Source organism: Marivita sp. (assembly GCF_965656765.1).
In the GTDB taxonomy this organism is placed as follows: Bacteria; Pseudomonadota; Alphaproteobacteria; order Rhodobacterales; family Rhodobacteraceae; genus Marivita.
The window spans coordinates 1-46,886 of the sequence record NZ_CBFHLV010000019.1 but is presented as its reverse complement, the minus strand read 5'-3'; the positions used below and the strand labels follow the sequence as shown (position 1 = coordinate 46,886).

The following is a 46,886-nucleotide window of genomic DNA, read 5'->3' as shown; positions in this document are numbered from 1 at the left end:
TGTCCAACTGGCGGCTGAGGATTGTCGAAAACTCATCGGCAAAGGACTCGTAACCCGCAAGAATACGGTCACTGTCCGCTGATAGCTTGTTGTAAAACACCACCGCTGGAATTGCCGCCAAAAGGCCAAGACCAGTGGCCAGCAAAGCCTCGGCAATACCGGGTGCCACAACCACCAACGATGTGTTTTGTTGCTGCGCGATTTCGACAAAGGCGTGCATAATGCCCCAGACAGTGCCAAACAGCCCCACAAACGGCGCTACCGATCCAACCGTCGCCAGAACCGCGAGGTTCTTCTGCAAATCCTCAGCTTCCTTCTGAATGGCAACGTCCATGGACCGGTCGATCCGCGCATGCGCGCCAGCGATCAATCCACCATCATCACGGTGCGACCTTCGCCATTCAGTCATGCCAGCTGCAAAGACCTTTTTGGCCCGTCCGTCTGGTTCCGGTCCAATCTGGTCAAACAATTCATCCAGCGGCTCACCCGACCAGAAGGCTCGGTCGAACTCTGCCGCCTCCGCGCGCGCTTTGCGATACGCGATGATCTTCTCAAAGATGATCGCCCACGCCCAAAAGGACGCGATCATCAACATCACCATCACAAGTTTGACGGTCAGTGTGGCGCGCGCAAAGAGGCCCCACATGGAGAAATCAATCTCCTGCGCCAGCGCAAGTGTTTCTGCTTCCATCTGCCTGCTCTTTAGCCGGTTGGCCCTCATTGATCGGGCTCTGATTACCAACTTCAATACCGCAATTGCAGGGGAAACGCCAACACATTGGCGTCAGAACGGGCGTATTCCGGCGTGCTAGTGAATCTGACGGCGGATATTCGCCGGAAGTCGCGCAGGCGCGCCGCCTTCACCGATGCACACCACCGTGACCTCGGCCTGAAACAGCAGATCATCCCCGCGCACGACCTCTTGCGACATGATCAGTCGCACACCGGTGACAGCCTTGACCACGGTGCGCACCAGCAATTCATCGTCGAATTTCGCTGATTTGAGGTAATCCGCCTCAACACGACGCACAACAAAGACAACCCCGTCCTCTTCGCGCATAGCGTTTTGGTCCACGCCCAAGGACCGCACCCAATCCGATCGCGCCCGTTCGATGTAGCGCAGGTAATTGGCATAATAGACGATCCCGCCCATATCGGTGTCTTCATAATACACCCGCACCCGCAACTCATGAACCATCAGTTCGTCCCCTCCTGCGCCACCGCCATCCTGGCGGTCAACCTCAAAGCATGGCTGGGATCCTGTGCCATACCGGGCATCACCGGATCATAAGCCACTCGGATCAGCGCGCCGATCTCGGGTCGCACAACAACCCGGCCATCGTCCAACTGGCCCAAGGGCGACTGATCAGTAAACGCCTGATCAGACCACAATACCATGGACTGCACCACTTGGCCCAAGGCCAATGTATCCGCTGGTATGGCTGAAAGAACCTCATCCATGCGCAAGAAGATGAAGCACGCCTGAATCGCACCGGCGTCGTCAAAGCGAAATACGCGGTACTGATTGGCGTCCGCGTCGGACAGCTTCGCCACCAAAGGGTTCAGCCCGTCAATAAGCCGGTCTAGATCGCGCACATCCAAGAGCTCGCGCCAATCACGGAAGAAAAACACCATCACATTGGCGCCAAGCTCTGGATCTGTCTCGGTCATATGGTGGCCCGCCATGGCACAGACCGCCTCGAACGCTCCCTTCACGACCGATAGCGTCTGGTCCTCGACGCCGAACACTATGGGTGCAATCGGGCGCCCCCACCGCGCAAACAGATACGATCCATCTGATCGTGTAAAAAACCGCTCGACTTCGGCCGCGTCCATCATGAGGCGCTGTCCCCCTGCTTCTTCTTTTTCCAAATATGCAAATACGACCTCTGGCACAGGGCATACCGCTGGACAAGTCAGGCAGGTCCGAACAAATCCGACTGCCCTGGCGCTTTGGGCACGGCCAAACCCAAATGGCTCCAGCCTTTTTGCGCCAGCATCCGTCCGCGCGGCGTGCGTTGGATCAAGCCCTGTTGCAACAGATACGGCTCAATCACCTCTTCCAGCGCATCGCGGCTTTCCGACAGCGCCGCGGACAGGGTTTCAATCCCGACGGGACCGCCTTGATAGTTTTCCGCGATCAATCGCAAATAGCGCCGGTCCGCCCCGTCAAGGCCAAGACTGTCGACTCCCAACCTTGTCAATGCGCCATCGGCCAGTTCTTTGCTGACGACCCCGTCACCCTCGACCACGGCGAAATCCACAACCCGTCGCAACAACCGCCCGGCAATCCGCGGCGTGCCCCGCGACCGGCGCGCGATCTCACGCGCGCCTTCGGAGGCGGCCTGGACACCCAGCTTGACGGCATTGCGCGCCACAATCGTGTTCAACTCGTCTTCGGTATAGAAATTGAGCCGCGTGGGGATGCCAAACCGGTCTCGCAACGGCGTGGTCAACAGCCCCAAACGCGTCGTCGCACCGACCAATGTAAACGGCTGTAACTCAATGCGCACCGTCCGCGCGGCAGGGCCTTCACCGATCACCAGATCCAGCTCGTAATCCTCAAGCGCAGGATAAAGCACCTCTTCCACGGCAGGGTTCAAGCGATGAATTTCGTCGATGAACAAGACATCCCGCGCTTCCAGATTGGTCAGGATTGCGGCCAGATCCCCGGCCTTGGCCAGAACCGGGCCCGAAGTCATACGAAACCCGACGCCCAGTTCGCGCGCCATGATTTGCGCAAGCGTTGTTTTGCCAAGCCCCGGAGGCCCGTGAAACAGCGTATGGTCCATCGCTTCGCCACGTTGGCGGGCGGATTGGATGAACACGCGCAGGTTCGCACGCGCCTCGGCCTGCCCGACAAAATCGTCCAGCATTTGCGGTCGCAATGCGCGGTCGCGATCCTCGGGCAGTGGATCAGGCCGGACAATCGGATCAGACGACATAGTTGACTCTCACGTGCGATCGTTCATGCATGTCCTCTGTGCCGTCGCAAAGCGGTGCGAAAGGGCCAATAAGCATCCCCATATCCCTACCCTTTCGGCGCCAAAAGCTTTAGCGCCGCGCGGATCAGCTCAGATGTTCCGGCCTCAGGCGCATCACCCGCCGCTTGCGCCACTGCGCCTGCCGCTTCGCCCGGCCCGTAACCAAGATTGCCCAGCGCCGACAGCGCCTCAGCTTGCGCTGAGGCTGACGGCGCGGGCGCACGTGCGATCGGCGCAACGGCAACCGGCTCCAATACCGCATCTTCGTCCGAGGCCTGAGCCACAACCGATGCAGCCCCGCCCATCGCCATCACGGCCGGAGCTTTGTCCTTGAGTTCGTTGACCACGCGCTGCGCGGTCTTCGGCCCGATTCCTTTGGCCGCCTTAACCGAATTCCAGTCCCCTAAGGCAATCGCACGGCTCACCCCGTCTGGGCCCAGCGCGCCTAAAATAGCCAAGGAGGCTTTTGCGCCGACGCCTTGCACCGACATGAGCAACCGGTGCCATTCCTTTTCCACCATTGTCGGGAAGCCGAACAATTGAAGAATATCCTCGCGGACCAAAAGGTCGGTATAGAGCGCCAGTGCTTCGCCGGGGGCACCAATCTGCGACATCACGCGGTCCGAACAATAGACCACGTAACCGACGCCGCGCACGTCGATCAGCACATGATCGTCGCCCTTGTATTCGACGCGCCCTGCAATTCGCCCGATCATGCCCGCATCCTCATTCCCGGTCCGGTCATATGATGCGCATGGCAAATGGCGATTGCCAAAGCATCCGCCGCATCCGAGCCACTAATTTGAGCACCGGGCAGCTGCATCTTGACCATGTGTTCGACCTGTTTCTTGTCGGCATGACCAACACCCACAACCGTCTTCTTGACCGAATTCGGTGAATACTCCCCGATCTCAAGTCCGAACTGCGCCGGAACCAAAATCGCGACACCGCGCGCTTGCCCCAGCTTGAGAGTGCCGACCGCGTCCTTGTTCACAAATGTCTTTTCAATTGCGACAGTGTCAGGCTGAAACTGCTCGAACACCTCGGTCAACGCCCGGTGCAAGGCCAACAAACGTGTGGCCAGTTCGCCAGTGCCAGATAGGCAAACACCGTTACCGACATGGCGCAAGCGACTCCCTTCAGCCTCGATCACGCCCCAACCAAGGAAGCGCAGACCCGGATCAATCCCCAAAACACGCATTCTGCTCGCGCCTTTGTTGCTTTTGTATCACGGCTAGCACGAAACGCGAACAAACGCCAAGCATACAAAATAAAAGCGACAGATTAAGCCAGATGTCGAAAACAGACGGCAGGATGTCGAGTTTGGATGCCAAAACATGAATACGGCATCAGAATTGCCCTTATTTTCAAGTTTTTTGCGACAATATTTTCAATGCCAAAAGCCATGCATAAACCGCATAAAAACTATGCACAAAGGACAATTGAAGCCGCGAAATGGCGCAACTAGATGACGGTCAGAGCAACACAACTCCCCATTTATTCAAGGAACCTGGCAATGGCCGCTTTTGACACATCCCGCCCCACCTACTCCGCAGGCCAAAAAGGCTTCGGTGGTATCGCCTTCTCGTTGATCTCCGCTTTCACAGCATGGAACGAGTCGCGCCAAACACGCAACGCTCTCAGCCAGCTGAGCGATCACGAACTCGAAGACATCGGCCTGACACGCGGCGACATCAACGCCCTGTAAGACCGGTCGACAAACAAAAAAGCCGTGTTAGCCCTCGCTGACACGGCTTTTTTTGTGATGTGTGTCTGCTGGCGTCAGCCGATCACAAAGCCCAAAATTCGGGACAGGACCGAGGTAATCGGATCGATCTGCATAACGAGCGCTCCAATCTGTTCAACAAACCCGCCCTCACGAAGCAAAGCAACCTGCTGAGAATAGCCCTCTTCGCCCATACCGGCGACAATCGCGGCCTTCAGGAGAAACAGAATGCCAAAGGGCAAAAGAAGCGCCGAGAACGAAACGAACTCGCGGACTTGTTGTATGGGACGATGCGAGATCACGCCGGTTTTATCAAGTTTTGTGACATAGCCACGCGACAATTGGCGGTGGCGCTTGAGCACCTTGCGGTACCGTTCGTCAAACATGTCCTGCTGTGTGGTCATGTGAAGCAGCCTTTATTCCGGCCCCCACCGGATGTGTTGTATCTAGGGGCGGAATATGGCGAGATTGGGGCAAACATGGCAAATTCGATGAAAATACGGCGAAAACCCGTAAGATCTGGAAATTGCGGCAGCTTTACGATGTGCTCTTCTGCAATGTCAGAGTCGTCCAGTCACCAATCTCTTCGCGATGCCAGGTATTGATGCCATTTCGTGCATAAACCTCTGCCACCTCGTCGCCTTGTTCGTTCAGAATCCCGGACAAGATCGTGTATCCCTGAGGCGCAAGGTGGTTTGCCATATCAGGTGCCAAGTCGATCAAAGGCTGTTTGAGGATATTCGCGAACACAAGATCGAAAGGCGCTGCAGCGTGCAGTTCGGGGTGATCAAAGCCCATCGCTTCAAGACAGATAATCCGCCCGCCCAGATCATTCGCGACGACATTGGCCTCAGCCACATCGACAGCAATCTGGTCCATATCGCTGGCAAACACGGTTTCAGGCCACTCCCGGGCCGCCGCCATCGCAAGAACAGCCGTCCCGCAACCAATGTCCGCCACGTTGTGACAGACCACGCCTGCTTCGATCAACCGGTCAAGCGCCCGGAGGCAGCCCTGAGTGGTGCCGTGATGGCCAGTGCCAAAGGCCATGGCCGCCTCGATCAATAGCGGTTCTACACCGTCAGGTACAGTATCAGCGTCATGGCTACCATAGACATAAAACCGCCCTGCCGCGACGGGCACCAATTCGCGCCGCACTTTGGCGACCCAATCGGTTTCGGGCAGTTCTGACACAACAAATGGCTTGGCTTTGTGCACAGCTGCCAGCAGCGCCAACGCCACATCGTCCGGCGCCTCCATAAAGTAACCGCCGACTTCCCACATCCCGCTGCCATCCTCGATCTCGAACACACCGACGCCATAGGGTTCCGGCTCAAGATCTTCAAACGCCTCGCCCAATGCCTCGGCCGATGTCTTTTCCGACAATGTGGTAAATGCTGTGAAGGTGGTCATAGGAGCCCTCGCTTACTATCAGGCAGGGCTTACCGCCCTTTGCGTAGACTGACCAGCGTGAAAGCCAAAAGGTACAACGGTCTGGACGGAACATACCTCCTATCATATCGTCTTCACCATTATTTTAGGTTTTCTTGGAGCAAGAGAATGAAGAAGTTCTTGAAAATTAGTGCAATTGTGGTCGGCGTTTTGGTAGTCATTGGTGTAACGGTTTATGCAGGTATCATGTACGCATCCTCCGGTGCACGCTCGGTTGCCCGCGATTTTATAATGCTCAGCAGTAGCGGCCAAAACGACCAAGCCAACGTTATGCTGCATCAATCACTTCAGACCGACGAGGCGATTCAGAAAGTCGCAGCGATATTTGATGGCGTTGACCCGTATACCGACGTGTCATTCGCGTCGATCAACATGGAGGGCGGGTCAACCAGCCTGGTTGGGACCGCCGAAACCGCAGGTGGATGCGCCTCGAAGGTGGAAATGGAATTGGTCGAAAATCAAATCATCTTTTTCAATATCAACCCGCTTTGTCGGTGATCATCACTCTGCCGGGGCGGCCACGAAGGCGGAAAACACCGTCTCGTTGCCCGGCTCAGGATGACGGGGGATCATCAATGCCAACAACAACGACACCAGCGCCATACCTGCCGCCAAGGCAAACACCGCACCCGGCGAAATAAGCCACAGATACCCAAGCAAAGCGGGCAAGAACACCGCCGCAATGTGATTGATGGTAAACGCCACCGCCGCCGTCGGAGCGATATCGCCGGGATCCGCAATCTTTTGAAAATAGGTTTTCAAGGCCAGCGCCAACGCAAAAAAGATGTTGTTTGCGATATACAAAATGGTGGCCAGCATCACGCCCCAGCCAAACCAGTAAACCCCGCCATACATCACAAATACGATCACCAGACCGACATATTCGAATACCATCGCATTGCGTTCGCCAAAGCGGTGCACAACATGGCCCAGCATGGGTGCCAGAACCATGTTCGCCACAAGCGTCACAAGCATCAGCTTGGTGATCTGGTCAACATCCAACCCAAAGCGTTCGACCATCATAAACGCCGCGAACACGACAAAGATCTGGCGGCGTGCCCCGGACATGAATTGCAGCGCGTAATATAGCCAGTAGCGCTTGCGCAGAATGAACTTTTTGATTTGCGGATTTGGTGCCTCGAAATGCGGCATCATCACCACGCAATACGCAACGATAATCAGCGTTAGCGCGCCGGACACTACATAGACAAAGTTGTAGCTCAGGTCGTAGGCCCGCCACGTCACTACGATCACACCATAAGCCACTAAGGTCGCAGCCGACGCCGCCGACACCAAAAGCCCAAGCATCTGCGGTGCGCGATCTTTGGGCAACCATTGTAGTTGCAGCGACTGGTTTACGGTTTCGTAATAGTGAAACCCGATCGAACTGATCAGGGTGACGAACAACAAACCGCCCATCGACGGGAAATATGCGGTCAACGCGGTCGCCAGCCCAAGCATCACAAGCGAGATCATGGCAAGTGTCTGTTCCCGAACAAACATGATCACTGCGATCACACCGACTGCAAAGAAGCCGGGGATCTCGCGGACAGTGTGAAGCCAGCCGATATCGGCGCCATCGAACTGCGCCACCTCAATCACAAAGTTATTCAGCAGCGCCGACCACGTCGCAAAGGACAATGGCATCGCAATCGCCATCAGAAACAACAGAGTAATCGGCCGTTTATAGATCGGCAGGTGACGCGCTTCACCAAGGGGAACAATCTGCTTCATCGTTTCCCTTTACGCCCGCTTTTGGCCTTTGGCGAGGGTCTTGGACGAGCGGAACACCCGCTTTTCAGAATTTCAGATAAAGGCTAGCTCTTTTCCAGAAACACCGTTCAGCAAACGCGCAGGTCGGACTTTCAGGCAAAAACCCTGCTATTTCCTTAAGTGCTGATGCCAATCTGATCCAAATCAAGGCGAACACATTCACGGTCAAGCATGCATGATCAACCTAAACGCCCAAACGTGCGGAGACTGGCATGGACCTTATCAGCCTTGTGGATCAGATCGGAGAAGCCCCAACCGCAGCCTTGTTTGGCTTGATCACTGGCGTCACCTTTGGTGTCGCGGCCCAACGTTCGCGCTTCTGTCTACGCGCGGCAACCGTCGAATTCGCCCGCGGCATGATGCAGGACAAGGTCGCGGTCTGGTTGCTAACCTTCTCAACCGCCGTTGTCTGGGTGCAAGCCGCACAGATGTTCGGCCTGATCGACACAACCGAAGCCCGCATGATGGCGGTGCCCGGAAGCTGGTCGGGTGCCGTTATCGGGGGACTGCTTTTTGGTGCGGGTATGGTGCTTGCGCGCGGATGCTCCGGCCGCCTGCTTGTGCTTGCTGCGACGGGCAACCTGCGGTCTGTCGTGTCGGGTCTGATTTTTGCCGTTGTCGCCCAGATGACATTGACCGGCTGGCTGGCACCGATCCGCGATAAGCTCGCCGCGCTTTGGATCACGTCTGGGGGTCGCAATATGGACCTTTTGACAACCCTACACCTTCCCGAAGGCTCCGGCCTTGTGTTTGGTCTTGCAACCGCGCTGTTGGCGTTAGAGCTGTCGCGCCGCAATCAGATTGGGTGGCAGCGCCTTGTCTTTGCATCCGGCGTAGGGTTTGCCGTGGCAATGGGATGGGCCTTCACTTACGCGCTCAGCCTCGTGGCATTCGACCCAGTTCAGATCGAAAGCGCTACGTTTACAGGGCCTTCAGCCAACACATTGATGTTCTTCCTCGACCGATCCTCGGTTCTGGAATTCGACATTGGGCTGGTACCCGGTGTGGTAATCGGCTCGTTCCTTGCCGCTTTCTTCGCTGGAGAGCTTAAGTTTCAAGGCTTCGAAGGTTCAACGCCCATGCGCAACGCCATGATCGGCGCGGCCCTCATGGGGTTCGGCGGAATGCTGGCAGGTGGCTGTGCGATCGGTGCAGGTGTGACAGGCGGATCAATCTTTGCAGGCACAGCATGGCTCGCGCTATTCTGCATGTGGATCGGCGGGATGAGCATGGACTTGGTTATGGGTGGGCGCGGTCAACCAGCGGCGATCTGAACTCTTTGAGGTAGGGTATTCCAGCCTGTCCTGCCGCGGGCATCTATGTCACGGTCGTGATTATTAATTAATGATATCACGTCTTCAAAAATGATGACACCGATGCTTGTTCTAGACTTTGTTTCCAATAAGGCCGTTTTGGCAATCGCAGCAGGAGTGGGCTATGCAGTTGCAACCCTCCTTATGAAGGCCGCCTCGGAAAGCGCGACAACTGTTGCCATCGGAGCGATTGCACTGATGTTGGCCGGGGTCGTCACGGCAGAAATTCTCTTGCTGAAACAGGTCGATCTGGGCATCGCCTATATTGCGATCATGGCGACCGAAACGATCCTCGTATTGGCGGCGACCTTTTTTATCGGCCAGCCTCTCTCGACACAGGAACTGGCCGGAGGTGCCCTCGTTGTGCTGGGTGTGGCCGTGGTCAGCGCTTAAGGTCAAACGTTACTGCCTGATCCGCCAGCCCGTTTTGAAGATCCACCAGATAGTGCCGAGGCACAGCATCGTAAATCCGCCGATGGCCATCAGGCTTAGACCAATTGGCACATCGGCCACGCCGAAAAACGACCATCGAAATCCCGAGACCAGATAGACAACCGGGTTAAAGAACGAAATCGTCTGCCAGACCGGCGGCAGCATTGAGATCGAATAGAACGATCCCCCCAGAAAGACCAAGGGCGTTACGATCAAAAGTGGAATCAGCTGAAGCTGCTCAAAATTTCCTGCCCAGATGCCGATGATAAAACCGAAAAGCGCAAAGCTCAGACAGGTCAGCACCATGAAGGCCAACATGGCAAACGGGTGCTGGATAGTCAGGTCAACGAACAAGGCAGACGTGGCAAGGATCACGACCCCAATGAACAGCGCCTTGGTGGCTGCCGCGCCGACATAGCCCAAAACAATCTCAAGAAAGTTGATCGGCGCAGAGAGCAATTCATAAATTGTGCCGATGAATTTCGGAAAATAGATCCCGAAAGATGCGTTAGAAATAGCCTGCGTCATCACCGACAGCATGATCAGACCGGGCACGATGAACGCGCCGTAAGACACGCCTTCGACCTGATCAATGCGGCTGCCAATGGCAGCCCCGAACACCACAAAATAGAGCGATGTGGATATGACGGGCGACACGAAGCTTTGCAAGAGCGTGCGGAAAAACCGCGACATCTCAAACACATAGATCGCGCGGATGGCTTGCCAGTTCATGCCACATCCTCCTGATCTGTCACCAGCTCGACGAAGATGTCCTCCAGCGAATTCTGACGGGTTTGCAGATCGCGCAGCACCAGCCCCGCATCGCTGACTTCGCGGATCAATGTCGCAATTCCGGTGCGGTCCTTCGTCGTATCATAGGTATAGACCAGAACCTGCCCACCCTCTTCCAAACGCAGTCCACGGGCTGCCAGCGCTTCAGGCAGGTCCTTCACGGCGTCCTGCAATTCAATCCGCAGCTCTTTCTGACCCAAACGGGTCATCAGCGCAGTTTTTTCCTCGACCAGCAGAATCTCACCCTTGTTGATCACACCGATCCGGTCGGCAATCGCTTCGGCCTCTTCGATGTAATGGGTGGTCAGAATGATCGTCACGCCTGATGTCTTGAGCTCAGCCACGATATCCCACATGTCCCGGCGCAGTTCGACATCCACACCCGCAGTCGGTTCATCCAGAAACAACACACGCGGCTCATGCGCCAATGCCTTGGCAATCAACACACGTCGCTTCATCCCACCGGACAATTCCATGATCCGGTTATCGCGTTTATCCCAGAGCGATAGCTGCCTGAGGATCCGCTCAAGCAACGCCTCATTCCTTGGTTTACCGAACAAACCACGCGAGAAGCGAACCGTGTTGATCACACGCTCAAAGGGTTCCAGATTGATCTCTTGCGGCACCAAGCCCACCAAGGACCGCGCACCGCGATAGGCTGTGATCACATCATGGCCGCCAACCGTGATCGTCCCCGATGTCGGTTGCGTAATGCCGCAGATTGTCGAAATCAGCGTTGTCTTGCCCGCACCGTTCGGCCCCAAGAGCGCAAGAATCTCACCATCCTGAATATCCAGAGACACGCTCTTGAGAGCTTCGAACCCACCTGCATAGGCTTTTCGAACATTGCTGATCCGGACCATCGGTTCCATGTGGGCGGCCTTTGTAAGATTGACAGGGATGTTACCTAACCTTCAGCGCTCAAGACGCAATCCCGAAAGCCGTGCGCAGGAACGCAACGGGTGTGCAGGTCGTTTTTGGGACTGACCTTTTCCACAAGTCGGAATAAGGAAAGGGTATGGCTTCCCTCACCGACACCAACGTCGCGCGCGGCATCTTGCTGGTCTGCATCGGCGTCTTTGCGATTTCGATCAATGACCTTTTGATCAAAGCGTTGTCCGGTGGCTATCCCTTGCACCAGATCGTTTTCACGCGAACGGCGATTGGCATCTTTCTATCTTTCCTGATGCTGCATCTCGAAGGTGGGATATCACTGTTGCGCACGTCACGACCGGGCTTGCACATTTTACGTGGGCTGACGCTTGTCGCCGCCAACATGACCTTTTTCGCCTCGCTGGCAGTTCTTCCACTTGGCTTGACAACGGCACTCTTTTTTGTCGGGCCACTGTTTATCACACTGTTCAGCTTTCTGTTCCTTGGTGAAAAGGTCGGCCCCTTGCGGCTGGGCGCAATTGTCTTTGGCTTCATGGGCGTTGTGGTCATGCAAGAGCCATGGAAAAGCGGATCAGAATACGGCCCATCGTGGATTTTCGCTCTGCCCGTAATCGCGGCCGCGCTTTACGCATCAATGGCCGTCATGACGCGCGCACTGGGAGTCAAAAGCTCGGCCGCTGCGCTGACCATCTACAACCAATTGACGTTCCTCGTTGTCTCAAGCCTATTCTACCTGCTGGTTGGGCAAGGTCAGGCCGATCCCGGGCCAGATGCGCCAAGCCTGCATTTCCTGTTACGGGCGTGGACATGGCCAGCCAGCGGAGACTGGCCACTGTTCATCGTGATTGGCATCTGCAACGGCATCGTCGCTTATTGCATCACGGCAGCCTACCGCATGGCGCCATCGGCCAGCATCGCACCATTCGAGTATATTGGACTGCCGCTGGCGATCTTCTGGGGATGGCTGGTATTTGCGGAATGGCCGGCACCTTCAACGTGGGTCGGCTGCGCAATGATCCTTGGGGCGGGCCTGTTTGTGTTCCTCCGCGAACGTCAAAAAAACCGGTCAAACCCCGTCCGCAAACATTTCGCGACCCGACGCTAAACCGGGCCGCGTATGACATGCAGTTTAGACACTGCGAACCGTGTCAATCATGAGCTGCACGTTTTCTGGGTCCGCATCCGGCGTGATACCGTGGCCAAGGTTAAAGATATGCGGCCCGTTCTTGAGCGCATCAACAACCTTGCGGGTCTCATCTACCAAGTCTTGACCACCCGTCACCATATGGCGCGACGCCAGGTTGCCTTGCACACACCCCCCGGGCTGTACGTGTTCGGCCACCCATTCCGGGCTGACGCTGTCATCGACTGCCACACAGTCCGCACCTGTTGCGGAATGGAAACCGATATAGTTGTCCCCCGCCTGTCGCGGAAAAGCGATGACCGGAATGCCGGGATGACGGCGCTTGATCTCTTCGGTGATGACCTTGGCGGGGTAGAGCGCGTACCGCTCGAAGTCCTCGCCCTTCAGCGATCCCGCCCAGCTGTCGAAAATCTTGACCACTTCGGCCCCCGCATCGATCTGCGCAGACAGATAGTCGATGGTACTTTCCGTCAGCCGCTCCAGGATTGCCTCAAAGAGCGCGCGGTTCTCGTCCTTGAGCGCATGCGCCGGACCTTGGTCGGGAGTCCCCTTGCCTGCAATCATGTATGTGGCGACAGTCCACGGTGCCCCGGCAAAGCCAATAAGCGTGGTCTCTTCCGGCAATTCGCGACGCAGGATGCGCACGGTTTCGTAAATCGGGTTAAGCGTGTCATGGATCATCTCGCCCTTGCCCAGTTTGTCGAATTCACCTTGTGTGGTGATCGTGGATAAGCGCGGGCCTTCGCCGGTGACAAACCAAAGATCCGCGCCCAGCGCCTGTGGCAACAACAGAATGTCGGCAAACAGGATCGCCGCGTCAAAGCCGTAACGTCGGATCGGCTGCAAAGTCACTTCGGCCGCAAGCTCTGGGTTATAACACAGCGACAGAAAATCACCGGCCTGCGCACGGGTCGCTTTGTATTCAGGAAGGTAACGGCCAGCTTGACGCATCATCCAAATTGGCGGTGTCGGAAGGGTTTCGCCGGCAAGGGCGCGGAGGATGGTTTTTGTCTGGCTCATAAGGTCTTTCCTTGTCTATTGTCTTCGGATCAACCGTAGAAACCCATATGTCAAGACAAGCATGGTTGTCAGGACAAGTTTACACGCATAAAGATCGTTTCATGACGATTGACTTGCCCACACCCGCCCAACCTCTGAACATCGGCACGCGCGGTTCCCCGCTGGCTTTGGCTCAGGCTCATGAAACCCGCGAACGACTTGCCAAGGCATTTGATCTGCCTTTTGAGGCCTTTACCATCGTTGTCATCAAGACAACGGGCGACAAGATCATTGATCGCCCGCTCAAAGAGATTGGTGGCAAGGGTCTGTTCACACGCGAAATCGAAGACGACATGCTGTCAGGCAAGATAGATATCGCGGTTCACTCGATGAAGGATATGCCGGTCCTGCAGCCTGATGGGTTGCTGCTCGACACGTACCTACCGCGCGAAGATGTGCGCGATGCGTTCATCTCGCCGGAATTCTCTGGGATTGCACAATTGCCCGAAGCGGCGATTGTCGGCACCTCTTCGCTGCGCCGCCGTGCACAGTTGCTTAATCGCCGCCCAGACCTGAACGTGGTCGAATTCCGCGGCAACCTCCAAACCCGGCTGAAAAAGCTGGATGATGGTGTGGCCTCGTGCACGTTCCTTGCGATGGCCGGCCTGAACCGCCTGCGCATGGACGAGGTGCCCAAGACCGCCATCGACACAACCGATATGCTGCCCGCCGTTGCACAAGGCGCTATCGGTATCGAACGCCGCGCCAATGATAACCGCGCCGCCGAAATGCTAGCTGCTATCCACGACACTCCGACCGGTGAACGCCTTGCCGCCGAACGCGCGTTTTTGGCCGCACTTGATGGGTCTTGCGAAACTCCAATTGCCGGACTGGCCGAATTTAACGGGGACACCCTGCGACTGCGTGGCGAAGTCCTGCGCCCCGACGGCTCAGAAGCACATGCCGACGAAATCAGCGGGCCCGTAGCAGACGGTGCCGCGATGGGCACAGCACTGGCCAAAACGCTGTTGGATCGTGCTGGTCCGGGCTTTTTCGACTGGCATACAAACTAAGCGCTGCGCCGGTCACTCCGGCACAGCAAAGGTCAACGACGCCCACAGGCTTTCCCAGACCGGGTCGCTGTCATCTTGCGGCTCGAGCGGCCGCAAGATGACAGCATCCGCAAGATAAGCATAGCCCGGTTGCACAGGCAGCGTCACACGTCCATCCGCATCGGTCCGGTGCAAGCTGATCTGGACCTCGGCACCGGGCGGGCGTGCGAAAAGCTCAACCTGAGCATCCGCCCGCGGTGCACCGTTGTACAGAACCTGGATCGGTAGCCCCGAGGCCATATCATCCGTGTAAGGATTGGCCTCGGCTACTATTTCGGTCTCCAACCCAACCTCAGCATCTGCCCCCGCGCCTTCGCCAACCGCAATCAGGCTTTTGGCGTAACGGCTGTACAGTTCGGTGAAGTCCTTTTCCGGCAAACCGCGCGCGGCATGTTCGGCCAAGACACCTTTGAAATCCTTGTGTTCGACGAAATTCACGAACTTCTGCCACTCACGGTAGGTCAAAGTGTAATCACGCGTCTGGTGGATGATGACACATAACCCATCCTGCGGCGCCGCAACATTCAACGCCGGGCGGTCCCCTGACCGTCCGGGAACAGGCGAAACCTCACCATCGCACCGCATATCAAAGCGGTCGAAATTTCGCTCCAGATACGATTGCTCGGCCCCCGCAAAATCTTCACCCACCCGCAAAGCCGCAACCAAATCGCCGCCAGACGGCACTTGATACGCTACCGGATCAATCCAAAATTCATGCGCTGTTGCCGCCAAAGGAAGACATGACAGTGCGGCACCCCAAAGCAATGACCGTAACATCATGCGCTTTTGGCCAACTTGTTTTCGATATCACGCGCAAATTGAGACATGCGTTTTTGGAACCTCTTGTTGATGGTAGAGCGCGCCAGCTTGAAAGATTGCACCAAAAGCCGTGCAGACAGCGTTTTTGGCGCCATCTTGAATACAAAATTCACTCGTGTGCGTTTTGGTGACAATGGAACCAATTCGATATGTGTGTTTGTCTCAAGCCCACCTGACGCACCCGCAAACTGCACCAGATGCGGTGCTTCAAGCTCTTCCAATTCGATCTTGGCTGTCCGTTCTTTGCCTCGAAACCGAAACTGCGCCTCCCAGCCCTCACCGATATTGGGCACCGATCCGCGAAACTTTCTCCGAACGTCGATCCCGCGACGCAACGCTTGCCTTTCAAGGGCCTCGAATGCGGTCAATTCGGCAAAAACATGCTCAATCGGGGCCTCAACATCTTCGGTTCCAGTCACTTGCATCGGCACACCCCTCTTCGATCCACTCAATTCCAGACTTGCGCTATTCCAATGTATCGGCAAGCCAATTGCGCAATAAAAAATGCGCGATGGCGCCCTTGCGTGCAGGCAACAGCCCCTCGCGCAGCCCCGCAAGCGCATCCATCACGTCTTCACGGCTGACCCAAAGCGCATCTTCGATTTCAACGGGGTCGATGTTGATCTCTTCAGTCAGAGCGATCCCATGGCAGCCGAACATCAACGACGCTGGAAACGGCCACGGCTGGCTTGACAGATACCTCACCTCGCCAACGCGTACGCCTGCCTCTTCCCATACCTCACGGCGCACCGCAGCCTCGATGGTTTCGCCGGGTTCGACAAAACCCGCAAGGCAGGAATACATGCCTTCTGGCCACCCGGGCGACCGCCCCAGCAGAACCTTGTTGCCATGCGTGATCAACATGATCACCACCGGATCTGTACGGGGGAAATGACTGGCACCGCAGTCTTGGCACACCCGCTGCCAGCCAGCCTGCGTAACATCACTCACCGCGCCGCATCGCGCGCAAAACCCATGTGTGTCATGCCAGCCGATGATCGCCTTGGCCGTTGCAGCCAATTCTGCGTCTCGCGGGGTCAACGCGGTCATGACACTACGAAGCTCGGCAAAGCCATGATCATCAGGACAACTCGGATGCCGCTGTTCGCTTGGGTCAATGAAGGCACCCACTTGGCTCACGTCATCTTCGGGCACCCAGCCCGAGATATCATGCGCAAATCTGGCGGCCCCATCTTCACGTCCCAACAGAATCGGTGCGCTGCTGGCGTCTTTTAGAATAGGGTGATCCAAGGGCAATCGTGCAAGAACACGCGCATCTGTATCGACGGTCAGCAGCGGCTTGCCCTTCCACAGGATCACCGTCCGAGAGGACGGGTCTTGCATCAGTCCCGCCAAGGCCGGGATATCACCCCGAAGTTCGGCCGCGCGATCCAGCCCTGAACCGCCAAAAGTCACCTGCTCTGCATTCCGCATCATCATCCACCGCTTCTTAATCTTGTACGAGCGATTGCCACGCTGACACGGAAAGAACAATGCAAACAGCCAGTTTCGAACAGAGAGCGGGTTGCAATCCTGCAATCCCTCTACTATCTGAAATTCCGAGAGGTTGGCGCGGGCGAGCACCTCGCCAACCCGGTCAGGTCCGGAAGGAAGCAGCCGTAACGAGCCACGCTTGGGTCGTTGTCCAGCCTCTCACCTAACTTCCTCAACTTTCGTGGCGCAGGAATTTGGCGGGTTCACGTTTCGCCTCAAGCGCCCAACGCATTTGTTCGTCCGTTTCGATTGCGCAGGGGCGAACGGCCCGCAATCGGGCCAATGCATCATCCGGTGCCTCGCCCAATTCGATCATCAAACGCAATGCGACCATACCGGACCGGCCACAGCCACCACGGCAATGCACCAAAATCCGGCCGCCCCCGATCAACGCTTTGCGGACACCCATGCTGACATCAGGCCACGCCTCTTCAAAGGTTTCATCCGGCACGCCGAAATCGTGGATCGGAAGATGCTCCCACCGGGAACCGGCATCCACCAAGTCCCTCCACAATCCAGATGCACCAGCCGCCACAAGCTCGACCTCGTTCACCAACGACAGGACAATGGCGGGCTTCCATTCGATTAAATGTTGCACGTCGCCAGCATAATCGCCATCGGCTCCAGGTATCGGCGAAATGGCAAGAATGCCCTGCCCAACGGACACCGCATAGATGATCATCTCAGAGCCTTTGCGCCCTGAACGTATCACAGCTGCGAATGTCACCTGTCTGAAAACCAGTGGCGAACCACCGTGACCGCTGTTCGGACGTACCATGCGTGAACGTATGCGGCTGCGGCACCCGTCCCGCACGTTCCTGCAGATGATCATCTCCAATCATTCGCGCCGCGTTCAGTGCTTCCTCTAGATCGCCGGGCTCCAACAACCCATCAACCGCCCGCGCCCAGACGCCGGACAGACAATCGGCCTGCAATTCCAACCGCACGGTCAAAGCGTTGGCCTGCGTTTCACCCACAACCTGTCGACGTTCATTGACCTGCCCAAGAATGCCCAGTTCGTTCTGAACATGATGCTCGACCTCATGCGCAATCACGTAGGCCGCCGCAAAATCACCGCTCGCACCCAATTGGCGCGACAAAGTCGCAAAGAACGCGGTATCCAGATAGGCCTTCTGGTCCGCAGGGCAATAGAATGGACCAGTGGCGCCGCTGGCATTGCCGCAGGGCGACGCGGTCACACCGGAATACAACACCAGGATGGGCGGATCATAAGGTCGTCCAACCTGCTTCGGGAACACCTCGCCCCAAACCTCCTCAGTGGTCGCAAGCACCCGTGTCGAAAACTCGGCCGCGCGTTCTTCTTCTGCGGTCAACTCTCGCGGGGTTGAAGACGCTTGGGTCGTCTGTTGCAGCAATGGCGTAACGTCGACGCCTGCGAAATATCCGATTGCCAGCACGAGCAGCAGACCAACACCGCCGATCCCTGCCTTACCACCGCCACCGCTGCGGCGCCTGTCCTCAACATTGCGGCTGCCACGAATCCCTCTTAGTCGCATACCAATCCCCCAGAGCAACTTGGGAGCTATGATACACAAGCCAATGGGTCAGGACAGCCCCGTCAGTCGGTTGTGCGGATGACCTTCGCCAAAGCGGCAAAGATCTGGTTGTTTGCACACAGAATTGACCCGTGTTCCAAAGGTGTCTGCCCTGCCCGCACACCCTCTACCAAAGCGCCTGCTTCTGCTGCGATCAACACACCTGCTGCCAAATCAGTCAAGACACCTTCGCGTTGCCAATACCCGTCAATCCGGCCTGCCGCGACATAGGCCAAGTCAAGCGCGCTGGAACCAGAGGCCCGCATCCCAGAACACTCTGGCATCACGCAGGCAAGATCCTTGAGCGTCGCGGGCAAGGTCCGCTTCACGCCAAACGGCACGACATGGCCCAAAACCGATTCGACCAGACGATGGCGGCTTGAGACGCGCACGCGTTTGTTGTCGTTCAGCCAGGCACCTGCACCCTTTTCGGCATAGAACATTTCGTCCTTTGCCGGATCGAACACCACGGCCGACACAATCTGGCCCTTATGTTCAAGCGCGATCGAGACCGCAAAATGCGGCTGGCCGTGCAAAAAGTTCGTTGTGCCTTCAATAGGGTTCACGATCCAACGGCGCGTCGGATCTTCGCCCTCGGCTTCGCCAGCCGGTTCGACATACCCATAGGTGCCACGCGCCCCGGTCAAGTCTTCGTGCAGGATCGCGCCTGCAGCTTTGGCGGCACGCGATACGAACTCTTCAGCATTCGTCGCCGAGGTCTGCAGATTCTCGACCTCGCGGAAATCTTTGTTAAGCGACCGACCCGCCTTGCGGGCGGCTTTGATCATGATGTTGAGATTGGCGCTGCCCTGCATCATGGGCCTCCGGCTGTTCGGGATCAGACCGGGCGTATAAGCGGGACATGGACCAATGCCAAGGGGCTGTGGCCGATGACGGCGTTTCACGTCGCTGCGAGGTGTGTATCAAACTCCTTCTTTCCGTGGCGGCATCCCCCAACTCTGACTCATAGATGTTGAAAAAGGATGAACGCCAATGCACCGCCGCACATTTTCCGCCATCGCCCTTGCCGCCCCTGCCCTCTGGCTCGCCCGCCCTGCACTGGCTCGCGAACCAGAGATTTATCAGGAAGCCGGCATCGCCATCGACGGCTCTGACCCCGTTGGCTATTTCACCACAAACGGCCCGGTGGCAGGCGGCGATGTAACAGTGGACTACAAAGGCGCAACATGGCGCTTTGTCGATCAAGCCTCTGCCGATGCGTTCGCGGTCAACCCGACTGCCTACGCACCCGCCTTCGGAGGCTACTGCGCCTTCGCCGCCTCCCGCGGCTACCTCGCCCCGACAACCCCCGAAGCCTGGACGATCTATGAGGAAAAGCTTTACCTCAACGCCAACCTCCGCGCCCGCGAGCTGTGGCTCGAGGACATCCCCGGCAACATCGCCAAAGGAGAAGCCAACTGGCCGGGGATTTTGGGGTAAATCGTAGGGTGCGTGATTCCACGCACCACTCCTCCCACGCCGGTTGATCTGTTGGAATTATCCCAACACCCCCTCAAACTCCCGCCATTCCCCCTTGGACATACCGGAGTTCTCCTGGGTCACGGTCTCGCCTTTTAGCATCCGCCGCACGCAGTCCAGCGCGGTTGACGACAGTGTCGCGCCACCCATGCGGTAATCCTCGAAGGCGCGGTAGGCGAAGGGGACCCAGTCAGCGACGACTTTGCAAATCTCGTCGGCGTAAACCCTTATTTCATACTGCGCGTGCGAATCTGCCCTGAGTCGGAGGAAATGGAGCAGGTTGTGCAGATCGACCTTCCAATACCATTGCGTGTAGATGTTCGCGGGCAGGTTCATCCGGGCCAGTTCGCGGGCCAGCCCCTGTTGGCCGTCCTGACTGATCATCTCTTCGTAATGATCATAGCAGCGCATCGCGTCCTCACGCAGATAGCGCAGCACGCGGTCCGCCTCTTCGCCTTCCAAAGCCTCACCGCGCCCTTGGTTGTTGATCACCGACTGCGCGTTCAGGTGTTCAGGCGCGGGAATATAAAACTCCCGGTCGAGGATCGAATATCGGGCCGAGTATTCGTTGACGTTCGCCGTCCGGTGCCGAATCCACTGGCGCGCCACAAAGACAGGCAGTTTGACGTGCAGCTTGATCTCGCACATCTCGAACGGGGTCGAATGCCAGTGCCGCATCAGATACCGGATCAGCCCTTCGTCATTCTGCACCGATTTCGTGCCCTTGCCATACGACACGCGGGCCGCCTGACAAATCGCGGCGTCGTCGCCCATGTAATCGACCACGCGGATGAAACCGTGATCCAGCACTGGATAGGCGGTGTACAGATGCCCCTCCATGCCTTGGCTAACCGCGCGCAACGTCTGCTGCGGCGCGCTGCGCTGTTCGGTGATTTCGGCCTCTTGTTCCGGCGACAGGGGCATGGCGAATCCTTTCCCACTAGGATGAGTCGTTGTCGACTATATCTCGCGGCTGTCACGGTAGGAACCACCAAGGATGGTACCATGCACCGAGGTCGCAGTATCAGGCTTTTTCACCTCAACTGCTGTGCTATGCGTTGACTTTCAATCAGGCCTGCCGGATTTTCGCGGATGAGGTCGCACAACAGACCAAGGCAAGCCGGGGCAGTATATTCCATGACGCGCATTTTCCTTCTTATTCTGTGTTTGGGTTTTGTCTCCGCCTGTGACAGCGGCGGTGGCGATGTTCTGCAGACCCCGACCACTGGTGACGGCACCGGTACGGATGGCGATGGCACAACCGACGAAACCCCGATCGAAAGCACCCGTGGCACACCCGAATTGCCGCCCGGTACCACTGACCCAACACCGAATTCACAGATCGTTCGCCGTGAAGAGCAGGACGAGGAATCCGGTGGCGGCTACGCAACAAACATCCGCTACCTGAACGATGAAGGTCAGGATGAATTTTTCGTCGACAACATCGCGTTCGACGGCAACAACGTTTACACCCGTGGCGACCCTGTAACGGGTGTTGCACAGTTAGGGTCATTCGCCGTTTACGAAGGCGCGGAAACCACCGAAGACCCTGTCACCGGTACGACACTGCGCACCTTCACCTATCGCGCCATTTACGGACGCAGCACCAACGGCGAAACCGAATTCGCCATTGTACGTTCCGGATCATACGTCGATTTTGGCTTTGGTGGTTTCGTATACCAACGCAATGGGCTCGATGACGACGGCAACGCTGTCACGCTCGTTCTCCCCGAAGAGGGTGATGCCCGCTACACGGGTGATTACGCTGGCATCCGTGTTTTCTCTGGACGTGGCGGACTTGAATATGTTGATGGCGACGCCGAAATGTTCATCGATTTCAAAGACTTTAACGACGGCAATCGCGGTGTCGCGCTCTTTGTAAACAACCGCCGCCTTTATGACATCGATGGAACAGAAGTCACCGGCGCATACATTGACGCGCTGGCACGCGGTGATGAGTCAGAGGACGGCACAGTAACACGGTCACTGGTTACGGATACAGATGCCGACGGTAACCCGGTTCTGCCGCGTATCCGGCCTGTCATTTCTCCGGATGATGCCGACGCGAATGGCGAAGTCGCCGGCGAAGTGTTTGAAATCTCGGAATTCGACAATGGTGAAGTGGCCGAAAGCGGCGAAGGCACGTACTACGCCATCATATCTGGCGAGGGTGCGGGCGAAGTCGTCGGCGTTCTGGTAATGACGGGCAACGATCCACGCTTTGCGGGCGGCACCTACCAGGAAACCGGTGGGTTCATCGTCTACCGCCAGTGATGCCGCGCTGGCCCCGACGGATTCGGCTGACCCTTGCGGCCATCGCCTTTTCGGCGGTGCAGGTCCACGCACAAGCGGTCCTGAACCCGGAACAGATGCGCGAACTTGCCAGTCAGGCTGTGCTGCAAGGCCAGGCCGGGTTGGCATTCGACCTGACTGGCGCATTGATTGATCGGGACGATACCGACCTTGATGCGCACCTGATCCGGTCGAGGGCTGCGCGAAACTTGGGCCGCAACGACGAGGCCCTAACCCATGCGCGCCGCGCTTGGGCCTTGGCCGAAGGCGAGCAGGCCAGATACGCCGCCGCTTTGGCTATGGCGCAAGCCCTTTCTTCGTCAGGGCGTCGGACGGCAGCTCAGCTTTGGCTGCGTCGCGCGGTTCAGATCGCCCCCAATGACGCATTGGAGGCGCGCGCGGCCGCGGATTTCCGCTATGTGCGCCGCCAAAACCCATGGTCCACAGCCTTACGATTTTCCGTCTCGCCAAGTTCGAACATTAACAACGACAGCCGCAACGAGACCTCCGAGCTTTTTGGTCTTCCGTTTGAATTCGCCTTGGAAGGCGAGGCGCGCGCACTTTCGGGCGTTGAGGTATCCGCCGGCTTCAGTACGCGCTACCGGCTTGTGAACACCGACCGCAAACGTACCGACCTGCTGTTTGGCCTGTCCCACCGGACTTATGTTTTGTCCGACGAGGCCAAAGACATTGCGCCAGATGCGGACGGGTCAGATTTTGCGACCAGTTCAGTTTTTGTCGGCCTGCAAGAGAATTACGCCTTGCCAGGCGGAAAGGCACGGCTTGGCTGGGATGCCCGGATTGGTCGCACGTGGTACGGGGGTGACCCTCTGTTGACGTATAATCGCATCGGCGCCACCTATCGCCGCACTGCAGGCGACCGAGGGATGTTCAACCTCGCCATCAGCCGAGAGGGGCAGGATGGCGAAACGGGACGTGACGATGCCACGATCTGGAGCGCCCATGTTGGTTACGGTATGGCTCTGGCCAGCGGAAATACGCTGTCAGTATCGACAACTTTCACCGAATCAGAAAGCGACGCCGACTACCTTGATTACACACTGCGCGCGATTTCCGCCCGGTACGGCCTGGCGAAACCCATCGGACCAGCGCAATTGGAATTCGGACTAACGCTTTCGGAAAAACGGCACGAACGGTCAAACCTGACAACAGACGGTCGGGACGAGCGCAGCATCAAGGCCACTGTCACCGCGGCGCTGCCCGACATGGACTTCTACGGTTTCATCCCCACGATCACCCTGAATGCCGAGCGCACCGACGCGAATATCGACCTGTACGAGACCGAGAATTTCGGTATTCAGCTTGGAATTCGGTCCGCGTTCTAGGGCTTTATTCTCTCTCGACATCGCTGTGTTTTGGCCTAGCCTCTTGGGGAACCAACTCAAGAGGAAATTATGCCCCTTCGCTATCTTCACACCATGGTGCGCGTCAAAGACCTTGAAGCGTCTATGAAATTTTTCGGTTTGCTTGGTTTGAAAGAAACCCGCCGCATGGACAACGAAAAGGGCCGATTCACGCTGATCTTCATGGCGCCCGAGGGGCAAGAAGAATGCCCGGTTGAATTGACATATAACTGGGATGGCGATGATGGCCTGCCGTCGGACAGTCGGCATTTTGGCCATTTGGCCTATCGCGTCGACAACATCTACGACCTGTGCCAGCACTTGATGGACAACGGTGTGACGATCAATCGCCCACCGCGCGATGGCCACATGGCGTTTATTCGTTCGCCAGACAACATCTCGATCGAATTGCTGCAAGAAGGAGATTCACTTCCTCCGGCAGAACCTTGGGCAAGCATGGAAAACACCGGCCACTGGTGATGTGATGCGACGCTGGGGGGCAGCTTTGATATGTGCGCTTTGGGCAGGTTCAATGACCCCTGCCCAGTCACAAAGTCATTGCCGCCTGGCACTTGTTCTAGCCCTTGATGTGTCGTCCTCGGTCGATGCCGAGGAATACGCTCTTCAGCGCGACGGCCTTGCCGCCGCGTTGAATGCCCCACTTATCCGTGAGACCATTCTTGCTGGCGATGGTCATGTTTCGATCGCGATTTATGAATGGAGTGGTCGACGTCAAAGCGCCATGGTGAGCAATTGGGTTGCATTGACCGACAACGCAGCGATTGATGGTGTCATCCAATCGCTTGTCTCTGCTCCGCGCAGCCACACGCGGTTTCCCACTGCGATGGGTTATGCGCTTGGGTATGGTGCGACTCTGCTGTCGCGCGGGCCGGTGTGCGACAGACAAGTGATCGATTTATCTGGTGATGGCGAAAACAACGATGGGTTTCCACCAAGCCTCGCCTATCGGAACTTTCCCTTTTCAAATGTAACCGTAAACGGCTTGGCTGTCCTAGGCGGGTCAGACGATGTTGTAGATTATTTCCAACGCGAGGTTCGGTTTGGGTTTGGGGCCTTTGTGGAAACATCCGAAGGATATCAGGGCTACCGTGATGCCATGACGCGCAAACTGTTTCGCGAACTGAACGATATGATCCTGACCGCCCAACCCTTAGATCATCAGCGCCCCGGCTAGTAGATATAACGGATCTGGTCAGTCCAATACCGCTCCATCCGACGCAACGTGGTGCTCATGTCATCAAGCGTGTCGTGATCGATCACATTCTTTTCAATCAGACCATCGGCATGGCGCGCGAACAAGGCAGAGATCAGATCCCGAATCTCGCGCCCGCGCGGCGTGAGTTTCACCCGAACAGACCGCCTGTCGATTTCGCAGCGCTGGTGATGCATATACCCCATCTCGACCAGCTTTTTGAGGTTATAGCTGACATTACTGCCCTGATAATAACCACGGGTTTTCAATTCACCCGCTGTCACCTCGTTATCCCCGATATTGAACAAGAGCAGCGCCTGAACAGCGTTGATTTCAATGATGCCGACCCGTTCAAATTCGTCTTTGATCACGTCAAGTAGCAATCGGTGTAACCGTTCTACCAACGCAAGCGCTTCAAGATAGCCGTCCAACATGCCGTTGGTACGGCCCTGATCAACAGATGCATGAATTCTCATTCGTTTCTCCGCCTAACCTGTAGAGGCAGAGAATCACGCATAAACGCGAATAATCAGTTAAGCCGGAAAAATTGTTTGAATTCAGCGCCGAAACGCGACTTCCGAGATGTCCAAGATCATATCGCGCAAAGATTCGGGCGGCGGCGTCTGCCCACTGACCCATTGATACAGATCCTGATCGTTCTCGGACAAAAGAGCATCGTAGCGATCCAGCGTGGCATCGTCGAAACCGTCCAGCCGTAGCTCGGCATAGCGGGACAGGATGATATCCATCTCTTTGATGCCGCGCCGCATCGAGCGCATCGACAGACGCTTAAGACGATGTTCGCGCAGTTCGCTCATGTTTGTGGCACCATCAGGTTGCGAAGACGCTTTTCAAGTCGGGCCAATTGTTCAGCTTTGAAGTGAAGCTCGGACTTCATCTCGCGGATTTCAAGGATAATTTCCGTCAGATCAGAAGGCAGCGTTTCGGCGTCAGGACCATCGACACCTTCGCCCTCACCGTTGATCAACCACATCATCGATACGTTCAGCAAACCCGCCAGCATCGAAAGACGGTTTGCACGCGGCTCGGCGATATCATTCTCCCAATTGCGCAACGTGCTTTTCTTGACGCCCAAACGTTTTGCCAAGGATTCTTGCGTCATGCCAGCAGCCTCGCGTGCAGCGGTCATCCTATCACCAAATGTTGCAATTTCAGGGGCATACCAGTTCTGGTCGCTCTCGGTCATCACGTCTCCTTTCGCGATCATTGCTTGATCGCCTTTCGACCGCACCCTAAGACAGTCGAGGTGCAATCACAAACAGGGTCCAGCCATGCCATTTCTGTCCGACACACTTGCCCGCGTAAGCCCATCGCCCACCGTCGCTGTCACGCAAAAGGCGTTGGAACTCAAAGCGGCGGGCCATGATGTCATTGGTCTTGGGGCCGGTGAGCCGGACTTTGACACACCCGATAACATCAAGGCCGCTGCAATTGCGGCGATTGAAGCAGGAAAAACGAAGTACACGGCAGTTGATGGAATTCCCGAAGTCAAACAAGCGATCTGCGACAAGTTCAAGCGCGAGAACGGACTCGATTACACGCCGTCGCAAGTTGCCGTTTCGACGGGCGGCAAGCAGGTGCTGTACAACGCACTTTTGGCAACACTGAACCCCGGCGATGAGGTCATCATCCCTGCCCCTTATTGGGTCAGCTATCCGGATATGGTACGGCTTGGTGGCGGCGAGCCGGTGGTCGTTGAAACAACGCTGGAGGACGGGTTTCGCATTTCTCCAGAGGCGCTTGACGCGGCGATCACTCCAAACACCAAATGGTTCATCTTCAATTCGCCATCCAACCCAACCGGCGCAGGTTATGGGCATAACCAGCTGAAAGCATTGACAGATGTTCTCATGCGCCACCCCCATGTCTGGGTGATGACTGACGACATGTACGAACATCTGGCCTATGACGGGTTCCAGTTCTGCACGCCTGCACAGGTCGAACCGGGTCTCTATGACCGGACGTTGACCGTGAATGGCGTGTCCAAAGCCTACGCCATGACGGGCTGGCGCATCGGCTATGCGGCGGGGCCCGAACCCCTGATCACCGCCATGCGCAAGCTGCAATCCCAATCCACCACCAACCCTTGTTCGATCAGCCAATGGGCCACCGTGGAGGCATTGAATGGCCCGCAGGATTTCTTGGCTGAACGGAGCGAGGCGTTCCGCAAACGTCGCGATCTTGTGGTCGCCGGGCTAAACGCCTGCAACGGCATCACATGTGCCGTGCCAGAAGGCGCATTTTACGTCTACCCGTCCATCGCAGGCTGCATCGGCAAGACAAGCGCGGCGGGCACTCTGATCGTCTCGGACGAGGCCTTTGCGACTGCATTGCTGGAGGAACAGGGTGTTGCGGTGGTCTTTGGCGCCGCGTTCGGCCTTAGCCCCTATTTTCGGGTCAGCTATGCCACGTCCGAGGAGGCTCTGACCGAAGCTTGCAGCCGCATTCATGAATTCTGTGCAAAACTGTCATAGGTTGCAATGCTAGGCGTGTGGTGACACCTTATAAGAGTAACGTACCCCGGGTCGGAATGGCCCGACGGTTGAGCTACAAATTGGTGTGGTGTTGGTGAATTCGGTTTGGCGGGAGCGAGGCGGCAATGGCTGGAGAACTTCCTGACTATTACTTCAGGGTCCGCGAAAACGGCGCGCTGGTCTTCCGGGTGGACACGGAAAACCCACAGCGGCGGATCGAGATGGATCAGATCGCCGTCGTCAACATCCGCAATGGTGAGATCAAGCCACATGGCGAACGTACATTAAGCGACGCTGATGTCACCGTGATCCGCGACTGGATGCAAGAACGGCAGATCGTTCTGGCCGACCGCGATGTCGATGACATTCTACGCTCTGTTGACCACCTCAACCTGACGACCCAATGGGCGCAATCACGGGCTACGGACGAGCAACTTGAGAACGTGACCGATGCGCTGCTGCTGGCGATGCACGACCTGCGTGGCGTTTTGGTGCGGCGCAAGGCAGAACGGCTGATCAGCAAAGAGAAAGCCAGCTGACACACGCGGGCGCTTCCCCCCTGTCGCCGGCTCTGCCATACTGGCGCAAAGCAACAAACACAGAGCAGCGCAATGGCCGAAGACCTTCTCTCCGGGCACGAACCTACCGACTATGACGCCTCGTCCATCGAGGTGCTGGAAGGACTGGAACCTGTCCGCAAACGCCCCGGCATGTATATCGGCGGCACTGATGAACGCGCGTTGCATCACCTTGTCGCCGAAGTGCTCGACAACTCGATGGACGAAGCAGTGGCGGGTCACGCCAACCGGATCGAGGTAGAACTGCACGAGGATTACGCGGTCACCATCCGCGACAACGGGCGTGGCATTCCGATTGATCCCCATCCAAAATTTCCAGACAAATCCGCGCTTGAGGTGATCCTGTGTACGCTGCACGCGGGCGGTAAATTCTCTGGCAAAGCCTATGAGACATCAGGCGGTCTGCACGGGGTGGGTGCGTCTGTCGTGAACGCACTGTCGGATTCCATGGTGGTGCAGGTCGCGCGGAACAAGGAAGTCTATGAGCAGCGCTTTTCGCGAGGCATTCCATTGGGCCCGGTAGCCAAAGTGGGCCAAGCGCCCAACCGGCGTGGGACGATGGTGACCTTTCATGCGGATGAGGAAATCTTTGGCTCCCACAGGTTTAAACCGGCGCGGTTGCTCAAGATGGTACGCTCCAAGGCTTATCTGTTTTCTGGCGTCGAAATTCGTTGGAAATCCGCGATCAATGATGGCGAAACCCCAACCGAAGCCACATTCCACTTTCCCGGTGGTCTGAGCGATTATCTAACCGAAACATTGGGCAGCGCTTCGACCTATGCGGACAAACCATTCGCGGGCACTGTCGAATTCCGCGAGAAATTCAATGCGCCAGGCAAAGTCGAGTGGGCCATCAACTGGACGCCATCACGCGACGGGTTCATCCAGTCCTACTGTAACACCGTTCCAACCCCCGAGGGCGGCACGCACGAAGCCGGGTTCTGGGCTGCGATCCTCAAAGGTATTCGCGCCTACGGTGAATTGTCGAATAACAAGAAAGCTGCGCAGATCACCCGCGACGACCTGATCACGGGCGGCTGTGCATTGGTCTCTTGCTTTATCCGCGAGCCGGAATTCGTGGGTCAAACCAAGGACCGGTTGGCCACCACCGAAGCACAGCGCCTTGTCGAAGGGGCGGTGCGCGACCACTTCGACAACTGGCTGGCGGCAGACACGAAATCCGCCGGTGCGATCCTCGACTTCCTGGTGCTGCGCGCCGAGGAACGGTTGCGGCGGCGGCAGGAAAAGGAAACCCAGCGCAAATCAGCGACGAAGAAACTGCGCCTACCGGGCAAACTGGTGGATTGCTCATCCAACACGCGCGAGGGCACAGAGCTATTCATCGTCGAGGGCGACTCGGCCGGGGGATCGGCCAAAATGGCGCGGGATCGCAAAACACAGGCGCTGTTGCCGTTGCGAGGGAAAATCCTGAACGTTCTGGGTGCTGCCTCCTCTAAACTGGGGACCAATGCCGAGATCAGCGATCTGACACAGGCCTTGGGTGTGGGTTTGGGTACCAAGTTCAACGTGGACGATCTTCGTTACGATAAGATTATCATCATGACGGATGCGGACGTGGACGGCGCACATATTGCGGCGCTTTTGATGACATTTTTCTTCTCTCAAATGCGCCCAATGATCGATACAGGGCATTTGTACCTTGCCTGCCCGCCTTTGTACCGCCTGACCCAAGGGCCCAAACGGCTTTACGTTTCGGACGATGCTGAAAAAGATCTGATGATGGAAAAGGGTCTTGGCGGCAAAGGCAAGATCGACGTCCAACGCTTTAAGGGTCTGGGCGAGATGGACGCGAAGGACCTGAAAGAAACCACGATGGATCCAGCGTCCCGCAAGCTGATCCGGGTGACCATCGACGAGGACGAACCGGGCGAAACCGGCGATCTGGTGGAACGGCTGATGGGGAAGAAGCCAGAGCTGCGGTTCCAGTATATCCAGGAGAATGCGCGGTTTGTTGAGGAGTTGGATGTTTGAGTGCAGACCAATTGATAGCAAACCGAAAGGTTTTTAAATGGTCTAACCTACGCCTGTTACTCGATCAAAATCTAGTGCGGCTGGCTGTGTTTGCTCCACTACTTGGGTACATTATTCTATTTAATGACACTATTACCGACCAGTTCGAGTTCGAGAATCTAATAGGATCAAATTCTACTCTTTTCCTCTCAACAAAATCCCGCCTTCAACTAATCTACTTTGGTACAATTCTATGCAGCGCATGCGCAATCTGGTACAAAATCAGATGCCCAGAACAGATACGGTTGGCAGCGAATAGTCGTGATTATTCCGTGCGTGCTCTGCAAGACTATTCTGTACAGAAGCTGTTCAAAATCTTTGTTACCCTAGAGATGAAGGTCGGGTACGGCTTGCACGACTATACTTTATTTGATCGCGATGATCTGCATGAATTTCTCAACGAGGCAATCGGCGGCGCCGCTCAAACAAACACACTTACAAATGACGAAATACAATTCACACTGAAAGACACTCGAAATCCCCATGACGCCGTAACGCGATCTCGGGAGTTTCTGGGCCAACTATTGGAAGATGAATATAAATACATCGACCACTCAAGGAAAATCGAAATTACTACGCTAGCTATTCTTACAGTTTTTTCTTTAGGAATGCTTGCAATACCGGCGGCCGATGTCTTCTTCTCTGTAATCTTTGATATTTTCCAGTCCGACGCCGTAACTCCAATCTAATTCGTAGTGTGCATCCTTGCACGCAACGTATGAGCTTGAATCGTTCGCGAAAGCATCGACCAGAAGAAGCTCCATCGCCAAACCGCGGGATGGCGTCCTCGGATCGAACGGCACCCTTTATCGTTGCCACGTCCGAGCGACATATGAACGGCGCGCATACGGTAATCAATCGCCAGCCCGGGGGGCGGTCTGGCGATGGCGCGGCGGGTGCAATGTTCGTAGGGTGCGTGCTTGCACGCACCACGCACGCCAAATGTGGTGCGTGAAATCACGCACCCTACGGTGATTTGTGATGTCGGTGGGGTGATCCCGCCAAAAATTTCCGAAAAGAGGTGACGTCACCTGAGTTGGGTGGACATCCTCTCCCCTGTGCAGAGCTACTTGCGCGGCTCTGAACCTGTATCCCGTGCCAATCGGGACCTGTGAGATGCATCTCTCATGGTCTGAACGTATGACACGTCCGCAGAGAGAGGGTCGTCGCTTGGGGTGTTCCGCCAAAAGACGGAACGGGTATCGGATCCAATGGGCGGGAGGTATCGGGCCGAAGGGTTAAGCGCGCGGAAATGGACCGCGCGGTGCCGGTACGCCGCGTCCCCCAAAAACGAAAAAGCCCCGCCACATGGGCGGGGCCGTGATCGTGCCACTGGGGCGTGATCTTATTCTTCGTCGGCTGCCTCGAACTCGGCGATGCGTGCTTTGTCAGCCGCGCCTTTCGCGTCGACATCGCGATCCACGAATTCAATGATCGCCATCGGTGCCATGTCGCCATAGCGGAAGCCCGCTTTCAGGATGCGGACATAGCCGCCCGAACGCTCGGCGTAGCGGGGTCCGAGGATTTCGAACAGTTTCGCAACGTGCATATCCTGCTTGAGCGATGCGCGGGCCTGACGGCGGGCGTGCAGATCGCCGCGCTTGCCGAGCGTGATCAGCTTTTCCACGATCGGGCGCAGTTCTTTGGCCTTGGGCAGGGTTGTCTTGATTTGCTCATGTTCAATGAGCGAGCCTGCCATGTTCGCGAAAAGCGCCTTGCGGTGCTCGTGTGTGCGGTTCAGGCGGCGGTAGCCTCGTGCGTGACGCATGTGTCTTCTCCTAATGTGCCCTCTACGGGCGTTTTTGCTTTGTCTGGCCACCGATGCGTGTCAGCGGCTCTCCTTGGGGCGGGTGCCCGGGGTGCAAGGTGCGTGAAATCACGCACCCTACGGGTTCTTAGAAGTTGTCTTCCATCTTCTTGGCGAGATCTTCGATGTTGTCTGGCGGCCAATCCTCGACATCCATGCCAAGGTGCAGACCCATGCCGGACAGCACTTCTTTGATCTCGTTCAGCGACTTGCGGCCAAAGTTCGGAGTGCGGAGCATCTCGGCTTCGGTTTTCTGGATCAGGTCGCCAATATAGACAATGTTGTCGTTCTTCAGGCAGTTTGCCGAGCGGACAGACAGTTCCAGTTCGTCCACCTTCTTGAGCAGAAGCGGGTTGAACTCGAGACCATCATCTTCGTCTGCCTGACGCGCCGATTCCGGCTCATCGAAGTTGACGAAGATCGACAGTTGGTCCTGCACGATACGCGCAGCATACGCGACGGCATCTTCGGGTGTCAGAGAGCCGTCTGTTTCGATCTTCATGGTCAGCTTGTCATAGTCCAGCACCTGGCCCTCACGGGTGGGCTGCACGTCATAGGCAACCTTTTTGACCGGCGAATAGATCGCATCGATCGGCATCAGGCCGATAGGGGCGTCTTCCGGCTTGTTCTTGTCGGCGGACACATAGCCCTTGCCGGTGTTGACCGTCAGTTCCATGTAAAGGTCTGCGCCATCGTCAAGGTGGCAGATCACATGTTCGCGGTTCAGCACTTCGATGCCGTTGATTTCGGAGATGTCACCCGCTGTGACAACGCCCGGACCTTTGGCATTGATTGAGACGCGCTTGGGGCCTTCGACTTCCATGCGGAGCGACACACCCTTGAGGTTCAGGACGATGTCGGTCACGTCTTCACGGACACCAGCCACGCTGGAGAATTCGTGAAGCACGTTGTCAATCTGCACGGAGGTGATTGCCGCGCCTTGAAGCGACGACAGCAGCACGCGGCGCAGCGCGTTGCCAAGGGTCAGACCAAAGCCCCGCTCCAGCGGTTCAGCGACAACGGTCGCCACGCGCGACGGATCAGCGCCCGGCTTGACGTCGAGCTGTGTCGGCTTGATCAGTTCTGCCCAGTTTTTGTGGATCATGCGTCCCTCCATTCTTGTTTCTGCCCCATGTCCGAAAGGCAAAAACGCCCGAGGTTAAAATGACGAAGGCACGACCCCACCAAATGGTGGGGCCATGCCAGAAGTGTAATCGCTTTTAGACGCGGCGGCGCTTTGGCGGACGGCAGCCGTTGTGCGCCATCGGGGTCACATCACGGATCGAGGTGATGTTGAAGCCGACAGCGGCCAGAGCGCGCAGAGCCGATTCACGACCCGAACCGGGGCCCTGAACTTCGACTTCGAGCGTCTTGACACCATGTTCCTGCGCTTTTTTGCCTGCATCTTCCGCAGCCAACTGGGCTGCGTAAGGTGTAGATTTCCGCGAACCTTTGAAACCCATTGTGCCAGCAGACGACCATGAAATGGCGTTGCCCTGCACGTCAGAAATCAGGATCTTGGTGTTATTGAAGCTGGAGTTCACATGTGCGACGCCAGCTGCGATGTTCTTGGAGACCTTTTTCTTGCCTCCACGACGGGTATCACGTGCCATTGGTGCAGACCTCCCTTATTTCTTCTTACCGGCAATGGCCTTTGCGGGGCCTTTGCGAGTACGAGCGTTGGTGTGGGTCCGCTGACCGCGTACGGGCAGGTTACGACGATGACGCAGGCCACGGTAGCAGCCAAGGTCCATCAGACGCTTGATGTTCATCTGTGTCTCACGACGCAGGTCACCTTCAACGGTGAAGTTCGCGTCGATATGTTCACGAACGGCAAGCACTTCGGCGTCGCTCAGTTCGTTGACACGACGGGTCGGGTCGATGTTGACTGCCTCGCAAATTGCTTTTGCAGAGGTATGGCCAATACCGGTGATGTAGGTGAGGGCGATTGGAACACGCTTCCCTGTGGGAATGTTCACGCCAGCAATACGTGCCACGTATATCTTCCTTTTCGTTGCGGGTCCGTAGCTCCAGACCCTTTTTTCACAACATGAGGCCCGGCGGTTTCATCAACCCTCGGGCCTGTGCTGATCAGGTGATCCACAAAGGGGCGCGACCCGCTTCGTGACAATGATTCTCATAAGAGATGGCGGTAGATAGGAGCGTTTGTCTTTGGCGTCAAGGGCCAGTCAGGCCTTCGCTCTATCAACAGCGCCGAATGGCGATCAAACGCACACGGGCCTATTCGAACAAAGAAGGCTGCACGGTAATGCAGCCTTCCGAAGTCGTTATTATTTGGTAGGTTTATGCGTCCAGCACCTTGCCAATATCCGCCTTAACCGTTGCCATCTCGCCCAAGCCATCAACTGACGCCAGTTGCCCCTTGGCATAGTAGTAGCCGATCAAAGGAGATGTCTTTTTGTAGTACTCCATCAAACGCTGCTTGAGGCTTTCCTCGTTGTCATCGGCGCGGCGCTTGAATTCTGTATTGCCGCAATTGGTGCATTTGCCATCAGCAGGAATTGGCTTGGTGTTGTCGTTGTAAACCTCACCACACCCGCCACAGGTCGAACGCGCGGTGATCCGTGACACAAGCGCGTTGTCGTCAACCTGCATCTCGATCACTGCATCAAGGGTTTCACCCTCTTCTGCCAAAAGCTCGGCCAAGGCGTCTGCTTGTGCCAATGTGCGCGGGAAGCCATCAAAAATGAAACCACCCTTTTTGTCGCCTTCAAGCTTTTCGCGGATAAGGCCAATGACGATCTCGTCCGTCACCAACTCACCACGGGCCATCACGTCAGCAACGACCTTGCCCATTTCGGTGCCACTGTCCTTGGCTTCTCGTAGCATGTCGCCCGTCGAGAGTTGGATCATGTCGCGTTCGTCACAAAGAAAGCGCGCTTGCGTTCCTTTGCCAGCACCCGGCGGGCCTAGTAGTATAATATTCATCGGCGCGCTGGACTCCGTCTTTTGCCTTTGGACTTACCCTTGCCGCGCAATTGCGACTTTTGAATAAGACCTTCGTATTGATGCGCAAGCAGATGGCTCTGCACCTGTTGGATCGTATCCATTGTCACCGACACCACGATGAGCACGGATGTTCCGCCAAAGTAGAACGGGATGGCAAACTGGCCGCGCAGGATTTCCGGCAACAAACATACAGCCGTCAGATAAGCTGACCCAAGCACCAGCACGCGGTTCACCACGTATTCCAGATACTCAGCCGTCTTTTTACCTGGGCGGATACCCGGCACAAAGCCGTTCTGGTTTTTCAGGTTGTCGGCAACATCATCAACTTTGAAAGACACGTTAAACGTATAGAAATACGCAAAGAAGACGATCATCGCACCAAAGAACAACAGATACAGCGGCTGTCCCGGTCCGAAATAGGCAAGGATCGCCGACATGACCGGACCTGAGTTTTGACCGCTGAAGGTGCTGATTGTGGTCGGCAAGAGCAGCAAAGAGCTGGCAAAAATCGCAGGGATAACGCCCGACGGGTTAACCTTGACCGGAAGGTGGCTGTTCTGCGCTTCAGCGATTTTCATGCCCATCTGGCGACGGGGATACTGGATCGTGATCTTTCGAAGCGCGCGCTCCATAAAGACCACGAACATAATCACCAGAATGACCATGAGGATCACCCCGACGATCACCGCAGGGCTGATGGCACCAGACCGGCCAGAAGCGAAAAACTGCGCCAATGCAGCTGGCACTTCGGCGATGATGCCTACAAAGATGATCAACGAAATACCGTTTCCGACGCCGCGGGCAGTGATTTGCTCACCCAGCCACATCAGGAACATCGTCCCGCCTACAAGGGTGATCACGCAGGACGCGCGGAAGAACCAGCCCGGATCGGTGACAAGATCACCCGCCTCTAGGCTGACCGCGAGGCCATACGCCTGGAACGTGGCAAGGAACACCGTGCCGTAACGGGTGTATTGCGCGATCTTCTTGCGCCCCGCCTCGCCCTCTTTCTTCAACTGCTCGAGCGACGGCACCATCGAGGCCAGAAGCTGAACGATGATCGAGGCCGAAATATACGGCATGATGCCGAGGGCAAAGATACCCATACGTCCCAGCGCACCACCGGTAAACATCGTCAAGATGCCCCCGATGCCCTGCTGGGCCTGCTCCATGAAGTCTCGCAGTGCCACGCCATCAATCCCGGGAACCGGGATGAACGTGCCAATGCGGTAGACGATCAGAAGGCCAAGCGTAAACAGGATGCGGTTGCGCAAATCGGTCGCTTTACCGAGCGCAGACCAGCTTGTGTTCGCGGCCATTTGTTCTGCTGCTGATACCATGCGGGTCTCTTTTATGATGAACGCCGCCATGAGCGGTCCGGCTCAGGCGGCGTTTGGAAAGCTCTGAAGGGTATGTAAGCGGCGCCGGGGCCGCTCACAACCTCTTATTCGGCAGCCTGCGCGGTTGTGACCGTCAGTGAACCGCCAGCCTTCTCCACCGCGTCGACGGCAGATTTGGATGCGCCGGTGACTGCGAGGGTCAGTTTCGCGGTGACATCGCCCTTGGCGAGAACGCGAATACCGTCAAGCTTGCGACGGACCAGACCGGACGCGACCAGCGCGTCTTCGTCGATGGTGCCCTTCGCGTCCAGTTTGCCGGCGTCGACGAATTTCTGGATCAGACCGAGGTTCACCACGGCGAACGCCTTGCGGTTTGGCTTGTTGAAGCCACGCTTCGGCAGACGCTGGTAAAGCGGCATCTGGCCGCCTTCGTAGCCGGCAATGGCCACACCCGAACGGGACTTCTGACCTTTGATACCACGGCCACCCATTTTACCCATGCCGGAGCCTGGGCCACGGCCTACGCGCTTTTTGCGCTTTGTTGCGCCCGGGTTGTCGCGCAATTCATGCAGTTTCATATCGCTTCTCCTATGCCGGAAACGCCCCCGAAGCGATGTGGGACGAACGCGGCTTTTCTTGGTTTTAGACTCAGTGACCCCAAGGCCACCGGGGGCCTATAGAAGGTTGCGTCCGGTCGATCAAGAGGGTTGCCTCACGCCCCTACCCAACCGGCAAAAACGACCTCGAATGTCGCATACAATCCTGTCGCGACTGCGCAGCCAATTAGGCTTGAACTCGAAGTGATATTTTTGTCATCCGGACCCGCATATGGTGCATATCCGGCAGGCATTTGCGGGAAAATGACCCAAGGTAAGGAATACCCCCATAGCGCGACGGACGAAACGGGCACAGGGTGTCTAAAGAATTTATAGAACGCCCAAATATCTCCGAATATTTCAACCGGGACCACATTCGTGCCAAGCATTTTTCCTACGCTGACCTGGGTCAGCTTTTTTGGCCTGAGCGCAGCGCTGTTGAGCGTGATGGCTTACGTTCCTTACATCCTGCAAACTTTGCGCGGACACACGCGCCCGCATCGCGCAAGTTGGTTGATCTGGTCGGTTCTGGCTACGATCTCGTATTTTTCGCAATCATACGAAGGTGCGACAGCGTCGCTGTGTTTTTCGGGCGCGCAGGCAACCTGCACCACGGTGATTTTTCTTTTAGCGGTCGTGCGCGGTCAAGGAAAGTTCATGACACGCACCGATGCGGGGGTGCTAGGTGTGGCAGGCATTGGTGTCGCGATTTGGTATGGCAGTTCGTCGGCTGCATTCGCGCTGGTGATCGCCATTACGATCAGCTTGATGGGCGGGATGATGACGATCCGCAAAACCTACTGGTTTCCCGATACGGAAACCATGTCCACATGGACCCTATCATTCATCGCTTCTTGTTTCGCACTTGCAGCCGTGGGCACTTGGGATTGGATCTTGATGGCTTACCCCTTGTATCTTTTCGTTCAAAACGGCGCGATTTTGGTGGCGTGGGTGTTGGCGCATACACCGGCCCAACGTCAGCGACAGGAGAAAATGGGCCTTTTCACCAGTGTGCGAGGCGGACATCGCGTTGGCGAATGATCCAAAAGCTGGGACACATGCTTTGGAGCTTTGCACTTTTGTCTCGTTGTCGAGACAGTCCCCAGGCGGGCGCTAAGGCTTCAGCTTATGACTTGTCCGAAAAAAGCCGCTCTCTGCCGAAACACTTTGATTTACGCAAGAAAAAGCCCCCCGCACTGCGGAGGGCTTTGTAGTGTTGCGAACAACGCGTTAACGCGATTTGGTCACCCGTTACCGGATGAACGCCGCGTCTGCCTTAGTCACGCTCTTCGATGATCTCGACCATGTGAGACACCTTGCGGACCATGCCACGGATGGCAGGTGTGTCCTCAAGTTCACGGGTCTTGTGCATCTTGTTCAGGCCCAGACCGATCAGCGTCTGACGCTGGGTGGCGGGGCGGCGGATCGGGGAACCGATCTGCTTGACTACGATTGTCTTTGCCATGTGGATCAGGCCTCCTCAGCGACTTGGCCGCTTTCCTGCGGCGTCTCATCACGCTTGGGCAGGATGTCAGCCACTTTCTTGCCGCGACGCTGCGCGACGGAACGCGGGCTTGCCTCTTTGGAGAGGCCGTCCAGCGTGGCACGGATCATGTTATAAGGGTTCTGCGAACCAATCGACTTGGCGACGACGTCCTGAACACCCAGCATTTCGAACACGGCACGCATCGGACCACCTGCAATGATCCCGGTACCGGTTGGTGCTGTGCGCATCACAACTTTACCAGCGCCATGACGGCCTTCGATGTCGTGGTGCAGAGTGCGGCCTTCGCGCAGCGGCACGCGGATCATCTTGCGCTTGGCTTGCTCGGTCGCCTTGCGGATGGCCTCGGGGACCTCCTTGGCTTTACCTTTACCAAAGCCAACGCGGCCTTTTTGGTCGCCCACAACGACCAGAGCGGCGAAGCCAAAACGCTTACCACCCTTTACGGTCTTGGACACCCGGTTGATTGCGACCAGACGATCCGCAAATTCTGGTGTCTGCTCTTCACGGTCGCGGCGTCCGCCCCGACGATTATTGTCACGTTCTGCCATGTAGGCATCCTTTGTACTGTGGGCGCTTGGCCCGTTGTCCAATCCAGGTGAGCATTAAGCGCTCCCGGATCATCGGGAAGGGCGGGCCCTTCCGCAATGCAAGGTGCGTGAGATCACGCACCTTACCAGTTTGATGAAATGCGTGTTGCCACGCACCGATCACTTAGATCTTAAGACCACCTTCACGGGCTGCGTCGGCAAGTGCCTTGACGCGACCGTGAAAGAGGAAACCGCCACGATCAAAATAAGCTTCGCTTACGCCGGCTTTCTTGGCCCGCTCGGCAATCGCCGCGCCAACCTTGGTGGCCGAGGCGACATCGTTCTTGCCGCCAAGCTCTTTTTCCATCGTCGAAGCCGATGCCAGTGTCACGCCGTTCACATCGTCGATCAGCTGAACGCTGATGTTCTTGTTTGAACGGTGAACGCTGAGGCGCACGCGCCCTGCATTGACCTTGCGAAGTTTGTTCCGAACGCGCAGACGGCGCTTCTGGAACAGATCACGTTTACTGTTTGCCATGTCCTTGCGTCCTTACTTCTTCTTGCCTTCCTTCTGGAAGATGTATTCGCCCTTATAGCGGATGCCTTTGCCCTTATAGGGCTCGGGCCGGCGCCAGTCGCGAATGTTGGCTGCCACCTGACCCACCAGCTGAGCGTCGTGACCTTCGATCACAATCTCTGTCTGCTTGGGGCATGTGACGGTCACACCGTCCGGAATTTTGAAATCAACGTCATGCGACAGGCCGAGGTTCAGCTTGAGGCTGTTGCCCTGAAGCTGAGCACGGTAACCAACACCCTGAATTTCAAGCTCTTTCTTGAAGGTATTGGATACACCATGCACCAAGTTTGCGACCATAGTGCGGGACATACCCCACTGCTGGCGTGCGCGCTTGGACTTGCCACGTGGCATGACGGTGATCACGTTTTCTTCAACCGAGATGGTGACATCGTCGGTCGCTGTGAAGCTCTGAGTGCCTTTCGGACCCTTCACTTCTACGGTCTGGCCAGACACGGACGCAGAGACACCCGAGGGCAGCTCGACCGGCTGTTTACCAATACGAGACATTACCAGACCTCCTTAGAAGAGCGTGCAAAGTACTTCGCCGCCAACATTGTGGCTGCGGGCACTTGCATCGGTCATGACGCCTTTGGACGTGGACACGATCGACACACCAAGACCCTGACGGACCTGCGGGATGTCGTCCACACCCAGATACACACGACGGCCCGGCTTGGATACGCGCTTTAGTTCGCGGATCACTGGGGTGCCATCGTAGTACTTGAGGCTGATTTCGTATGCGGGGTGGCCGTTCTTATCCTTGGTTTCTTCGTAACCACGGATATAGCCTTCGTCCGCCATCACCGCGAGAACGCGGCCACGCAGCTTGGAAGCTGGTGTCATGGTTGTGGACTTGCCGCGCATCTGAGCGTTGCGGATACGGGTGAGCATATCGCCGATAGGATCGTTCATACTATGCCCTCCTTACCAGCTCGACTTGACCATACCGGGGGCTTGTCCATTACTGGCAAGTTCACGAAGCATGATCCGGCTGACCTTGAGTTTGCGATAATAGGCGTGCGGACGCCCGGTGAGCTGGCAGCGGTTGTGCAGGCGCGAGGGCGAGCTGTTCCGCGGCAGTTTTGCAAGCTTGAGGCGCGCTTTGAAACGATCCTCCATCGGCTTGCTTTCGTCGTTCGCGATTTCCTTAAGCTCAGCGCGTTTGGCAGCATACTTGGCCACCAGCTTCTGACGCTTCTTTTCGCGTTCAATCATTGCTTTCTTCGCCATGGTATCAGTCCCCTCAGGCGTTGAACGGCATGTTGAAGTGCTTCAACAGCGCCTTGGCTTCCGCGTCGGTCTTTGCGGTCGTCGTGATGATGATATCCATGCCCCAGACTTCATCGACCTTATCAAAGTCGATTTCGGGGAACACGATGTGCTCTTTCATGCCCATGGCAAAGTTGCCACGACCATCAAAGGACGGCTTCACGCCGCGGAAGTCCCGGATACGGGGCATCGCGATGGTGATCAGGCGATCAAGGAAATCGTACATCCGGTCGCCACGCAGTGTCACCTTGGCACCAAGCGGCATTTCTTCCCGTACACGGAAGCCCGCGATGGATTTCTTCGCCTTGGTGGTCACGGCCTGCTGACCAGCGATCTTTGTAAGATCTTCAACTGCCGACTTTGCTTTCTTGCTGTCACGGACAGCTTCAGCACCACAGCCGATGTTCAGCACGATCTTGTCGAGGCGCGGAATCATCATGTCGTTCGAATACCCGAACTCTTCCTTCATTGCGGCCTTGATCTGGTCGCGGAAGATCGTCCGAAGACGCGGGGTGTATGTTGCAGTATCAAGCATCGATTACATCCCCTGTTGTTTTGGCATAGCGGACTTTCTTGTCGCCTTCGGTCTTGAAGCCAACGCGGGTCGGTTTGCCGTTTGCGTCGACGAATGCCAGGTTCGACAGGTCGATTGGCATCGCCTTAGGCGTGCGACCACCCTGCGTTGTCTGGGACTGACGCACGTGGCGGATTGCCATGTTCACGCCATCAACCACGGCCTTACCAGCCTTGGGGTCAACGGAAGCGATGGTGCCCGACTTGCCTTTGTCTTTACCGGCAAGAACAACCACCTTGTCACCTTTGCGGAGTTTAGCAGCCATTACAGCACCTCCGGAGCAAGCGAGATGATTTTCATGAAGTTCTTGGCACGAAGTTCACGCACTACCGGCCCAAAGATACGCGTACCGACCGGCTCACCTGCGTTGTTCAGGATCACGGCGGCGTTGCGGTCAAAGCGGATGGCTGTGCCGTCTTCGCGACGGACTTCTTTGGCGGTGCGCACGACGACGGCCTTACGGACGTCACCTTTTTTCACGCGACCGCGCGGGATGGCTTCCTTCACGGATACAACGATGATGTCACCCACCGATGCGTATTTCCGCTTGGACCCACCCAGAACCTTGATGCACTGAACTCGGCGTGCGCCGGAGTTGTCAGCAACATCCAGATTGGTCTGCATCTGGATCATAATATGTCTCCCGACGTCCCGGACCGCTCAGAGCGAGGCATTGGCCCGGGGGTTTCGTAAATGCCGAAAGGCTATCGCTTACTCAGCGATAACCTCCCAACGTTTGGTCTTCGACTTGGGGGCGCATTCCTGAATGCGGACTACGTCCCCAACTGCGAATTTCTCGGCCTCATCATGGGCGCGATATTTCTTGGACTTCCGGATCGTCTTTTGCATAACCGGGTGCTTGAAACGGCGCTCGACGGAAACGGTCACGGTCTGTGCGTTTGCTGTCGATGTAACGGTGCCGGAAAGGATACGTTTGGGCATCTGTCTGGCTCCCTCTTACGCGTCGCTGGCAGCCGAAGCCGCCTTTTGATTCAGCACGGTGTTGATGCGTGCCACGTTACGGCGCACCTGACGGATACGCGCGGTGTTTTCAAGCTGGCTTGTGGCCTGCTGAAAGCGGAGGTTGAAGGCCTCTTTCTTCAGCGAAACAAGCTCATCCCGGAGTTGATCCGGTGTCTTGTCATTCAGTTCTTTGGCGTTCATGCGCCAGTCCTTTCTATCAACATCACCGGCGGGCCCCATCATTGATGTGGGTCACCCCGATTCCCGGTGGAGGTGGATGAAGTGGCGCGTATAGGCGGGATGTCGGAGTCGCGCAACCCCTTTGTTTGCAGCGATAGAGTTTCGCTAGCGGCACAGAGTGATGCAATAATATGAGGCGCGAGAACACGACTGATCAAGCGTCATGAGAGGTGATTGAGGCCAACTGCTGAGTAGCAGAACATAATTAACCACAGGAGGCCGACTGCACCTGGCAATACGACAGATGAAGACTTGCCACGAACGGCGATTCCTTCGTTAGAACCCCCGCCCTTAATTGCCGGCAACAGGCCAATAGGATCGACTATGTCACGAACGCCAACCTCAAGCACTCGCCCTTCTTCGTCTCTATAAGGCTTTGACCACTTGTCAGCGGCTTTGTTGATTGCGGCATCAGCAGCCTCAACGCTGATGATTGTGGTGATTGACGCAACCATACCGATTAAGGAGAACAACATGAAGATATACTGAATTTCGGAATCGCAACTATCCCGTACTTTTGGTAGCGATAGCGCTAAAGACGTGAATAAAAAAGCTTGCAAAGTAACAAACCAAGAAGTGCGGAAATTAATCAGTGTATCCTCATGAACTACTTTTTCTCGGTACAACTCGTAGATTTGAATTGACTCGGGAGAAAGTGATCCCATCACCTTTCGTTGGTAGGCCTCATATTCTTCTGGGCTTTCAAAAGCCCTCTTTTTTATAGCCTTCGGAGGATTCGGAGGACGCGCGGGTCGTACGCCCATGATATCCCTGAGAAAATAATCCAAACATCCCCTAGAATTATTGCTCATTGAATTTGAAACCTCTGATTATTCAAACGCTTAACTTCGGCACCTTCACATTGCCTTCATCTCGATTGAAAGTAAAAGACCCATTGTAGCCAGAAACACATGTGAGGTAGTCGTAGTTTATGTCTACAATATCTTCCCTCTTTGTGACCCGCCTCTACCACGCGCCCTTGTCCGAACACGGACCGGCGATTGATGCCGAGGAAATGGAAAATTCCTGTTTCGCCATCGCCGAGGATGACGAGGCGGGCCAGCAATGGTGCGAGGACAACGCCTATCCTGGCTATACGTCCTACGCCTCTCTATCCGACCTGCCGTGGCGGTTTCCGATCTTCGCCGATCTGGTCAAATCGCTCGATGCCCATGTCGCGGCCTTTGCCGAGGATCTGGAGTTCGATCTGGACGGTCGCAAGCTGGTCCTCGAAGACCTTTGGATCAATATCTTGCCGGAAGGCGGGTTTCATGCGGCGCATATCCACCCCCATTCCGTGATTTCCGGAACCACCTACGTGTCGATGCCGGAAGGCGCGTCTGCGCTCAAGCTTGAAGACCCCCGCCACGCCATGATGATGGCCGCCCCACCCCGGCACAAGGACGCCCGCCAAGAGATGAAAAACTTCATCTACGTAAAGCCGTCAGTCGGCGACGTGCTGCTTTGGGAAAGCTGGCTGCGCCACGAGGTAGTGATGAACCAATCGGAAGATGAGCGGGTGTCAGTGAGCTTCAACTATCGTTGGGAATAACAAATCGCTTCGATGCGGTTTCTAAAGTCATACAATTACTTTCTCCACTTCATCATTTGAATGATCTCGACAAAGGAAAACCCCCGGCACTTTCGCACCGGGGGTTTTCCTATTTCGTAAGGTGCGTGCGTGCACGCACCAAACGGCTTACCAGTCTTCGCGAACGATAACGCGGGTCTTGATCGGCAGCTTCATTGCGGCCAGACGCAGAGCTTCACGTGCGATATCTTCGGCAACGCCGTCGATTTCGAACATGACGCGGCCCGGCTTGACCTTGGCTGCCCAATAATCGACGGAGCCTTTACCTTTACCCATACGGACTTCGGTCGGCTTCGACGTGACCGGGGTATCCGGGAAGATACGGATCCAGACGCGGCCTTGACGTTTCATGTGACGCGTCATGGCACGACGGGCTGCTTCGATCTGACGTGCAGTGACACGCTCAGGCTGAAGCGCCTTGAGGCCGTAGGTGCCAAAGTTCAGATCGGAGCCGCCCTTAGCTTCGCCCTTGATCCGGCCTTTGAACATCTTACGGAATTTTGTACGCTTTGGTTGAAGCATGATTAGTTCCTCCGACCGCCGCCAGCACCACGCGGTGCGGGACCGTCTTGCAGTTCTTGTGCCTTGCGATCCCGTGCGGACGGATCATGTTCCATGATCTCGCCTTTGAAGATCCAGACCTTGATGCCGATGATGCCGTAGGGCGTTTCCGCCTCGACATTGGCATAGTCGATGTCGGCGCGCAGCGTGTGCAGCGGCACACGACCTTCGCGGTACCATTCGGTCCGAGCGATTTCCGCGCCACCCAGACGGCCAGCAACGTTCACGCGAATACCAAGGGCACCCATACGCATGGCGTTCTGCACGGCACGCTTCATGGCACGACGGAAGGACACACGACGCTCGAGCTGCTGAGAGATGCTCTCACCAACCAGCTGCGCGTCCAATTCCGGCTTGCGCACTTCAACGATGTTGAGGTGCAGTTCGCTGTCGGTCATCGCGGCCAGCTTCTTGCGGAGCGTCTCGATGTCCGCGCCTTTCTTGCCGATAATGACGCCAGGACGTGCGGTGTGAATGGTCACGCGGCACTTCTTGTGCGGACGCTCGATGATGACACGCGCAACACCGGCCTGCTTGCACTCTTTCTCGATGAACTCGCGCATTGCGATGTCTTCGAGCAGAAGATTGCCGTAGTCCTTGGTGTCTGCGTACCAGCGGCTGTCCCAGGTGCGGTTCACCTGAAGACGCATGCCGATCGGATTGGTTTTGTTACCCATTAGGCCTGCTCCTCAACTTGACGCACCTTGATGGTGATCTCCGAAAACGGCTTCATGATCTTGCCAAAGCGGCCACGTGCCCGCGGACGGCCACGCTTCATCACGAGGTTCTTGCCAACATAAGCTTCGGCAACGATCAGCTCGTCCACATCGAGGCCATGGTTGTTTTCGGCGTTTGCAATCGCGGACTGAAGACATTTCTTCACGTCGCCAGCGATCCGCTTCTTGGAGAAGGTCAGATCGTTCAGCGCTTTGTCCACTTTCTTGCCGCGGATGAGACCGGCAACAAGGTTGAGCTTCTGCGGGCTGGTGCGAAGCATGCGCAGTTTTGCCATTGCTTCGTTGTCGGCCACGCGGCGGGGGTTCTTTTCCTTGCCCATGACTTACTTCCGCTTCGCTTTTTTGTCTGCCGCGTGACCATAATAGGTCCGTGTCGGTGAATATTCACCGAACTTCTGACCGATCATGTCTTCGGAGACGTTGACTGGGATGTGCTTGTGGCCGTTATACACGCCAAACGTCAGGCCCACGAATTGGGGCAGGATCGTCGAGCGGCGCGACCAGATCTTGATAACTTCGTTGCGGCCGGATTCGCGGGATGCTTCTGCCTTTTTCAAGACATAGGCATCGACGAATGGGCCCTTCCATACAGAGCGCGACATGGTTTACCGCCCCTTCTTCTTAGCGTGACGCGAGCGGATGATCAGCTTCTGCGACGCCTTGTTTTTGTTGCGAGTGCGCTTGCCCTTGGTCGGCTTGCCCCATGGTGTCACCGGGTGACGACCACCAGAAGTCCGGCCTTCACCACCGCCGTGCGGGTGGTCGATCGGGTTCATAACGACACCACGGACGCTCGGACGGATGCCTTTATGGCGCATACGACCGGCTTTACCGAAGTTCTGGTTCGAGTTGTCAGGGTTCGACACGGCACCAACAGTGGCCATGCATTCCTGACGGACCAGACGCAGTTCGCCCGAGCTCAGACGGATCTGAGCGTAGCCACCATCGCGACCCACGAACTGGGCGTAGGTGCCTGCGGCACGTGCGATCTGACCACCCTTACCGGGCTTCAGTTCGATGTTGTGTACGATTGTACCGATAGGCATGCCCGAGAACGGCATTGCATTGCCCGGCTTCACGTCGGCTTTTTGCGACGCGATCACACGGTCGCCAATGGCGAGACGCTGAGGGGCAAGGATGTAGGCCTGTTCGCCATCGTCATACTGAACGAGCGCGATAAAGGCGGTGCGGTTGGGGTCATATTCGATGCGCGCGACGGTCGCGCCCACGTCAAATTTGTTCCGCTTAAAATCAACGATACGGTAAAGGCGTTTCGCCCCACCACCGCGACGACGGGATGTGATACGTCCGGTGTTGTTCCGGCCACCCGATTTGGTCAAACCCTCTGTGAGGGATTTGACCGGACGGCCTTTCCACAGCTCCGAACGGTCGATCAGCACCAGCCCGCGCTGGCCCGGCGTCGTCGGCTTATACGACTTGAGTGCCATGCTTTCTGTCTTCCGTTAGCAAGTGCAGGTCTTTGACGACCCGCTATGTTTGGGCGGATGTTTCCGCCATGGTATAGGCCCCCGTAGGTGCCCGATTAGCGCAACAACGAAGCCCCGGACGAATCCGGGGCTGCGCGGTTGGGGCTTAGTAGGAGGTGCGGGGCGGGGCGTCAACAAGAAACCCGTAGGTTGGGTGTTCGCACGCACCAAGCGCAAGCCGTGCCATCGCCAGACCGC

Annotated in this window: 63 protein-coding genes and 1 other RNA gene; 18 read left to right on the top strand and 46 right to left on the bottom strand. The window is 56.6% G+C overall.

All coding sequences use genetic code 11. The features are described from left to right. From tolQ to ruvC, 6 genes are all read right to left on the bottom strand, one after another. On the bottom strand, positions 1–691 hold a 691-nt coding region (gene tolQ / locus ACTG4M_RS07775), incomplete at its 3' end, for a protein TolQ (RefSeq protein ID WP_439123077.1). A 117-nt stretch (positions 692–808) separates the two neighbouring features. Continuing rightward, positions 809–1,198: a tol-pal system-associated acyl-CoA thioesterase gene (ybgC, locus tag ACTG4M_RS07770; protein ID WP_439123076.1), complete on the bottom strand. Its 390-nt coding sequence runs from the start codon at positions 1,196–1,198 to the stop codon at positions 809–811. Next, on the bottom strand, positions 1,198–1,836 hold the full coding sequence (locus tag ACTG4M_RS07765) for a hypothetical protein (RefSeq protein WP_439123080.1): 639 nt from the start codon (positions 1,834–1,836) through the stop codon (positions 1,198–1,200). Before ACTG4M_RS07765 ends, ybgC begins: the two co-directional genes overlap by 1 nt. 80 nt (positions 1,837–1,916) lie before the next feature. Beyond that, positions 1,917–2,945 (bottom strand): Holliday junction branch migration DNA helicase RuvB, encoded by a 1,029-nt coding sequence (ruvB, locus tag ACTG4M_RS07760; protein ID WP_439123075.1) that lies wholly within the window; start codon positions 2,943–2,945, stop codon positions 1,917–1,919. Positions 2,946–3,031: 86 nt separating this feature from the next. After that, positions 3,032–3,700 carry a Holliday junction branch migration protein RuvA gene (ruvA, locus tag ACTG4M_RS07755; RefSeq protein WP_439123074.1) on the bottom strand — a complete coding sequence of 223 codons (669 nt, stop codon included), beginning with the start codon at positions 3,698–3,700 and terminating at the stop codon, positions 3,032–3,034. Next, positions 3,697–4,185, bottom strand: a complete 489-nt coding sequence (gene ruvC / locus ACTG4M_RS07750) for a crossover junction endodeoxyribonuclease RuvC (protein WP_439123073.1) — start codon at positions 4,183–4,185, stop codon at positions 3,697–3,699. Before ruvC ends, ruvA begins: the two co-directional genes overlap by 4 nt. A 315-nt stretch (positions 4,186–4,500) precedes the next feature. On the opposite strand from ruvC, the gene ACTG4M_RS07745 reads away from it, so the two are divergent. Next, entirely contained in the window at positions 4,501–4,692 is a 192-nt protein-coding gene (locus ACTG4M_RS07745) for a DUF1127 domain-containing protein (protein ID WP_439123072.1), read from the top strand. 74 nt (positions 4,693–4,766) lie between these two features. Here ACTG4M_RS07745 and ACTG4M_RS07740 read toward each other — a convergent pair whose 3' ends face one another. Both ACTG4M_RS07740 and ACTG4M_RS07735 read right to left on the bottom strand, forming a co-directional pair. After that, positions 4,767–5,114, bottom strand: a complete 348-nt coding sequence (locus tag ACTG4M_RS07740) for a hypothetical protein (RefSeq protein WP_439123071.1) — start codon at positions 5,112–5,114, stop codon at positions 4,767–4,769. 133 nt (positions 5,115–5,247) lie between these two features. Next, positions 5,248–6,123, bottom strand: coding sequence for a 50S ribosomal protein L11 methyltransferase (locus ACTG4M_RS07735; RefSeq protein WP_439123070.1), 876 nt, complete (start codon positions 6,121–6,123; stop codon positions 5,248–5,250). A gap of 147 nt (positions 6,124–6,270) precedes the next feature. On the opposite strand from ACTG4M_RS07735, the gene ACTG4M_RS07730 reads away from it, so the two are divergent. Next, entirely contained in the window at positions 6,271–6,660 is a 390-nt protein-coding gene (locus ACTG4M_RS07730; protein WP_439123069.1) for a hypothetical protein, read from the top strand. Positions 6,661–6,663: 3 nt separating this feature from the next. On the opposite strand, the gene ACTG4M_RS07725 is transcribed toward ACTG4M_RS07730, so the two are convergent. Beyond that, positions 6,664–7,896 (bottom strand): MFS transporter, encoded by a 1,233-nt coding sequence (locus ACTG4M_RS07725; protein ID WP_439123068.1) that lies wholly within the window; start codon positions 7,894–7,896, stop codon positions 6,664–6,666. 251 nt (positions 7,897–8,147) lie between these two features. Here ACTG4M_RS07725 and ACTG4M_RS07720 point away from each other — a divergent pair, with 251 nt between their 5' ends. Continuing rightward, positions 8,148–9,209, top strand: coding sequence for a YeeE/YedE family protein (locus ACTG4M_RS07720; protein ID WP_439123067.1), 1,062 nt, complete (start codon positions 8,148–8,150; stop codon positions 9,207–9,209). Between the two features lie 102 nt (positions 9,210–9,311). Next, a complete protein-coding gene (locus ACTG4M_RS07715) occupies positions 9,312–9,641 on the top strand; it encodes a 5-aminolevulinate synthase (protein ID WP_439123066.1) in 330 nt (109 codons plus the stop codon). A gap of 9 nt (positions 9,642–9,650) precedes the next feature. Here ACTG4M_RS07715 and ACTG4M_RS07710 read toward each other — a convergent pair whose 3' ends face one another. After that, a complete protein-coding gene (locus ACTG4M_RS07710) occupies positions 9,651–10,412 on the bottom strand; it encodes an ABC transporter permease (protein WP_439123065.1) in 762 nt (253 codons plus the stop codon). Further along, a complete protein-coding gene (locus ACTG4M_RS07705; protein ID WP_439123064.1) occupies positions 10,409–11,344 on the bottom strand; it encodes an ABC transporter ATP-binding protein in 936 nt (311 codons plus the stop codon). Before ACTG4M_RS07705 ends, ACTG4M_RS07710 begins: the two co-directional genes overlap by 4 nt. Positions 11,345–11,490: 146 nt before the next feature. On the opposite strand from ACTG4M_RS07705, the gene ACTG4M_RS07700 reads away from it, so the two are divergent. After that, complete coding sequence (locus ACTG4M_RS07700; RefSeq protein ID WP_439123063.1) at positions 11,491–12,471, top strand: DMT family transporter; 981 nt, start codon at positions 11,491–11,493, stop codon at positions 12,469–12,471. Positions 12,472–12,495: 24 nt separating this feature from the next. On the opposite strand, the gene hemE is transcribed toward ACTG4M_RS07700, so the two are convergent. After that, positions 12,496–13,530, bottom strand: coding sequence for a uroporphyrinogen decarboxylase (gene hemE, locus ACTG4M_RS07695; RefSeq protein WP_439123062.1), 1,035 nt, complete (start codon positions 13,528–13,530; stop codon positions 12,496–12,498). A 101-nt stretch (positions 13,531–13,631) separates the two neighbouring features. Here hemE and hemC point away from each other — a divergent pair, with 101 nt between their 5' ends. Beyond that, a complete protein-coding gene (gene hemC / locus ACTG4M_RS07690; protein WP_439123061.1) occupies positions 13,632–14,582 on the top strand; it encodes a hydroxymethylbilane synthase in 951 nt (316 codons plus the stop codon). A gap of 12 nt (positions 14,583–14,594) precedes the next feature. On the opposite strand, the gene ACTG4M_RS07685 is transcribed toward hemC, so the two are convergent. Genes ACTG4M_RS07685 through nudC form a run of 3 tightly spaced genes read right to left on the bottom strand, consistent with a single transcriptional unit; the run spans position 14,595 to position 16,874 of the window. Continuing rightward, the gene (locus ACTG4M_RS07685) at positions 14,595–15,401 is read right to left on the bottom strand and encodes a DUF4198 domain-containing protein (protein WP_439123060.1); all 807 of its coding nucleotides are present in this window, start codon (positions 15,399–15,401) and stop codon (positions 14,595–14,597) included. Further along, the gene (locus ACTG4M_RS07680; RefSeq protein WP_439123059.1) at positions 15,398–15,865 is read right to left on the bottom strand and encodes an SRPBCC family protein; all 468 of its coding nucleotides are present in this window, start codon (positions 15,863–15,865) and stop codon (positions 15,398–15,400) included. Before ACTG4M_RS07680 ends, ACTG4M_RS07685 begins: the two co-directional genes overlap by 4 nt. 40 nt (positions 15,866–15,905) lie before the next feature. Beyond that, complete coding sequence (gene nudC / locus ACTG4M_RS07675; protein ID WP_439123079.1) at positions 15,906–16,874, bottom strand: NAD(+) diphosphatase; 969 nt, start codon at positions 16,872–16,874, stop codon at positions 15,906–15,908. Between the two features lie 127 nt (positions 16,875–17,001). Here nudC and ffs point away from each other — a divergent pair. After that, positions 17,002–17,098: signal recognition particle sRNA small type (gene ffs / locus ACTG4M_RS07670), an RNA gene on the top strand. 8 nt (positions 17,099–17,106) lie between these two features. Here ffs and ACTG4M_RS07665 read toward each other — a convergent pair. The 3 genes from ACTG4M_RS07665 to ACTG4M_RS07655 all read right to left on the bottom strand — a co-directional run bounded on the left by ACTG4M_RS07665 (position 17,107) and on the right by ACTG4M_RS07655 (position 19,305). Further along, positions 17,107–17,616, bottom strand: a complete 510-nt coding sequence (locus tag ACTG4M_RS07665) for a protein-tyrosine phosphatase family protein (protein ID WP_439123058.1) — start codon at positions 17,614–17,616, stop codon at positions 17,107–17,109. A 1-nt stretch (position 17,617) separates the two neighbouring features. Next, on the bottom strand, positions 17,618–18,451 hold the full coding sequence (gene ypfJ, locus ACTG4M_RS07660) for a KPN_02809 family neutral zinc metallopeptidase (protein WP_439123057.1): 834 nt from the start codon (positions 18,449–18,451) through the stop codon (positions 17,618–17,620). A gap of 62 nt (positions 18,452–18,513) precedes the next feature. After that, positions 18,514–19,305, bottom strand: a complete 792-nt coding sequence (locus tag ACTG4M_RS07655; RefSeq protein ID WP_439123078.1) for an inositol monophosphatase family protein — start codon at positions 19,303–19,305, stop codon at positions 18,514–18,516. A gap of 178 nt (positions 19,306–19,483) precedes the next feature. Here ACTG4M_RS07655 and ACTG4M_RS07650 point away from each other — a divergent pair, with 178 nt between their 5' ends. Continuing rightward, positions 19,484–19,930 (top strand): YHS domain-containing (seleno)protein, encoded by a 447-nt coding sequence (locus ACTG4M_RS07650; protein ID WP_439123056.1) that lies wholly within the window; start codon positions 19,484–19,486, stop codon positions 19,928–19,930. Between the two features lie 57 nt (positions 19,931–19,987). On the opposite strand, the gene thyX is transcribed toward ACTG4M_RS07650, so the two are convergent. Continuing rightward, the gene (gene thyX, locus ACTG4M_RS07645) at positions 19,988–20,893 is read right to left on the bottom strand and encodes an FAD-dependent thymidylate synthase (RefSeq protein WP_439123055.1); all 906 of its coding nucleotides are present in this window, start codon (positions 20,891–20,893) and stop codon (positions 19,988–19,990) included. 213 nt (positions 20,894–21,106) lie between these two features. Here thyX and ACTG4M_RS07640 point away from each other — a divergent pair, with 213 nt between their 5' ends. The 4 genes from ACTG4M_RS07640 (at position 21,107) to ACTG4M_RS07625 (ending at position 24,820) form a co-directional block, all read left to right on the top strand. Continuing rightward, entirely contained in the window at positions 21,107–22,243 is a 1,137-nt protein-coding gene (locus ACTG4M_RS07640; RefSeq protein WP_439123054.1) for a hypothetical protein, read from the top strand. Continuing rightward, a complete protein-coding gene (locus tag ACTG4M_RS07635; RefSeq protein WP_439123053.1) occupies positions 22,243–23,607 on the top strand; it encodes a tetratricopeptide repeat protein in 1,365 nt (454 codons plus the stop codon). The genes ACTG4M_RS07640 and ACTG4M_RS07635 overlap by 1 nt, the downstream gene beginning before the upstream one ends. A 69-nt stretch (positions 23,608–23,676) precedes the next feature. After that, positions 23,677–24,105, top strand: coding sequence for a VOC family protein (locus ACTG4M_RS07630; protein WP_439123052.1), 429 nt, complete (start codon positions 23,677–23,679; stop codon positions 24,103–24,105). A gap of 52 nt (positions 24,106–24,157) precedes the next feature. Then, positions 24,158–24,820, top strand: coding sequence for a DUF1194 domain-containing protein (locus tag ACTG4M_RS07625; RefSeq protein ID WP_439123051.1), 663 nt, complete (start codon positions 24,158–24,160; stop codon positions 24,818–24,820). On the opposite strand, the gene ACTG4M_RS07620 is transcribed toward ACTG4M_RS07625, so the two are convergent. The 3 genes from ACTG4M_RS07620 to ACTG4M_RS07610 form a co-directional block, all read right to left on the bottom strand. Next, positions 24,817–25,314: a MarR family winged helix-turn-helix transcriptional regulator gene (locus tag ACTG4M_RS07620; protein WP_439123050.1), complete on the bottom strand. Its 498-nt coding sequence runs from the start codon at positions 25,312–25,314 to the stop codon at positions 24,817–24,819. The two genes, ACTG4M_RS07625 and ACTG4M_RS07620, sit on opposite strands and share 4 nt — an antisense overlap. Before the next feature lie 81 nt (positions 25,315–25,395). Continuing rightward, the gene (locus ACTG4M_RS07615) at positions 25,396–25,656 is read right to left on the bottom strand and encodes a succinate dehydrogenase assembly factor 2 (RefSeq protein WP_439123049.1); all 261 of its coding nucleotides are present in this window, start codon (positions 25,654–25,656) and stop codon (positions 25,396–25,398) included. Next, entirely contained in the window at positions 25,653–26,045 is a 393-nt protein-coding gene (locus ACTG4M_RS07610) for a helix-turn-helix domain-containing protein (RefSeq protein WP_439123048.1), read from the bottom strand. Before ACTG4M_RS07610 ends, ACTG4M_RS07615 begins: the two co-directional genes overlap by 4 nt. 85 nt (positions 26,046–26,130) lie before the next feature. Here ACTG4M_RS07610 and ACTG4M_RS07605 point away from each other — a divergent pair, with 85 nt between their 5' ends. From ACTG4M_RS07605 to ACTG4M_RS07590, 4 genes are all read left to right on the top strand, one after another. After that, on the top strand, positions 26,131–27,333 hold the full coding sequence (locus ACTG4M_RS07605; protein WP_439123047.1) for a pyridoxal phosphate-dependent aminotransferase: 1,203 nt from the start codon (positions 26,131–26,133) through the stop codon (positions 27,331–27,333). A 125-nt stretch (positions 27,334–27,458) separates the two neighbouring features. After that, positions 27,459–27,872: a hypothetical protein gene (locus ACTG4M_RS07600; RefSeq protein ID WP_439123046.1), complete on the top strand. Its 414-nt coding sequence runs from the start codon at positions 27,459–27,461 to the stop codon at positions 27,870–27,872. A 72-nt stretch (positions 27,873–27,944) separates the two neighbouring features. Further along, on the top strand, positions 27,945–29,903 hold the full coding sequence (parE, locus tag ACTG4M_RS07595) for a DNA topoisomerase IV subunit B (protein ID WP_439123045.1): 1,959 nt from the start codon (positions 27,945–27,947) through the stop codon (positions 29,901–29,903). A 311-nt stretch (positions 29,904–30,214) separates the two neighbouring features. Next, entirely contained in the window at positions 30,215–30,631 is a 417-nt protein-coding gene (locus tag ACTG4M_RS07590; RefSeq protein WP_439123044.1) for a hypothetical protein, read from the top strand. A 656-nt stretch (positions 30,632–31,287) separates the two neighbouring features. On the opposite strand, the gene rplQ is transcribed toward ACTG4M_RS07590, so the two are convergent. From rplQ to rplO, 7 genes are all read right to left on the bottom strand, one after another. Further along, positions 31,288–31,710, bottom strand: coding sequence for a 50S ribosomal protein L17 (rplQ, locus tag ACTG4M_RS07585; RefSeq protein ID WP_439123043.1), 423 nt, complete (start codon positions 31,708–31,710; stop codon positions 31,288–31,290). A 127-nt stretch (positions 31,711–31,837) separates the two neighbouring features. Then, positions 31,838–32,854: a DNA-directed RNA polymerase subunit alpha gene (locus tag ACTG4M_RS07580; protein ID WP_439123042.1), complete on the bottom strand. Its 1,017-nt coding sequence runs from the start codon at positions 32,852–32,854 to the stop codon at positions 31,838–31,840. A gap of 115 nt (positions 32,855–32,969) precedes the next feature. Continuing rightward, a complete protein-coding gene (gene rpsK, locus ACTG4M_RS07575; RefSeq protein ID WP_439123041.1) occupies positions 32,970–33,362 on the bottom strand; it encodes a 30S ribosomal protein S11 in 393 nt (130 codons plus the stop codon). Positions 33,363–33,377: 15 nt separating this feature from the next. Next, positions 33,378–33,746 carry a 30S ribosomal protein S13 gene (gene rpsM / locus ACTG4M_RS07570; protein ID WP_085628867.1) on the bottom strand — a complete coding sequence of 123 codons (369 nt, stop codon included), beginning with the start codon at positions 33,744–33,746 and terminating at the stop codon, positions 33,378–33,380. A gap of 307 nt (positions 33,747–34,053) precedes the next feature. Continuing rightward, positions 34,054–34,698, bottom strand: coding sequence for an adenylate kinase (locus tag ACTG4M_RS07565; RefSeq protein ID WP_439123040.1), 645 nt, complete (start codon positions 34,696–34,698; stop codon positions 34,054–34,056). Next, positions 34,695–36,059: a preprotein translocase subunit SecY gene (secY, locus tag ACTG4M_RS07560; protein ID WP_439123039.1), complete on the bottom strand. Its 1,365-nt coding sequence runs from the start codon at positions 36,057–36,059 to the stop codon at positions 34,695–34,697. Before secY ends, ACTG4M_RS07565 begins: the two co-directional genes overlap by 4 nt. Before the next feature lie 104 nt (positions 36,060–36,163). Next, positions 36,164–36,637, bottom strand: coding sequence for a 50S ribosomal protein L15 (rplO, locus tag ACTG4M_RS07555; protein WP_439123038.1), 474 nt, complete (start codon positions 36,635–36,637; stop codon positions 36,164–36,166). Positions 36,638–37,033: 396 nt separating this feature from the next. Between rplO and ACTG4M_RS07550 the strand changes: the two genes are divergently transcribed. After that, entirely contained in the window at positions 37,034–37,696 is a 663-nt protein-coding gene (locus tag ACTG4M_RS07550; protein ID WP_439123037.1) for a hypothetical protein, read from the top strand. A gap of 235 nt (positions 37,697–37,931) precedes the next feature. Here the strand turns inward: ACTG4M_RS07550 and rpmD are convergent, their stop codons facing one another. From rpmD to ACTG4M_RS07490, 12 genes are all read right to left on the bottom strand, one after another. Then, on the bottom strand, positions 37,932–38,120 hold the full coding sequence (gene rpmD, locus ACTG4M_RS07545; RefSeq protein WP_439123036.1) for a 50S ribosomal protein L30: 189 nt from the start codon (positions 38,118–38,120) through the stop codon (positions 37,932–37,934). A 5-nt stretch (positions 38,121–38,125) separates the two neighbouring features. Further along, complete coding sequence (gene rpsE / locus ACTG4M_RS07540) at positions 38,126–38,710, bottom strand: 30S ribosomal protein S5 (RefSeq protein WP_439123035.1); 585 nt, start codon at positions 38,708–38,710, stop codon at positions 38,126–38,128. A 163-nt stretch (positions 38,711–38,873) separates the two neighbouring features. Then, positions 38,874–39,227, bottom strand: coding sequence for a 50S ribosomal protein L18 (gene rplR / locus ACTG4M_RS07535; protein ID WP_439123034.1), 354 nt, complete (start codon positions 39,225–39,227; stop codon positions 38,874–38,876). A gap of 12 nt (positions 39,228–39,239) precedes the next feature. Next, a complete protein-coding gene (rplF, locus tag ACTG4M_RS07530; protein WP_439123033.1) occupies positions 39,240–39,773 on the bottom strand; it encodes a 50S ribosomal protein L6 in 534 nt (177 codons plus the stop codon). A 12-nt stretch (positions 39,774–39,785) separates the two neighbouring features. Then, a complete protein-coding gene (gene rpsH / locus ACTG4M_RS07525) occupies positions 39,786–40,178 on the bottom strand; it encodes a 30S ribosomal protein S8 (protein ID WP_439123032.1) in 393 nt (130 codons plus the stop codon). 12 nt (positions 40,179–40,190) lie between these two features. Then, entirely contained in the window at positions 40,191–40,496 is a 306-nt protein-coding gene (gene rpsN / locus ACTG4M_RS07520) for a 30S ribosomal protein S14 (RefSeq protein WP_439123031.1), read from the bottom strand. A 13-nt stretch (positions 40,497–40,509) separates the two neighbouring features. Continuing rightward, entirely contained in the window at positions 40,510–41,070 is a 561-nt protein-coding gene (rplE, locus tag ACTG4M_RS07515; RefSeq protein WP_439123030.1) for a 50S ribosomal protein L5, read from the bottom strand. Further along, the gene (gene rplX / locus ACTG4M_RS07510; RefSeq protein WP_439123029.1) at positions 41,063–41,374 is read right to left on the bottom strand and encodes a 50S ribosomal protein L24; all 312 of its coding nucleotides are present in this window, start codon (positions 41,372–41,374) and stop codon (positions 41,063–41,065) included. Before rplX ends, rplE begins: the two co-directional genes overlap by 8 nt. Next, positions 41,374–41,742, bottom strand: coding sequence for a 50S ribosomal protein L14 (gene rplN / locus ACTG4M_RS07505; RefSeq protein ID WP_007427594.1), 369 nt, complete (start codon positions 41,740–41,742; stop codon positions 41,374–41,376). Before rplN ends, rplX begins: the two co-directional genes overlap by 1 nt. 78 nt (positions 41,743–41,820) lie before the next feature. Further along, entirely contained in the window at positions 41,821–42,051 is a 231-nt protein-coding gene (gene rpsQ, locus ACTG4M_RS07500) for a 30S ribosomal protein S17 (protein WP_347200326.1), read from the bottom strand. Positions 42,052–42,066: 15 nt separating this feature from the next. After that, positions 42,067–42,273, bottom strand: coding sequence for a 50S ribosomal protein L29 (rpmC, locus tag ACTG4M_RS07495; protein WP_188483776.1), 207 nt, complete (start codon positions 42,271–42,273; stop codon positions 42,067–42,069). Between the two features lie 200 nt (positions 42,274–42,473). Next, the gene (locus ACTG4M_RS07490) at positions 42,474–43,124 is read right to left on the bottom strand and encodes a hypothetical protein (RefSeq protein ID WP_439123028.1); all 651 of its coding nucleotides are present in this window, start codon (positions 43,122–43,124) and stop codon (positions 42,474–42,476) included. 119 nt (positions 43,125–43,243) lie between these two features. Here ACTG4M_RS07490 and ACTG4M_RS07485 point away from each other — a divergent pair, with 119 nt between their 5' ends. Then, complete coding sequence (locus ACTG4M_RS07485) at positions 43,244–43,864, top strand: 2OG-Fe(II) oxygenase family protein (RefSeq protein ID WP_439123027.1); 621 nt, start codon at positions 43,244–43,246, stop codon at positions 43,862–43,864. A 147-nt stretch (positions 43,865–44,011) separates the two neighbouring features. On the opposite strand, the gene rplP is transcribed toward ACTG4M_RS07485, so the two are convergent. The 5 genes from rplP to rplB are packed head-to-tail and all read right to left on the bottom strand — an operon-like array spanning position 44,012 to position 46,649. Next, on the bottom strand, positions 44,012–44,425 hold the full coding sequence (gene rplP / locus ACTG4M_RS07480; RefSeq protein ID WP_439123026.1) for a 50S ribosomal protein L16: 414 nt from the start codon (positions 44,423–44,425) through the stop codon (positions 44,012–44,014). A 2-nt stretch (positions 44,426–44,427) separates the two neighbouring features. Further along, positions 44,428–45,141, bottom strand: coding sequence for a 30S ribosomal protein S3 (rpsC, locus tag ACTG4M_RS07475; RefSeq protein ID WP_439123025.1), 714 nt, complete (start codon positions 45,139–45,141; stop codon positions 44,428–44,430). Then, positions 45,141–45,521 (bottom strand): 50S ribosomal protein L22, encoded by a 381-nt coding sequence (rplV, locus tag ACTG4M_RS07470; RefSeq protein WP_439123024.1) that lies wholly within the window; start codon positions 45,519–45,521, stop codon positions 45,141–45,143. Before rplV ends, rpsC begins: the two co-directional genes overlap by 1 nt. A gap of 3 nt (positions 45,522–45,524) precedes the next feature. Beyond that, positions 45,525–45,803 carry a 30S ribosomal protein S19 gene (gene rpsS / locus ACTG4M_RS07465; protein ID WP_058260876.1) on the bottom strand — a complete coding sequence of 93 codons (279 nt, stop codon included), beginning with the start codon at positions 45,801–45,803 and terminating at the stop codon, positions 45,525–45,527. Positions 45,804–45,806: 3 nt separating this feature from the next. Further along, complete coding sequence (rplB, locus tag ACTG4M_RS07460; RefSeq protein ID WP_439123023.1) at positions 45,807–46,649, bottom strand: 50S ribosomal protein L2; 843 nt, start codon at positions 46,647–46,649, stop codon at positions 45,807–45,809. Positions 46,650–46,886 lie beyond the last annotated feature (237 nt).

Excerpts from the sequence above, each read along its gene's own strand:
- thyX (WP_439123055.1), bottom strand. The coding sequence starts at position 20,893 with ATGCCCCTGTCGCCGGAACAAGAGGCCGAAATCACCGAACAGCGCAGC.
- rplV (WP_439123024.1), bottom strand. The coding sequence starts at position 45,521 with ATGGGCAAGGAAAAGAACCCCCGCCGCGTGGCCGACAACGAAGCAATG.
- ACTG4M_RS07665 (WP_439123058.1), bottom strand. The coding sequence starts at position 17,616 with ATGATCATCTATGCGGTGTCCGTTGGGCAGGGCATTCTTGCCATTTCG.
- rpsC (WP_439123025.1), bottom strand. The coding sequence starts at position 45,141 with ATGGGTAACAAAACCAATCCGATCGGCATGCGTCTTCAGGTGAACCGC.
- ACTG4M_RS07710 (WP_439123065.1), bottom strand. The coding sequence starts at position 10,412 with ATGAACTGGCAAGCCATCCGCGCGATCTATGTGTTTGAGATGTCGCGG.
- ACTG4M_RS07650 (WP_439123056.1), top strand. The coding sequence starts at position 19,484 with ATGCACCGCCGCACATTTTCCGCCATCGCCCTTGCCGCCCCTGCCCTC.
- ACTG4M_RS07735 (WP_439123070.1), bottom strand. The coding sequence starts at position 6,123 with ATGACCACCTTCACAGCATTTACCACATTGTCGGAAAAGACATCGGCC.
- rplP (WP_439123026.1), bottom strand. The coding sequence starts at position 44,425 with ATGCTTCAACCAAAGCGTACAAAATTCCGTAAGATGTTCAAAGGCCGG.
- rplF (WP_439123033.1), bottom strand. The coding sequence starts at position 39,773 with ATGTCTCGTATTGGTAAACAGCCGGTCGAGCTGCCCTCGGGTGTCTCT.
- ACTG4M_RS07720 (WP_439123067.1), top strand. The coding sequence starts at position 8,148 with ATGGACCTTATCAGCCTTGTGGATCAGATCGGAGAAGCCCCAACCGCA.
- secY (WP_439123039.1), bottom strand. The coding sequence starts at position 36,059 with ATGGTATCAGCAGCAGAACAAATGGCCGCGAACACAAGCTGGTCTGCG.
- ACTG4M_RS07565 (WP_439123040.1), bottom strand. The coding sequence starts at position 34,698 with ATGAATATTATACTACTAGGCCCGCCGGGTGCTGGCAAAGGAACGCAA.
- rplE (WP_439123030.1), bottom strand. The coding sequence starts at position 41,070 with ATGCTTGATACTGCAACATACACCCCGCGTCTTCGGACGATCTTCCGC.
- ACTG4M_RS07615 (WP_439123049.1), bottom strand. The coding sequence starts at position 25,656 with ATGAGCGAACTGCGCGAACATCGTCTTAAGCGTCTGTCGATGCGCTCG.
- ACTG4M_RS07640 (WP_439123054.1), top strand. The coding sequence starts at position 21,107 with ATGACGCGCATTTTCCTTCTTATTCTGTGTTTGGGTTTTGTCTCCGCC.
- ACTG4M_RS07620 (WP_439123050.1), bottom strand. The coding sequence starts at position 25,314 with ATGAGAATTCATGCATCTGTTGATCAGGGCCGTACCAACGGCATGTTG.
- rpsN (WP_439123031.1), bottom strand. The coding sequence starts at position 40,496 with ATGGCGAAGAAAGCAATGATTGAACGCGAAAAGAAGCGTCAGAAGCTG.
- rpsQ (WP_347200326.1), bottom strand. The coding sequence starts at position 42,051 with ATGCCCAAACGTATCCTTTCCGGCACCGTTACATCGACAGCAAACGCA.
- rplO (WP_439123038.1), bottom strand. The coding sequence starts at position 36,637 with ATGAAACTGCATGAATTGCGCGACAACCCGGGCGCAACAAAGCGCAAA.
- ACTG4M_RS07600 (WP_439123046.1), top strand. The coding sequence starts at position 27,459 with ATGGCTGGAGAACTTCCTGACTATTACTTCAGGGTCCGCGAAAACGGC.
- ACTG4M_RS07700 (WP_439123063.1), top strand. The coding sequence starts at position 11,491 with ATGGCTTCCCTCACCGACACCAACGTCGCGCGCGGCATCTTGCTGGTC.
- ACTG4M_RS07725 (WP_439123068.1), bottom strand. The coding sequence starts at position 7,896 with ATGAAGCAGATTGTTCCCCTTGGTGAAGCGCGTCACCTGCCGATCTAT.
- ACTG4M_RS07625 (WP_439123051.1), top strand. The coding sequence starts at position 24,158 with ATGACCCCTGCCCAGTCACAAAGTCATTGCCGCCTGGCACTTGTTCTA.
- rplR (WP_439123034.1), bottom strand. The coding sequence starts at position 39,227 with ATGGCAAACAGTAAACGTGATCTGTTCCAGAAGCGCCGTCTGCGCGTT.
- rplB (WP_439123023.1), bottom strand. The coding sequence starts at position 46,649 with ATGGCACTCAAGTCGTATAAGCCGACGACGCCGGGCCAGCGCGGGCTG.
- rpsS (WP_058260876.1), bottom strand. The coding sequence starts at position 45,803 with ATGTCGCGCTCTGTATGGAAGGGCCCATTCGTCGATGCCTATGTCTTG.
- ACTG4M_RS07745 (WP_439123072.1), top strand. The coding sequence starts at position 4,501 with ATGGCCGCTTTTGACACATCCCGCCCCACCTACTCCGCAGGCCAAAAA.
- rpmC (WP_188483776.1), bottom strand. The coding sequence starts at position 42,273 with ATGAACGCCAAAGAACTGAATGACAAGACACCGGATCAACTCCGGGAT.
- rpsH (WP_439123032.1), bottom strand. The coding sequence starts at position 40,178 with ATGAACGATCCTATCGGCGATATGCTCACCCGTATCCGCAACGCTCAG.
- ACTG4M_RS07635 (WP_439123053.1), top strand. The coding sequence starts at position 22,243 with ATGCCGCGCTGGCCCCGACGGATTCGGCTGACCCTTGCGGCCATCGCC.
- rplX (WP_439123029.1), bottom strand. The coding sequence starts at position 41,374 with ATGGCTGCTAAACTCCGCAAAGGTGACAAGGTGGTTGTTCTTGCCGGT.
- ruvC (WP_439123073.1), bottom strand. The coding sequence starts at position 4,185 with ATGCGTGTTTTGGGGATTGATCCGGGTCTGCGCTTCCTTGGTTGGGGC.
- ruvA (WP_439123074.1), bottom strand. The coding sequence starts at position 3,700 with ATGATCGGGCGAATTGCAGGGCGCGTCGAATACAAGGGCGACGATCAT.
- ACTG4M_RS07485 (WP_439123027.1), top strand. The coding sequence starts at position 43,244 with ATGTCTACAATATCTTCCCTCTTTGTGACCCGCCTCTACCACGCGCCC.
- ACTG4M_RS07605 (WP_439123047.1), top strand. The coding sequence starts at position 26,131 with ATGCCATTTCTGTCCGACACACTTGCCCGCGTAAGCCCATCGCCCACC.
- hemE (WP_439123062.1), bottom strand. The coding sequence starts at position 13,530 with ATGAGCCAGACAAAAACCATCCTCCGCGCCCTTGCCGGCGAAACCCTT.
- rplN (WP_007427594.1), bottom strand. The coding sequence starts at position 41,742 with ATGATCCAGATGCAGACCAATCTGGATGTTGCTGACAACTCCGGCGCA.
- hemC (WP_439123061.1), top strand. The coding sequence starts at position 13,632 with ATGACGATTGACTTGCCCACACCCGCCCAACCTCTGAACATCGGCACG.
- ACTG4M_RS07685 (WP_439123060.1), bottom strand. The coding sequence starts at position 15,401 with ATGATGTTACGGTCATTGCTTTGGGGTGCCGCACTGTCATGTCTTCCT.
- ACTG4M_RS07580 (WP_439123042.1), bottom strand. The coding sequence starts at position 32,854 with ATGATCCACAAAAACTGGGCAGAACTGATCAAGCCGACACAGCTCGAC.
- ACTG4M_RS07680 (WP_439123059.1), bottom strand. The coding sequence starts at position 15,865 with ATGCAAGTGACTGGAACCGAAGATGTTGAGGCCCCGATTGAGCATGTT.
- rpsE (WP_439123035.1), bottom strand. The coding sequence starts at position 38,710 with ATGGCAGAACGTGACAATAATCGTCGGGGCGGACGCCGCGACCGTGAA.
- parE (WP_439123045.1), top strand. The coding sequence starts at position 27,945 with ATGGCCGAAGACCTTCTCTCCGGGCACGAACCTACCGACTATGACGCC.
- nudC (WP_439123079.1), bottom strand. The coding sequence starts at position 16,874 with ATGCGGAATGCAGAGCAGGTGACTTTTGGCGGTTCAGGGCTGGATCGC.
- ACTG4M_RS07765 (WP_439123080.1), bottom strand. The coding sequence starts at position 1,836 with ATGGACGCGGCCGAAGTCGAGCGGTTTTTTACACGATCAGATGGATCG.
- ACTG4M_RS07630 (WP_439123052.1), top strand. The coding sequence starts at position 23,677 with ATGCCCCTTCGCTATCTTCACACCATGGTGCGCGTCAAAGACCTTGAA.
- ybgC (WP_439123076.1), bottom strand. The coding sequence starts at position 1,198 with ATGGTTCATGAGTTGCGGGTGCGGGTGTATTATGAAGACACCGATATG.
- rplQ (WP_439123043.1), bottom strand. The coding sequence starts at position 31,710 with ATGCGTCACGCACGAGGCTACCGCCGCCTGAACCGCACACACGAGCAC.
- ACTG4M_RS07610 (WP_439123048.1), bottom strand. The coding sequence starts at position 26,045 with ATGACCGAGAGCGACCAGAACTGGTATGCCCCTGAAATTGCAACATTT.
- ACTG4M_RS07705 (WP_439123064.1), bottom strand. The coding sequence starts at position 11,344 with ATGGAACCGATGGTCCGGATCAGCAATGTTCGAAAAGCCTATGCAGGT.
- ACTG4M_RS07715 (WP_439123066.1), top strand. The coding sequence starts at position 9,312 with ATGCTTGTTCTAGACTTTGTTTCCAATAAGGCCGTTTTGGCAATCGCA.
- ruvB (WP_439123075.1), bottom strand. The coding sequence starts at position 2,945 with ATGTCGTCTGATCCGATTGTCCGGCCTGATCCACTGCCCGAGGATCGC.
- ypfJ (WP_439123057.1), bottom strand. The coding sequence starts at position 18,451 with ATGCGACTAAGAGGGATTCGTGGCAGCCGCAATGTTGAGGACAGGCGC.
- ACTG4M_RS07655 (WP_439123078.1), bottom strand. The coding sequence starts at position 19,305 with ATGCAGGGCAGCGCCAATCTCAACATCATGATCAAAGCCGCCCGCAAG.
- rpmD (WP_439123036.1), bottom strand. The coding sequence starts at position 38,120 with ATGGCAAAGACAATCGTAGTCAAGCAGATCGGTTCCCCGATCCGCCGC.
- ACTG4M_RS07490 (WP_439123028.1), bottom strand. The coding sequence starts at position 43,124 with ATGAGCAATAATTCTAGGGGATGTTTGGATTATTTTCTCAGGGATATC.
- rpsK (WP_439123041.1), bottom strand. The coding sequence starts at position 33,362 with ATGGCACGTGATACCCGTCGTGGAGGCAAGAAAAAGGTCTCCAAGAAC.
- ACTG4M_RS07730 (WP_439123069.1), top strand. The coding sequence starts at position 6,271 with ATGAAGAAGTTCTTGAAAATTAGTGCAATTGTGGTCGGCGTTTTGGTA.
- ACTG4M_RS07740 (WP_439123071.1), bottom strand. The coding sequence starts at position 5,114 with ATGACCACACAGCAGGACATGTTTGACGAACGGTACCGCAAGGTGCTC.